Raw genomic sequence first — 54,961 nt, 5'->3', positions numbered from 1 at the left:
CGGCACGTGGCCGGTGGCGCGCGGCTCGACCGTCGGGGGCAGGCAGCCCAGCGCATCGTAGGCGGCGGTGAAGGCCCGCTGGTTGCGGTCGCTGACGGCCCACCACTGAACGCCCTGGTCGGCGGCGACGCGCAGGATCTTGTCGTCGATGTCGGTGACGTTGCGGCACAGCGTCACGCTGTACCCCCGGTAGGACATCCACCGGCGGAGGACGTCGAAGTTGACCCCCGAGCGGATGTGCCCGATGTGCGGAGGCGCCTGCACCGTGGCACCACACAGGTACAGCGAGGCACACCCCTCGTGCAGCGGGGTGAATTCGCGGACCTGCCGGGCTCGGGTGTCATAGAAGCGCAGACTCACGGTCCCAAGGGTAGCCGCTCTCCCCCTCCGCGCGGGGCCCCTGGCAGCATCCTGCCGCCCCCCGCGAAGGACGCCCATTTCCCGACGCGCCGGGCCTTCCGGCCACTTTCGGGCGGATCCTCGTGTTCGCCGCCGCCGCTGGGCTAGTCTCTGCCCACGATGGCCGTGAAATCCTCCTCTTCCCCTGCCTCTCCGGCGCGGAGGCGCCCCGGGGCCCGTCCCGCCACCGGCGGGCCGCAGGGCCCGCGCGGCCCGCGCACCGCCGCCGTGCTGCTGACCGCCGCGGGCGTGCTGCTGATCGCCGCCTGCGCCGTCGTCCTCTCCTACAGCGGCATCTACCAGCTCGCCCTGCAGGGCAACGTGCCCGCGGACCGGGCGCACCTGTACCCGGGCGTGTTCACCCTGCTCCTTCTGCTGGCGTTCTGGGCGAGCTTCCTGCTGCGGGCCGCGCCGCGCCCCCAGCGGCTCCAGGTCGACGGCCTGATCCTGCTGCTCATCACGGCCGCGGCCGGGGCGAGCGCGCTGTCGGCGAGCGAGCAGCGGCCCTCGGACGCGCTGGCGGTGGTGCTGGCCGCGGTGGCGCCGTGGCTGGCCCTGCTGGTGGCGTTCGTGCTGTTCATCCGGGTCTGGCGGTACCTGAACGGCGAGCTGCCCGACCGCCGGGCCCGGCGTCGGCCGCACCCGGCCGCCGCCGACGAGCGGGAGGGGCCCCGCGACGGGGACGGCGAGGAGCCGCCGGCCGGAGCCCTCTCGGCCTCCGCGTCCGCCGACGGCCCAGAGGACGCCGGGGCCGCCGGGGCCGCCGGGGAAGAGCCGGAGGAGGAGAAGCCCCCGGCGCCGACCCTGCTGTGGCCGCGCGCGGGATCGCGCAGGACCGCCTCGGCCGAGTCCGCCCCCCTGGCGTCGAACGACGAGGACACCGACCCCGTCTCGCCGGTGCGCGTGCTCCGCACCTCCGACCTGCCCGACCGTGCGGATGACGGAGGCGACGGAGAGGGCGGGGAGGAAGAGGAGCCGGGGGCCGAGGATGCGCCAGGCCCAGAGGACGCCGACCCCGCAGAGGAACCGGCCGCCCTCCGCGAGGTGCCCGCGCCCGATGCCGAGGACGATGCCGTCGGGGACGATGCTCTCGAGGACGGAAAGGACAAGGACGGGGAAGGCGGAGACGAGGCCGCCCCCTCCTCCGCGCCGTCGGCCATCACCTCGCCGACCGTCCCCCTGCGCCCCCTGTCCGACGACCGGGACGCCGATGGGGCCGAAGCGGCCGGGGAGGACCGTCCGGAGCTCCCCCGGCGCGACCCCGAGAGCGGCAACCCGATCAAGCGCGCCGCCGAGGAGGCGCCGTCCATCGATGGGCCGACCGCGCCCGCGCCGCTCCCCGGCGGCGGCCGCTCCGCGGAGACCTCCGGCGACGACGACGGCTTCATGGACAGCCTCCCCGCCGACGACCCCACCAGCGACGAGGCGGACGGCGGCGAGGCGTTCCCCCCTCCGGACGCCGACACCCGCGTGTACGGCACGCCGCCGGGGGCCGAGCCGATGCCCAAGCGCCCGATGGTGCTCAAGCCCCGGCGCGCCCCGATGGCGGAGTTCCCCGCCCCTGCCGAGGAGCCCCCGGCGAGCCGGGTCCGCAGTGGCCCCACCCCGCCGGACGCCCCCGAGGACTCCTGACGACCGTCCGAAATACGGGCGGAGCCCCCGCCCGTATCCCGGCGTGCGCCGTCACACAGCGGAAAGGCCCCTGCTCCCCCGGGGGGGGGAGCAGGGGCCAGCAGACGGAACCGCGGGACGCCGGGGCCCGGTGGGGCCCAGTCCTCCGTCAGTCCTCCGGCGGCAGGCACAGGGCGGTGGCCACCGCGGCGATGCCCTCGCCCCGGCCGGTCAACCCCAGGCCGTCGGTGGTGGTGGCCGACACCGACACCGGCGCCCCGGCGGCCTCGGAGAGCGCCTTCTCGGCCTCGGCCCGGCGCGGCGCGAACTTCGGCCGGTTCCCCACCACCTGGACCGCCACGTTGCCGATCTCGAACCCGGCGGCGCGCACCCGCGCCGCCGCCTCGGCGAGCAGCGCGGTCCCCGAGGCCCCCTTCCAGCGCTCGTCGGCCGTGCCGAACTGCGCCCCCAGGTCGCCCAGGCCGCACGCGGAGAACAGCGCGTCACAGGCCGCGTGCGCGGCGACGTCGCCGTCGGAATGGCCGCTGACGCCCGTCTCACCGGGCCATTCCAGGCCGGCCAGGAACAGAATTCTTCCGGACATGAAAGGGTGGACGTCGGTTCCGACGCCCACCCTCGGGATTCTCACCATTGACGCGTGTCGTTCCCTGTGACCCGTTTCAGTTCGTGAGGACTTCGTCGAGAAGGGCCTCGGCCTTGTCCTCGTTGGTCTTTTCCGCGAGGGCGAGTTCGCTCACCAGAATCTGCCGCGCCTTGGCGAGCATCCGCTTCTCTCCCGCGGACAGGCCGCGCTCCTTGTCGCGCCGCCACAGGTCCCGGACGACCTCCGCGACCTTGTTCACGTCACCGGAGGCGAGCTTCTCCACGTTCGCCTTGTACCGGCGGGACCAGTTGGTGGGCTCCTCGGTGTGCGGGGCGCGCAGCACCTCGAAGACCCGGTCCAGACCGTCCTGGCCCACCACGTCGCGAACGCCGACCTCTTCGGCGTTCTCGGCGGGCACGCGTACCGTTAGATCACCCTTGTCGACCCGGAGAACGAGGTAGGTCCTTTCCTCGCCCTTAATGGTCCTGGTCTCGATCGCCTCAATACGAGCAGCCCCATGGTGGGGATAGACAACGGTGTCGCCGACCTTGAAAGCCATGTGACAAGTACCCCTTCCGCTACCACAAGGGTACCACGAATCCGTGACTTAACGTACCTATTCCGTTTACGTCAACGCAGGTCAGCGCCGGATTTTAGGTCTTGACAAAGCCCCCGGCCGGTGCTCGCGGCACCCCCGTGCGCCCCTGCCCACACGGGTTCCGGCCGGTCGGAGGCCCGGGTCCGGGCACGCTCGGTCACGTCTTGCGACGGGTTGCGGACCGCCTTTGGACCCCCTTGCGGTCCGCCGCCGCACCCCGTCCCAACGAGAGGGAACGCCCTGCGTACACGTTCAACGCGGGATCACGTCCGATCGAAGCCCGATTCGAGAGTGACATACGCCACTTTTTTGCTGAAGCACAGGTGCCCCGCGCTCCGTCCCCCTTCGCCCACGCCCCCGCGCGCCCTTCCGCCGGGGCCGACGCGCCGTCAGGCCTCCGGCTCGAAGTCCTTGGGCTTCTCCCCCGTGACCATGTAGACCAGGTTGTCGGCGACGTGCACCGCATGGTCGCCGAACCGCTCGTAGAACCGGCCCGCCAGGGTGACGTCCATGGTCGACTCCACGCCGTGCTTCCATTCCGGCGACAGGATCCGGCGCAGCAGCTTGCGGCGCAGCTTGTCCATCCGGTCGTCGTCGCTGTCCAGCTCCAGGGCGCTCTCCACGTCGCGGTTCTCCACGACCTCGCCCGCCTTGATCACCAGCAGCTCGGCCTGGTGCCCCATCTCCAGGACGATGGAGCGCAGTTCGGAGGGGATGGCCGAGTCGGGGTGGCGGCGCCGGGCGATCTTGGCGATGTGCACCGCGTGGTCGCCCATCCGCTCCAGGTCTCCGGACATGTGCAGTGCGGTGATGATGGTCCGCAGGTCGGTGGCCACGGGCTGCTGTCGTGCCATCAGGTCGAACACGCTCGCCTCGATCTCCTCATCGAGGCGGTTCAGTTCCTCGTCCCCGGAGATCACCTCCTGGGCCGCGGTCAGATCGGCGTCCAGGAGGGCAGTGGTCGCACGGGCGATGGCATGCCGGGCGAGCCTCGTCATCTCGACGAGGCGTCCGCCGAGGGCGTCCAGCTCCTCGTGGTAAGTGTCGCGCATGGTCTCAATCGTCCCAGCCGTTAGTTGAAGCTCACCGTAAGCATCGGTGAATAATGACGAAACCTCGGTTGTAACACATGGTCAGACGGGTAAAGCGGCGGTCTGTCCGTTTACGATCGAAGTGTGCAAGGCGAACTCGTGACCGCGATCGCGGCCCTCGTCGGGCTCGCGGTCGGGCTCGGCGCCGGCCTGGCGATCCCGCTCGGCCGGGGCCGCACTCCCCCGTCCTCCGATCCCCCGCAACCCACCGACCTCCCTCCGGGGATCGCCGAGGTGCTGGCCGCGCTGCCCTCCTCGGCGGTGGTGCTCGACCCGGCCGACCGGGTGCTGCGGGCCAGCTCGGCCGCGCGCGCCTACGGCATCGTCCGCGGCGACGAGCTGGTCATCGGCGACCTGCTCGCGCTCGCCCGGCACGTGCGCCGGGACGGGGTGATCCGGGAGACCGAGATCGAGGTCGCGGTCCGCAAGTTCGGACCCGACTCCACCTCCTTCGCCGTGCGCGTCGCACCGCTCGGCGGTACCGGCCTGGTGCTGGTGCTGGCCGAGGACCAGACCGAGCGGCTCCGGGTCGAGGCGGTCCGCCGCGACTTCGTCGCCAACATCAGCCACGAGCTCAAGACCCCCGTGGGCGCGCTCTCCCTGCTGGCCGAGACCATCTCCGACGCCAGCGACGACCCGGAGGCGGTGCGCCGCTTCACCGGCCGCATGCAGCAGGAGGCCGGCCGCCTCACCCACGTCATACAGGACCTGATCACCCTCTCCCGCATCCAGGGCGCCGAGCCGATGGCCGACCCCGACGAGGTGGAGGTCGGCTCGGTGATCGAGGAGGCGCTGGACACGGTGCGCACCGCCGCCGACGCCAAGCGGATCGAGCTGGCCTCCGGCGACTCCGGCGGCCTGACCGTCATGGGGGACGAGGGGCTGCTCGCCACCGCCCTGCGCAACCTGGTCTCCAATGCCGTGGCCTACAGCCCCAAGCAGACCCGCATCTCGGTCACCGTCGAGGAGACCGAGAGCGCCGTCGAGATCAGCGTCGCCGACCAGGGCATCGGCATCCCCCCGCAGGACCTGGAGCGCATCTTCGAGCGCTTCTACCGGGTGGACGCGGCCCGCAGCAGGGAGACCGGGGGGACCGGACTGGGCCTGGCCATCGTCAAGCACATCATGACCCACCACCGCGGTGAAGTGACCGTGTGGAGCAAGGAGGGTTCGGGGTCGACGTTCACACTGCGGCTTCCCCGGACCGAGGACGCGGACCGGTCCCCGGCGCACGCCGGATGACCCTGACCGCATCGACCCAACGCGATTGGGAGGCAGCGAAAGTGACGCGTGTACTCGTCGTTGAGGACGAGGAATCCTACAGCGATGCCCTGTCGTACATGCTGCGCAAGGAGGGGTTCGAGGTCGCCGTAGCGGAGACCGGGACCGTGGCGCTGGAGCAGTTCGACCGCAGCGGCGCCGACCTCGTGCTCCTCGACCTCATGCTGCCCGGGCTCCCCGGCACCGAGGTGTGCCGGACCCTGCGCCAGAAGTCCAACGTCCCGGTGATCATGCTGACCGCCAAGGACAGCGAGATCGACAAGGTCGTCGGCCTGGAGCTGGGCGCCGACGACTACGTCACCAAGCCCTTCTCCTCCCGGGAGCTGGTGGCCCGGATCCGCGCGGTGCTGCGCCGCCAGGGCGAGGAGGAGCCGGTCGAACTCGCCGCCCTGGAGGCCGGTCCGGTCCGGATGGACGTGGAGCGGCACGTGGTGACGGTGCGCGGGGAGAACGTGCAGCTGCCGCTCAAGGAGTTCGAGCTGCTGGAGGTGCTGCTGCGCAACGCCGGGCGGGTGCTGACCCGGATGCAGCTCATCGACCGGGTCTGGGGCGCCGACTACGTCGGCGACACCAAGACCCTGGACGTGCACGTCAAGCGGCTGCGCGCGAAGATCGAGACCGACCCGGGCGCTCCCGGCCACATCGTCACCGTGCGCGGCCTGGGCTACAAGTTCGAGCCGGACGCCGGGTAGGGACTCCCCTCCGCCCTGCCCGCCCGGACGCCGGGCGCGCCGGGGCCCACCCGAGCGGTGGGCCCCCGGCGCGCTCACACCTCGACGAGCACCGTGAACGGGCCGTCGTTGGTCAGCCCCACCCGCATGTGCGCGCCGAAGGCGCCGGTCTCCACGTGCGCGCCCAGGTCGCGCAGCTCTTTGGCGACCGCGTCGACCAGCGGCTCGGCGACCGGGCCGGGCGCCGCCGCCTGCCAGGTGGGCCGCCGCCCCTTGCGCGCGTCGCCGTAGAGGGTGAACTGGCTGACCACCAGCACCGGCGCCCCGGCGTCGGAGCAGGACCGCTCGCCCTCCAGGATGCGCAGGTTCCAGATCTTGCGGGCCATCGCGCGCGCCTGCTCCCCGGTGTCGGTGTGGGTGACCCCGACCAGGGCCAGCAGCCCCTCCCCGGGCACCGACCCCACCGTGTCCCCGCCGACGTCGACGGACGCCCCGTCGACGCGCTGCAGAACCGCGCGCATGCGCGCTCCCTCCCGCTGCTCCCTCAGCCCAGCGCCCGGAAGTGGCGGGCGCTGGAGACGACTCCGGACAGGGTGACCACGAACGCCCGGATGGACTCGGCGAAATCGCCCACGTGCCACTCCTCGGGCCCTTCGTACCACGGCAGGCGCTTGTTGGCGCTCTCCTCGCGCTCCCCCGCGGCCGCCAGCACGCTGGCCCAGCGGTCCACGTTGTCGAAGATCAGCGCGTAGGGCAGGTAGCGGGAGAACAGCTCCACCCGGTGCCCCTCGGGCACGTGCTCGGCCTCGGCGCTCATCAGGAAGGCGCGGAAGCCCATCGCGTGCGCCAGCACGCTGCTGCCCTTGGCGGTCTTGGCCGGCATGTACTGGGCGCCGAGCGTCATCGCGGCCCCGGCGATCACCACGGCCAGCCCGGTGAAGGCGGCGTGGGTGAGGGCCGCGAGCACCACGGTGAGGGCGACCCCGGCGGCGGTGAGCCCGATCCCGGCGGTGGCCCACCGGTTCCGGGTGACGTTGGGGCGGCGCGCGAACCACTTGAGCCGCACCATGTCCCGGTACAGCTCGTCGCGCACGGCGCCCAGGCGGGGGCCGAAGCCGCCCCGGCGCAGGTGGGACAGGCGCACCTTGACCCTGCGCTCGAAGAGGGCGTCCATCAGCATCCGCTCGTAGGGCAGCAGCTCCTCGTCGGCCGGGGGGACCCGCTTGCTGAGCACCCAGTCCACCGAGGCGGGGTGCTCGTGCGGCAGCTCCTCGATGGTGTAGTGGCCGCGCACGGCCAGGTCGACCACGGTGGCGGCGATGTCCACCACGTCGGCCTGCTCGTCGATGAGGGTGCCGATCTGGCCCGGGTGGACCCCGTCGGGCGGGCGGAAGCGGATGCCGCCGGGCAGGCCGGGCACCGGCGCCAGCGGGACGTTGTCGGCCGCGCCGGACTCGGTGCGCAGGGCGCGCTCGTCCTGGCCGCGGATGCGGATGAGCGCCGCCAGGCCGCCCAGCAGGCCCACCAGCAGCACGCCGAAGACCGAGCCGGTGACCGGGGTGACGGCGAAGGCCGAGGTGAGCGACCAGGTGCGGTCGAAGACCGGGGCGGCGGGCGCGGTGCCGGGCGGGTAGGCCACGGCGATGGAGAGCCGCTGCCCGGGCACCATGTTCGCCTGCAGGAAGCGCGCGGTGAGCGCCTCGTGGCCGCCCATGTCGGAGGAGGTGCAGTAGATGGAGCTGCGCTCCCCTCCGGCGGTGCAGGACAGGGCGAGCGGCGGCAGCGGGGCGTCGACCCGCACGTTGGTCTCGGCGACGGGGGCGCTGTACCCGGCGACCGGGGTCCACTCCAGCTCGACGCCGTCGCCGGTGTCCTCCAGGGCGCCGCGCACGGTGTAGGTGAGCACCGCCTTCTCGGCGTCCCCGCGCTCCACGACCAGGTCGAGGGTGTCGCCGTCCTCCTCGGTGCGCACGGGCAGCTCCGCGCCCGAGCCGTCCTCGGCGCGCACGCCCTCCACCGGGTAGACGCGGTCGCGGTCGGCGTCGTACTCCTCGCGTGCGCCCAGGCCGCGGGTGAAGGCCTCGCCCGCCCCGGAGCCGAACACGAGGGTCTCCTCGGCGTGGACGAGGCCCTCGGAGTCGACGCGCAGCCTGATGTCGACGGTGGTGGTGTCGGCGTCGGCGCCTTCGGGCACGGTGTGCGCCTCAGGGGTGTCCGCACCCTCGCGCGGGGCGGGTGCGGGGGCCGCACCGGCCGGTGCGGCCCAGGGCAGCACGGCGAGGGCCGCGGCGCACAGGGCCGCGGCCGCACGGACGCCCCGTCCCGGGGCTGCGGCCTTCGACATCGGGAAGCGAGCTTAGCGGTTCCCCCTCCGGGGCCGGTGCCGGACGAACCTCGGAAACCCGTCATAATCGACGGGGTCGTGACGCGTCGGTGCCCGGGGGCCCGACGCCGCCGGGGTCGGTGGTCCAGGAGGTGAGGCGGCGCATGGCCGCGACGGGGACGCGCTTCGCGCACGCGGGTCGGGCAAGCGCGGCGGGGACGCGCGGGCTGCCCCTCGAACGGCCGCCGCGCCCGCCGATGGGGCCGGCGGTGGGACTCGTGCTGCTCACCGGGCTCGGCGCGGTGGGGCTGGCCGGGTTCCTGACCGTGTCGGAGCTGGCGGCGCCGCCCGGGGCGGCGCAGGCACGGCCGGCGTCGGCGCAGGAGGCCTCCGCCGGGACCGGCTCCGGGACCGGCGGCGCGGCGGGCGACCCGCTGCGCACCACCGGGGAGATGACCGAGGTGGAGTGCCCGGCGCCCGAGGTGGACCCGCAGGACCGGAAGTCCATGGAGGCGTTCCTGCACGAGATCACCGACTGCCTGGACACCGCGTGGAAGGAGCGGTTCGCCGAAGGGGGCATGGACTTCGAGCCGCCCAGCCGGGTGTTCTGGTACGCCTCCGGGCAGAGCCCGTGCGGCAGGTTCCCCGCCGAGGGGACGTCGGCCTTCTACTGCCAGGCCAACAAGGGCCTCTACCTGGGGGTGGAGGACATCGTCGCCGACTCCTGGGACGGCGGCCGCCCGGAGACCTACACCTTCGTGCTGGGCCACGAGTACGGGCACCACGTGCAGGGCGAGTCCGGGATCCTGGCCCGCTTCCACTCCGAGCGGAGCGCCGCCTCCGGCGACGAGCGCGACCGGCTGACCCGCCGCAGCGAGCTGCAGGCCAACTGCCTGGGCGGCACGTTCCTGGGGGCGGTGGAGACGAGCTTCCCGATCGGGGACGCGGAGCGGGAGCATATCCTCGAAGACGCCCGCCGCCGGGGCGACTACGACTCGGCGGACCGCACGCACGGGACCGGCGAGAACGGCGCCCTGTGGACCGAGCACGGGATGGACCGCCGGGACCCCGCCGCGTGCGACACGTGGAGCGCGGACGAGAGCCTGGTCGAGTAGCGAGGAGGACCGTGGCCCAGGGGTACGGCGGCCGGGGGCGCCCCGGCGGGCGCAACGCGCTGTACGCGGCCTTCGCCTCGGCCGCGGTGGCCCTGGCGGTGCTGCTGTGGTCGGCGGCGGGCGGGTCCTCCGCCCCCGGGGGCGCGCCCGGGTCCACCGCCCCCGACGAGGCCGCCGCCCCGGACTCCGGAGGGGTGCCCACGGGCCGGGAGGTCCTGGTGGACAACCCGCTGTACGACACCGGGCGGCTGGCGCCGCTCCCCTGCCCCTCGCCCGACCCCGACGTGGGCGACCCCGCCTCCGTGGAGCGCTTCCTGGACGGGATCGCCGACTGCCTGGACCAGGCCTGGTCCACCCAGTTCGCGAAGGCCGGGCTGGCCTTCGAACCGCCGTCGCGGGTGTTCTGGACCGAGCCGGGCAGCAGCCCGTGCCGGGACTACCCCTCCGATGCGGGCGCCTTCTACTGCCGCACCAGCGCGAGCATCTACATCGGCACCGAGGACGTGGTGCGCAAGTGGAAGGGCGAGACGAACGGGGCGGTCTACGCCTCGCTCCTGGCCCACGAGTACGCGCACCACGTGCAGGGCGAGGCCGGGGCGCTGGAGTACTACCACGAGCGGCGCGCCCGGGAGGAGGGCCGCACGGCGCAGAACGCCTGGACGCGCCGGTCCGAGCTGCAGGCCAACTGCATGGCCGGGGTGTTCCTGGGCGCGGTGGCGGTGTCGTATCCCCTGGAGGAGGAGGACGTCCGGGCGGTGCTGGACGACTCCGAGGCCACCGCCGACCGCCCGGACGGCCCCGAGGACGACCGCACCCACGGCTCGGCGGACAACAGCCGCCGGTGGGTGCAGCGCGGGCTGGACGAGCAGACCCCCGGCGCCTGCAACACCTGGACCGCCGACAACGCCCTGGTGTCCTGAGCCCTCCCTGCGGCCGGGTGCGGCCGGGTGCGGCCGCCCGTCGCCCCCTACGGGCCGTGGCCTGCGTGGGACAATCCGAGCATGCCCGAGGACCGATCCCCCGCCCCCTCCGATCCGCGCATCGTCGAGCTCCGGATCCACGGGGTCAGCGGCGGGCAGGCCGAGGAGCTGCTGGACGTGGAGCCCGCGGTCCGGGTGGGGGGCGACGGGCTCGCCGGGTTCTTCCGCTGGCGGCGCGCCCGCGACACCGAGACCGTGCCCGGGGTGCCCCGGGAGATCTTCGCCTGGGGCAACCTCACCTCCGGACGGGCCTCCCGCGCGCTGTGGCTGCTCCTGCTGCCGTTCATCCTGGCCAACATCGCCTACTGGATGCGCCCGGCCCCGCCCGACGGCAACGCCGAGATCGCCCAGGGCTCCTCGGGCACCGGCCGCGCCGGGGGCTCCGGCCGCTCGCGCCTGCACCGCCTGGCCGACATCGCCTACGGGTCGGCCGCCCGGCTGCTCGCGCTCAGCCTGACGGTGCTGCTGCTGATGGCCGCCGCGGGCATCGGCATGGACCTGGTCGGCTGGCAGTGCCCCGCCTACGGCGAGCGCTGCGCCGAACTGCGGCCGCTGCTGGGCGAGCTGTCGGCCCCCGGCGGGCTGCTGGCCCGCCCCGGGCTGTCCCTGGCCGCAGGAGCGCTCCTGCCGCTGGCCGCCATGGCCCTGCTGTGGCGGCTGTCCCGGCGCACCACCAGCGTGTACGAGGCGGCCGCGCAGGGCACCGCGCCCTCCCCGTCGCCCGACGCGCCGCTGAGCAACCCGCACTTCTGGCGGAACAGCATGGTCATGGGGCGGCTGCGGTCGGTGCACATCGCGGTCGCCGCCGCGGTGGTGGGCCTGCTCGCGGCGGTCCCGCCCGCGCTGCACGACCGCGCCGAGGGGGCGACCGCGACCGGCACCGTGCTGCTCGGGCTGCTCGCCGCCGTCGTCGCCGGGGCGTCGATGATGGCCCTGGTGCCGGGCACCGCCCACACGTGGAACCGCAGCGCCGACCGGATCTGCGCCCGGCTGCGCGACACCGCCCTCGCCCTGGCCGGGGTGTCCCTGGTGTACACCGCCTGGCCGCGGCCGGGGTGGTCCGCCCAGGGGCGGCTGCCCGGCTTCGCCGAAGGCCTCAACGCGCTCTTCGCCGTCCAGTGCGTCCTGGTGGCGGTGCTGTTCGCCGCCGCCGCGGCCATGTACGCGCGCACGCCGCTGAAGCGCGACACCGCGATGCGCGGCCTGGCCGGTCCGGCCGCCGCCGCGGTCGGGCTGCTGCTCGGCGGGGTGTTCTCGGCCGCCGTGGTCTACCAGAGCGCCGGGTTCCTCGGCGGGTGCCACTACCCGGGCGCCGAGGACGCCGGGTGCCTGCCGCTGCAGGCCCCCGCCGCCTTCTCCTGGCTCCAGCTCGCCTTCGCCCTGGAGGCGGTGATCATCGCCGGGGCGGTCCTGTGGTTCCGGCTGCGCATGCACCGGCGCACCCGGGAGGAGGAGTCGCTGGCCGCCGCCGAGTACGGGCGCCGGCGCGGCGTCTTCCGCACGCGCACCATCGCCTGGGCCCGCGCCATGGGGCGGATGACCGAGGCGCTCCCGGTGGCGCTGGGGGCGGTGCTGGTGCCCGGCGCCGCCCTGGTGGCGCTGGTGGCCTTCGCGGCGGGCACCGGGCGCCTGACCGCGGCCCCCGCGGCCCCGGCCCTCCCGGGCCGCGGCGGCGGCCTCCAGGAGGCGGTGGGATTGCTGGTCACGGTGGGCTCGTGGACGGGCGCGCTGATGCTGGTGGCGCTGGTGGCCATCGGCTTCAGCGCCTACCGGCGGCGCCCCGTCCGCCAGGCGGTCGGCGTGCTGTGGGACGTGGGCACGTTCTGGCCCCGTGTGGCGCACCCGCTGGCGCCGCCGTCCTACGCCGAGCGGGCGGTGCCCCAGCTGGTGGCGCGGGTGGCCGCCACGGCCGAGGGCGGGCAGGGCGTCGTGCTCTCCGGCCACTCCCAGGGGTCGGTGCTGGCGGCGGCCACGGTGTGGCAGCTCCCGCCGCACGTGCGCCCCGCGGTGGCCGTGGTGACGCACGGGTCCCCGCTGTACCGCCTGTACACCCGCTACTTCCCCGCCTACTTCGGCCCGGCGGCGCTGGCCGACGCCGCGGCGCGGGTGGCCCGCTGGCGCAACCTGTGGCGGGTCACCGACCCGATCGGCGGGCCGGTGCACACGGCCCCGGCGGGCGGGCGCACCCTGCCCGACGCCGCGCCGCTGCCCGACCCGCGCGAGTACGACATCCCGGCCGGGGAGGCGCTGTACCCGGAGATCCTCGGGCACTCGTTCTACGTGCGGGACCCGGCCTACGCCGCGGCCGTGCAGGACGCGGCCGCGCTGCTGCTACCAGGGACCGTAGGGCCCGTTCCCGCCGCCGCGCGAGATGCCGCGCACGGCGGGGCGGACGTCGAGGATGAAGATCAGGGCGGCGACCAGGGATAGGAAGGTCAGGAAGCCGCCGGTGCCCAGCGCCGCGAGCAGCGACAGCCCGGTGCCCACGCCCAGGATCGCCACCCAGATCGTCTTGGTCTGCTTGTCCATGGCCGTGTAGGCCTCCGCGGGCGTGCGCAGGGCCTCGATCAGGGCGTACAGCGTCGTCACGAAGATGGCGATGTAGATGACCTGGTACAGGTAGCCCATCAGCACCATTGGTGTCCCCGCCCGTCTTGGTCGCGTCCTGCTCGTCTCAGGGTAAACGCCGGGGCCGCCGCGATCGTGCCCGGCGCGGCCGCGGGGAGCGTCACATGGGCAGGTGCCACAGGGACACCGTGGTGGCCATCAGCAGCGCGGCCGAGCCGAGCACGGCGGCGCTCTGCGCGCGGCTGAGCCCCCGGCCCGGCTGGAGCAGGCGGCGCACCCGGGCGAGCACGTCGGTGTGGTCGGCGGTGGCGGCCAGCGCCCCGGCGGGGGCGGTGGCGCCGCGCTCGCCGAACCGCATCAGCGCGGTGGCCAGCTCGCGGGCGGAGCGCTCGCGGCGGGCCTGGTCGTCGGCGCACATCTCGATCAGCAGCGAGACGGTGCGGTAGTACTCGCGCATCGTCCCCAGCCGGGGGAAGGCGCGCTTGAGCGAGGAGAAGGGCAGCAGCACCAGGTCGTGGCGCTGGCGCAGGTGCGCGTGCTCGTGGGCGATGACCGCGGCCAGCTCCTCGGAGTCGAGCACCTCCAGGGCCCCGGCGCTGATCACCACCTCCGAGCGCAGCACGCCGGGCAGGCAGTAGGCGGCGGCCGCGGGGTGGTCCAGGATGCGCGCGCCGGGCACGCCGGGGTCGTCCCGGCCCACCAGGTGCAGCAGCGCCCGGTGGCGGCGGCGGGTCCGCACGACCTGCACGAACGAGGCCACCAGGCAGCAGAAGAGCAGCAGGGTCAGCCCGAAGGCCAGCAGGATGGCCGCGACCTGGGCCGGACCGAAGGGGCTGGCGGCGGTGGCCGCCAGGGACAGCCCGTGCGCGGCGGCGTCGGCGGCCAGGGCCCCGAGCCCGCCGATGACGCCCCGCCCGTAGGGGGCCAGGCCGAACGCGAGCAGCGCGCCGATGGTGGACACGCCCCAGGCCAGGCCGAGCGCCTGCCAGGCGATGACCGCGACGTAGGGGCCGCGGAAGGGCCACTGGGCCCGCCGGAGTCGTGCCGCGGCTGCGAAGCAGCCGACCGCGATCGCGGAGAGGAGTGCGGCACTGACCATCGGGCTACGTCCTCTGCTCGTCGTTTCCCTCGAGTGCGCGGCGGAGGGCCTCGGCCTCCGCGTCGCTCATCGAGCGCACGAAGGCGGCGAGCGCCGCGTCGCGGTCCCCGGTCTGCCCGAGCGCGTCGAACATCAGCTCCGAGACGTAGTCCTCCCGGCTGGCCGCCGGGCGGTACCGCCACGCGCGGCCCTCCCGGGCGCGGTCCACGACCCCCTTCTTCGCCAGGCGGTCCAGGACCGTCATGACGGTCGTGTGGGCCAGGTCCCGTTCAGCCAGAGCACGCCCCACATCGCGTACCGTCATGGGTTCGCTCCGCTGCCACAGTACCTCCATAACCGCGCGTTCAAGGTCGCCGAGCCGATTCATACGAATGAGTCTACGGCGGGTAGTACTACCCCGCGTGGCACCCCCCGGTCAGGCACGTCTCACCCTGCGGCCCCGGGGATGGCGGACGCCGGCGGGCCGCCGCCCACCGGATCGCCGGTCATCACATGTACCGACATTTCGCCCGCACCTTGCCGCGCCCTGCCCGCGCGCCGCCGTGTGGGCCCTAGGATCGCGGTTGTGTTCAGCTCGCTGTCCCGCAGAGCGACCGCGCTCGCGGCCTCGTCCCTCGTGGTGGCGACCGCCGCCACGCTCGCCGCCGTGCAGGGCGCGCACGGCCCGGTGCCCGCGCAGGACGCCCGCACCGCGGCCGGGGCCGCCGCACCCGCCCCCGCGCCGGAGGGGCCGGCCGTCCATCCGCGCCCCGGGTCGGTGGCGGTCTGCGACGAGCCCGGCACCGACGAGATCGTCCGGGTCCCCGACCCCGCCGCGCCCGAGGGGGGCCGCCCGATCTGGGTGCGCCGCCCTCCCGGCCCCGACAGCGCCGACCTGCCGGTGCTGTACCTTCTGCACGGGTCCACCGGCACCCACACCGACCTCAAGGACGCCGGCATCGGCCCGAAGATGGACGAGCAGATGTGCCGCGCCGGGATCGAGTTCGTCATCGCCGCGCCCTTCGGACAGGAGGTCGGGGGCGCCGACACCGAGTGGGGCGACGCGGTCGACGACGACTACCGGATCGAGACGTTCGTGACGCGCAAGGCGGTCGAGGCCGTCGAGGGCGACCGGCGCCGCCCGCGCGAGCTGCGCGCCATCGGCGGGTTCTCCATGGGCGGCTACGGGGCGGCCGCGCTGCCGCTGCGCCACCCGGACCTGTACTCCCAGGCCGTGAGCTGGGCCGGGTACTTCAAGGTGGACGACCCCAGCGGGACGTTCGGGGACCGGGCCGAGGAGCACGCGCCGGACCGGCTGCTGGACGACCCCGAGGTGCACGACATCCGGTTCATGCTGGTCGAGGGGAGGCAGGACCGCACCCCGCTCCAGGAGGGAAGCATCCACGGCGAGGCCGAGCGCTTCGCCGGGCTCCTCCGGGAGCACGGCATGGCGGTGGAGACCCTGTTCCCCGAGGGCGGGCACACCTACGACACCTGGACGCCCACGTTCCCGCAGGCCGTGGACTTCCTCACAGAGGGCTGGACGGGCCGCGCCGGCACCGCGTCCGGGAACTGACCGCTCCGGCCCCCGCACCGCCCGTCCCCCGACCCCGCGTGCCCGCCCGCCCCTGCGCCCTGTCCATCATGGGAACACCGCACGGGCCCGCCCTGTTGTGCGGAAGGGCCCGCACCGGCGGGGCGCGGCACCGCCCCGGTGCCGCATGGAGAAGGGGGACGACAGGACAGTGGAGCCGGACAGACCGGGCGCCCCGGCCCGCGCCGACACCGGCGGCCGCATGCGCGTGGCCATGCTGAGCATGCACACCTCACCTCTCGACCAGCCCGGCACCGGCGACGCCGGGGGCATGAACGTCTACATCGTCGAGGTCGCCAAGCGGCTGGCCGAGCGCGGCGTCCAGGTGGACGTGTTCACCCGCGCCACCCGGCCCGGCCTGCCGCCCGTGGCGCACCTGGCGCCCGGCGCCGCCGTTCGGCACGTGGCCGCCGGGCCCTTCGGCGCCCTCGACAAGCTCGACCTGGCCCGCCACCTGTGCCCGTTCACCTTCGGGGTGCTGCGGGCCGAGGCCGGGCAGCACATGGGCCACTACGACGCGGTGCACGGCCACTACTGGCTCTCCGGCCGCGCCGGGCTGGCCGTCGCCCACCGGTGGGGGGTGCCGCTGGTGCAGTCCATGCACACCCTGGCCCGGGTCAAGAACCAGTCCCTGGCCGAGGGCGACGCCCCCGAGCCGGAGGTGCGGGTGCGCGGCGAGGACCAGCTCGCCCGCCACGCCGACCTGCTCGTGGCCAACACGCACGACGAGGCCGGACAGCTGGCCGGCCACTACGGCGCCGACCCGGGCCGGGTGGCGGTCGTGCCGCCCGGCGTGGACCTGGACGTGTTCACCCCCGGGGACCGCGCCGCCGCCCTGCGGCGGCTGGGCCTGCCCGCCGACGCCGTGCTGCTGCTGTTCGTCGGCCGGGTGCAGCGGCTCAAGGCCCCCGACGTGCTGCTGCGCGCCGCCGCCCGGCTGCTGGAGCGCGCCCCCTCGCTGCGCCGCCGCCTGGTGGTGTCGGTGGTCGGCGGCCTGTCCGGGAGCGGCACCGCCGAGCCGCGCCGCCTGGCCGACCTGGCCCGCTCCCTGGGCATCGCCGACGCGGTCCGGCTGGAGCCGCCGCGCGGCCGCCCCGAGCTGGCCGAGTACTACCGGGCGGCCACCGCCACCGTGGTCCCCTCCTACTCGGAGTCCTTCGGGCTGGTCGCGGTGGAGTCGCAGGCCTGCGGCACCCCGGTGGTGGCGGCCCGGGTGGGCGGGCTGCCCACGGCGGTGGCCGACGGCGCCTCCGGGGTGCTCATCGACGGCCACGACCCCGAGGACTACGCGCGGGCGCTGCAGGCGCTGGCCGAGCGCCCGGCGCTGCGCGACGCGATGGGCGAGGCCGGGGTGGCGCACGCCGCCGGGCTGAGCTGGTCGGCCACGGCCGAGGGCCTGCTGCGCGGCTACCGGGCGGCCGCCGCCGGTGCCACCGCGGCGGCCGCGGGTCCCGCCGGGTCGGGCGCCGCGGCCGAGGCGTGGGCCGGATGACCGGGGCACACGCGGAGGCGGGCACCATGGAGGGCATGGACACCCCGACGGGAACCCGGGCGGCGGCCGCCGAGGCCGTGGACGCCGCGGTGCGCGAGGCCGAGCTGGAGTACGAACGGCCGCGGCCGGGCGCCTTCCTGGTCACGCTGCCCGGCGTGCGCAAGCTCAAGACGCTGGTCTGGCTGGACGTGGGCGCGCACAGCCTGCTGGTCAAGTCGTTCTTCTGCCGCCACCCCGATGAGAACGCCGACGGCTTCTACCGGTGGCTGCTGCAGCGCAACGAGGAGACCTACGGGATGGCGTTCTCGGCCGACGCGGCCGGGGACGTCTACATCACCGGGCGCCTGCCGCTGTCGGCGATCACCCCCGACGAGGTGGACCGGCTGCTGGGGTGCGTGCTCACCTACTCCGACGAGAACTTCAACACGGCGCTGGAGCTGGGCTTCGCCACCTCCATCCGCAAGGAGTGGGCGTGGCGCGTCAAGAGCGGGCACAGCCTCCGGAACCTGGAGGCCTTCCGGCACCTGGTCGCCGGGGAGGGGGCCGGAACGTCCGTGAACGGCGCCGGGCCGACCGGGCCGACCGGCCCGGGGACTCGCTAGGGCATGTTTCCCGGAGGCTCTTCGATCAGCGAGCGGCCAGCCGGGGCGGCGCTCGCAAGACGGGGCGCGAAGTTCATCCTGGTTGGCTGTTCGAGCGTTCCGGCGCAGCAAGCGTCGTTCTGGTGGTCGCGAGCCGAAAACGGTCCGGGAAACATGCCCTAGGCTGGCGGCATGGGCAAGCTGGTTCTGCTGCGACACGGCGAGAGTGTCTGGAATGCCGAAGGACTGTTCACCGGCTGGGTGGACGTCGACCTTTCCCCGACCGGTGAGGCCGAGGCCCGCAAGGGCGGCGAGCTCCTCGCCGCGGCGGGCATCCGTCCGAAGGCGGTGCACACCTCGGTCCTCAAGCGGGCGATCCGCACCGCGAACATCGCGCTCGACGCCGCGGACCTGCACTGGCTCCCCGTGGAGCGGAGCTGGCGGCTGAACGAGCGCCACTACGGGGCCCTCCAGGGCAAGGACAAGGCGCAGACGCGCGAGGAGTACGGCGAAGAGCAGTTCATGGTCTGGCGCCGCTCCTACGACACGCCTCCGCCGCCGATCGCCGACGGCGATCCCTACTCCCAGCACGGCGACCCGCGCTACGCCGACCTCCCGCCGGAGCTGATGCCGCGCACCGAGTGCCTGGCCGACGTGGTGGACCGGATGCTGCCGTACTGGTACGACGCGATCGTGCCGGAGCTGGCCGCCGGGGGCACGGTGCTGGTGGCGGCGCACGGCAACTCGCTGCGGGCGCTGGTCAAGCACCTGGACGGGGTCTCCGACGAGGCCATCGCCGGGCTGAACATCCCCACCGGCATCCCGCTGGTGTACGAGCTGAACGACGACTTCACCCCGCGCAAGGCGGGCGGCGAGTACCTCGACCCGGAGGCCGCCAAGGACGCCATCGAGGCCGTGAAGAACCAGGGCAGCAAGTAGGACCGCGGGGAGCGCCCGCCCCAGGACCGCCCGGCCCGCCGTGCCCCGCACGGCGGGCCCCGTCGTTCCGGGGGCGGATCAGTACACGAGCGCCTGGGCGCCCTCGGCCAGGGCCTCCTCGACGAAGGTGGGGGCCCCGGCGATGCGCACCCCCGGGCGCAGGTCGTCCTCGGCCAGGCCGCGCCGGGCCGCGCACTGGGTGCACACGGTCACGGTCCCGGCCGCCAGTACGCCCTCCAGCAGGTCGGCCAGCGGGGCGGCGTGCGGCAGGTCGAACGCCTCCGCACGGCCGGGGACCGCGAACCAGGCGGCCTCCCCGGTCAGCCAGAGCGACACCCGCGCCCCCGCCGCGGCCGCCGCCGCGGCCACCGTGAACCCCTGATTGCACCGCTCGGGGGCCTCGTCGCCCGCCGTGACCTTGATCACCATCGTCCGCGTCATGGGGGCCACCCTAGGGGGTGTTGTGCGGATCATGGCCGTAGCGAGCGGCGTCCAGGTGCGTTCATCGCAAGGACGAAGAGGGAGTCAGCCTGGGTGCGCTGTCGACCGATGAGGACGCAGCGAGGGGCGTGCCCGGGCGTCGCGCAGTAGGTCGTGATCCGCACAACACCCCCTAGTGCCCGGGTCCGTCAGACCGCGCCGAGGACCATGAGCAGTCCGGCGCAGGCCGAGGCGAGGGTGCCGCCGCCGAACAGCAGCGCCTGGCGGCGGCTCCGCGCGGCCCCTGGGCCGCCGGGCGCCGTGCCCAGCCGCTCGATGCGCACCCGCCCGTCCGGAGGCGCGGCGACCACGGGCCGGCCGCCGCGCAGCTCCACCCGGCCGGACACCGCCACCGGGTCGCCCGGCCGCAGCACCCATTCGCGGTACTCGAATTCGATGGTCTCGCCGCGGAACAGCCCCCAGATGCGCCCCTTGACCCGGGGCAGCAGGTCGTCCGCGGGCGCCTTGACGCCCTTCTCCGGGCGGCCGACCACCCGCTGCAGCGCCAGGTCCGCGCCGATGACCTCGGCGTCGGCGGGGTCCACCAGCACCGGCGCCGCCGCGCCCTTCTCGCCCGGGGCGAGAAGGGCGAACGGCTCCTCGGAGGTGTATTCGGCGATGGAGTCGGCGCGGCGGTCGCGCTCGCCGCCCTCCGCCTCGGACTCCACCGGCCAGTAGTGCCGCAGCACACCGTGCCCGTGCCAGACGCAGGGCAGCCGGGCCAGCCGCGATTCGGCGGCCCCGTCCGGGCCGGCCGCCGCCGTCCCGGTGAGGGTCACGTCCTCGCCCCGCATCGCCGCCAGTGCGCGCGGCCGGACCCGCTCGATCCCCCGTTGGGCCGCGTACCGGCGCACGGCCCGCGCCGCCAGGACGGCCAGAACCGCTGCGGCGGCGATGAGGACCGCCCCGATCACCACCATCGTCTAGGTCCCCGTCCCCCGCTCGTCGTCCCGCTGTCGTGCCCCTCTTCTTTACCAGCTCCGGGCGCGGCCGCGCCCCGGGAGCCGCTGTGGGGCGGCCCATAGCCCTCCCCCGGCGCCGCGGGAGGGGCGCGCCCGGGCCAGAGGTGACCGGGGCACCGTTCCGGCGCCGCTACCCTCGGACATTATGCAGCCGGATCTACACCCCGATCTCGAAAAGCTGTCCTTCCTGATCGGCCGCTGGGAGGGCGTGGGCGTCGCAGGCTACGAGGGCACCGAGGAGTTCCAGTTCGGCCAGCGGGTCGAGTTCTCCTACGAGGGCGGCCCGTTCCTGGCCTACAGCGCGCAGGCCTGGCGGATGAACCGGGACGGCACGCTCGGCGAGTACGTCACCTCCGAGAGCGGCTACTGGCGGGTGCGCCCGCCGGGCACCGAGCGCCCCGAGGGCGCGGGCGAGGACGTGCCGCCGGTCCACGTGGAGGCGCTGATCGCGCACCCGGAGGGCTTCAACGAGGTCTACCTGGGCAACGTGTTCGCCAACCGGGTGGAGATGTCCACCGACGCGGTGCTGCGCACCGAGACCGGCCTGGAGGTCACCGCGGGGCACCGGCTCTACGGGCTGTTCGGGGACGACCGGGAGATCCTCGGCTACGCGTGGGACATGGCCGCCCAGGGCCACGAGCTGCGCTCGTACATGTCCGCCCAGCTCAAGAAGGCGGGCGGCGGCGAGGACTGAGGGTCCGCGCCGTTCAGGGGACGCGAGAAGGCCCCCGGGGTTCCTCCGCCTCGCGGCGGGGCCGGCTGGACAAAGTCCGGCCTCCCAGGGGCCTCGGTGGTCCGCTTTGGATTCGCCAGTGGCGATCCGCGCCAACGGACGCCCTAGCGGGCGGCCACCTCGCAAGTCCTAAGAGAAATCATCTTCAGGACCACCTCCTTTCTAGCGTGGGACCGACACTACGTCCGGGGCTCTCGGAGGGGCAAAGGGTTTTTTCCACGGGGGTCGCACCGGCCCCTCCGCCCCCGCCGGGGCGGCGCCCCCGCACCCCCGCGGAGCCGTAGACTCGGTGACATGTCCCACCGCACCTGGCGGGAAGAGCTCCGCTCCCGCGGCTACCGCGTCACGCCCCAGCGGCAACTGGTGCTGGAGGCGGTGCGCGAGCTGGAGCACGCCACCCCCGAGGCCATCGGCAACCGCGTGCGCGAGACCGCCGAAGGGCTGAACACCTCGACCGTCTACCGCACCCTGGACCTGCTGGAGCGGGTCGGCCTGGTCACCCACACCCACCTGGGACACGGCGCGCCCTCCTACCACCTCACCGAGGACGCCGACCACCTGCACGTGGTGTGCCGGGGCTGCGGCACCGCCTCGGACGCCCCGCTGGAGCTCGCCGACGGCCTGGTGCGCGGCCTGGCCGCCGAGTCCGGCTTCCGCGCCGACGCCCGCCACCTGACCGTCTACGGGCTGTGCCGGGAGTGCGCGGCGGAGGAGGCGGACGCGGCCGGAGCCGGGACGACCGGGACGGGCGCGACCGCATAGGCTCGGGGGTATGAGCTCTCCGCTGCTGGCCCGCCCCGGGGCGGTCCCCGCCGAAGCACCCGACGCCGACGTCGCCGCGCACTACGGCGAACCCGTGCAGGAGGGGCGCGCGATGGAGCGCGCCTCGGCCTGGACCGACCGCTCCGACCGCGCGGTCGTGCGGGTGGTGGGCCCCGACCGGCTGACCCTGCTGCACAGCCTCACCAGCCAGGCGATGGAGGGCATGGCCCCCGGGACGGCCTCCGAGGCCCTGCTGATGGACGCCAACGGCCGCATCCGCCACCACATGGCGGTGCTGGAGGACGGCGCCGCCGTGTGGCTGCACACCGAGCCCGGGCAGGGCGCGGAGCTGGCCGGCTTCCTGGACAGGATGCGCTTCATGATGCGGGTCGAGGTGGAGGACCTGACCGACGCCCGGGCCGTGCTCACCCTCACCGGGCCCGACCGGCGGCGCGCCCTTGAGGCCGCGGCCGACGCGGTCGGGGACGCCCCGGTCCGCCGCGCCGGCGATGAGACGGACCTGCTGGTCGAGCGCGGGGCCCTCGCGGCGGTCGCCTCCGCGCTGACCGACGCCGGGGCCCGCCCGGCCGGCCTGTGGGCCTATGAGGCGGCCCGCATCGCCGCGCACCGCCCGCGCCAGGGCCTGGACACCGACGAGCGCGCCATCCCGCACGAGGCGGGCTGGGTGGGCGGCGCGGTCCACCTGGACAAGGGGTGCTACCCCGGGCAGGAGACGGTGGCCCGGGTGCACAACCTGGGGCGCCCGCCGCGCCGCCTGGTCATGCTGCACCTGGACGGCACCGCCGAGCGGCTGCCCGCGCGCGGCGCGGCCGTGGAGCTGGACGGCCGTTCGGTCGGGTTCGTCGGCACCTCGGCCCGCCACCACGAGCTCGGGCCGGTCGCGCTGGGCTTGGTGAAGCGGAACGTGCCGGTGGACGCCGAGTTCACCGTGGACGGCGTGGCCGCCGCCCAGGAGGTGGTGGTGCCGCCGGACACCGGGGCGAACGCGAACATCGGCCTGCGCCGCACGCCGCGATAGGAAAGGGCGCTGTCCTACCCTTCCGCCGTCTTAGCGAAACCTGTACACCGTGGGTCATTGCCCCGGCACCGAACGCGGGTATACGCATTGATGCGGGCCCGCCACCGCCGACGGGCCCGGTGACCTGGACCTGCCCACGGAGGCGACGGTGGACGGAATCGCGGCGACCCTGCACTTGATCGCACTGGCCCTGATCGGGCTCGGCGCCTACCTGCTGCTGCGGGCGCTCAAGGCCAGACGGCACCGCCTCCGGCTGCAGAACACCCCGCTGCTGACCACCGAGGAGCTCCGGGGCCTGACGGACCCGCCCCCGGCCGTGGAGGTGGCGGCCACCGCCGAGCCGGGGCCGGAGGGGCCGCTGACGGCGCCGTTCTCCCGGACCCCGTGCGTGTGGTACCGGATCGAGGCGGTGCACCACCACTACCGCACGACGGCCGGGGACCGGCTGCAGCCCGACCGGCTGCTGCTGGAGCAGTCGGAGGCCGGGTTCCGGCTCCGCGACGGCCGCGGCTCCCTGCACTGCGTGCCCGCCGGGGCCGACGTGGAGGACGCCGAGCCGCACTACGACCGGTTCGTGCCCTCGGCCGCCGCGCACGGGCGCGAGGACGTGCCCACGCGGCCGCCGTCGGGGACGGCCACCCTGGACGCCGCCGCCCCCAGCGGCCTCACCCCGGGCGTGAGCTACCGGGAGTGGGCGGTGCTGCCCGGCCAGACCCTGTTCGTGCGCGGGGCCCCGGTGCGGGGGGAGGACGGCGAGGTGCGCCTGGCGTCGTCGCCGCAGACCCCGCTCACCCTGTCCACCCGCACCCACCGGGAGCTGGTGCGCGCCGACCTCAACCGCGAGGCGCTGGGGTACACGGTCCTCCCGGCGGCGGTGGCCCTGCTGGCGGGGCTGTTGCTGCTGCTCGAAACGGGCTGACCCGGGCCCTACTGCAGCGCCGCCGCCAGGCGCTCCTCGTGGAGGCGCTCGCCCCAGGCCGGGGGCAGCGGGGCCAGCTCGCCCACCCGCCAGCTCAGCAGCATGTCGGCCAGGGCGGGGTTGCGCGGCAGGGCCGGGCCGTGCAGGTAGGTGCCGAGCACCTGCCCCTGGACGGCGCCCTCGGTGCCGCTGCCGTTGCCGATTCCGGCGACCGTGGCCGACAGCGGGCGCGCCGACGGCCCGACCGCCGTGCGGCCCTGGTGGTTCTCGAAGCCGGTGATGCGCCCGGCCCCCAGGGCCGGGTCCACGTCGGCGACGATCTCCCCGACCGCGCGGGTCTCCCCCCGGCCGCTGCGCACGTCGAGGATCCCCACCCCGGGCAGCGGGTTGTCGTCGTCGTCGCCGAAGCTCTCGCCGACGATCTGGTACCCGGCGCACACCGCGAACACCGCGGCGCCCGCCTCGGCGGCCCGCTTCAGCCCGCCGTCGGAGCGCAGCCGCTGGGCGGCCAGGGTCTGCGGGCGGTCCTCGCCGCCGCCGAGCAGGTACACGTCGCCCTGCTCGGGCACCGGGTCGCTGGAGAGCACCCGCACCGTCTCGGTGGGGATGCCCCGCAGCTCGGCGCGGCGCTTGAGGACCAGCACGTTGCCCTGGTCCCCGTAAGTGCTGAGCAGGTCCGGGTAGATCCAGACGATGCGCAGGGCGCTGCTCGTGTCGCTCATCTCACCTGTCCTCGTCGCCTACTGGACGCGGCCGTAGGCCGCGCGGATCTGCTGGAAGGCCGTGTAGTTGGCGATGACGTCGACCTTGGGCAGGTCGGGGCGCTCGGCCTTGAGGCGGCCGACCACGTCGTCCACCCGGTCGGCGACCTCGAAGGGCACCCCGTCGGTCTCCAGCCGCAGCGCCAGGTCGGTGCGGCGCTCGCCGAGCACGAACACCCTGCGGTCGGCCAGCACGGTGTAGTCCACGTCCCACAGCCAGGAGGTGTCCTTGCCGTCGGGGACCTGGGCGTTGACCGACAGCAGCACCGGAACGTCGGGCGGGCCGAGCACCGCGAAGGACTCCAGCCACCCGGCCGGGTTCTTCGCCAGCAGCAGCCGCACCTCGGTGCCGTGGGTGACGACCGAGGTGTAGCGCCCGGCCACCGAGCGGATCTCGCGCAGGCGCGGCAGCGACTGCTTGGGGTGGATGCCGTAGGCCGCGCCGACCGCCATGGCGACGGCCGCGTTGGAGCGGTTGGCGTCGCCGGGCAGGTTCAGCTGCATGCCGAAGCGCACGCCGTTGGGGTCCACGACGACGTCGTCGTCGTTGTCCACCGCCCAGGAGGCCTCGGGGCGGGCCAGCCCGCACTCGGGGCACTCCCAGTAGGGGTCGGGGTCGCGCTTGAGGTGGCCGCCGCACTCGGGGCAGCACCAGGAGTCCTCTTTCCAGCGCTGCCCGGCCGACACCCAGGTGGCGTGCCGCGCGCCCAGGCCCGCCCAGGCGACCAGCGGGTCGTCGGCGTTGGCCACCACGTGGGTCTCGCTGCTGCGCAGTGCGTCCCGCCACTTCTTGGCCAGCAGGTTGATCTCCGAGGCGCGGTCCATCTGGTCCCGGCTGAGGTTCATCAGCACGGTGACCGCCGGGTTGGTGGCCTTGATCACCTGCGGGAGGTACTTCTCGTCGACCTCCAGCACGCCGTTGCGCGCGTCGGGGCTGTTGGCCAGGGCGGTGATGTGCCCGGTGGGCATGTTGGCGCCCTGCTCGTTGGTGGCGATGTCGCCGAGCTCGCGCAGCGCGGCGGCGATCAGCCGCGTGGTGGTGGTCTTGCCGTTGGTGGCGCTGACCAGCGTCAGCCTCCGCCCCCGGGCGAGCTTGCCGAGCAGGTCGGGCTCGACCTTGAGGGCCACGCGCCCGCCGATGACCGAGCCGTCCCCGCGGCCGGTGGCCCGGGACAGCGACGCCGCGCTTTTGCCCAGGACGGACGCGAGCTGGGCACGCAAGGGAAGTTCGCTCATGATCCCCACTAGGTTTCCACTGGGAGCACCGGCCCGGGGCCGCGGGGGCACCGCCGGCCACAGGCTTCGGTATCCAAGGGTATTGCCCGCGGCCCGTGGCACGCCCCACGGACACCGCCCTACCGCGCGCCGTCCGCCTCCCCGCGCCAGTCCAGGCGCTCCGGGGGCGGCCCCAGGTTCGCCGGCGGGTCCCCGTCGTCCGTCGGCCCGCCGCCGCCCTCGACCGGCACGGCTCCGCCGAGGAGCCCCTCCTCCACCGTGGCCAGGGTGGCGGTCGCCAACGTCAGGATGCCCGGGTTGGCGTCGGCCAGCACAGCGCCGCCCTCCCCGGGGACCAGCATCGCCGTCGGCGGGAGCGAGCGCAGGCCGTGCACGTCGGCGCGGAGCGGCCGCGGGTCGCCGTCCACGTCCACCGGCGCCGCCTGGGCGGTGGCCCGGCCCCACGCCGAGGCGGCGCGCAGGTGGCGCACCAGGTCCAGCGGGGCCACCGGGGCCGGGGCGCGCACGGCCGTGGGCACCGTCGCCGCCCGCGCCGGATCCTCCTGCTCGGCGTAGCCGTCGGCGACGCTGCCGCTCAGCGCCTCGCCGATCACCTCGGAGAGCCGGTGCAGCCGCACCTCGGGCACCTCGCCGAACCACTCCGCCAGGCGGGCGGCCGGGCGGGGGCCGGGCTGGCGCATCACCACCGGCATCCGGCCGGGACCGTCCACCCGGGCCATCGCCTCGTCCCCGGCCTCCGGGAAGACGAGCACCAGGCCCGCCCCGGCGCGGGCGGCGGCCTCCTCCAGGCGGTCCAGCTCGGCGGCGGGCACCGCGTCGGCACCGCACACCGCCACCGCCCCGCTGCTCCAGGGGGCGCCGCCCTCCCCGCGCTCCAGCAGGCGGCACAGCCCCGCCACCGCGTAGGCCCCGTAGGCGCGGGCCGCCACCTCCCCGGCGGCCCGGTCGGTGGCCAGCACGCTCACCTGCGCCGGGGGCTCGTCTTCGGCGCGTGAGCCGACCCCTTCGAAGGGCGCCAGGTGCCGCTCCAGCTCCCAGGCGCGGTCGGCGGTGGCCCGGTCGGTGCCGCAGGCCGCGCGGACGGCCGCGCGCCGCTCGGCGTCCAGCAGCTCCAGCGAGGGGTCGTCGTGCGCGTCGTCGTCCGGGGCGGCCACCGCGCGCAGGGCGGCCAGCACGGCGTCGGTCCCGGCGGCGGCGCCGAGCACCCCGAGCACGTCCTCCAGCAGGCCGCGGTCGCGCTCGGCGTCGGACTTGGGGTCGGCGGCCGCGGCCACGGCGGCCAGGGTGCGCGCCCGCTCCCCGGCCTCCAGGCCGGTGCCCAGGGTGAGCCGCGGCAGGTCGGCGGGGAGCACCCGCACCCGGGCCCGCGCACCGCAGTGCCGGGCCAGCGCCACCAGGTCCCCGGCCACGGCGCGGCCGGACAGGTCGACCACGGACAGGCCGCCGCCGTCGGCCAGGCGGGCCGCGCCCAGCCCCGTCAGCAGCGCCGACCACCCGGCGTCGGTGCCGCCGACCACGACGACGGCGCGCACCCCGGCGGGCGGCTCGAAGGCGTACCAGCGCGGCTGCGCCTCGAAGGCGCGGCGGCGGACCCTCCACCGCCGGTACTCCTCGGCGTGCTCCTCCTGGCGGCGGCGCAGGTCCTCCTCGTCGGCGCGGCGCCGCTCGGCCAGGCGCTCCCGCTCGCGCGCGGCCCGCTCGGCCGCGACCGCGCGGCTCTGCAGCAGCGCCACCACGATCGGGGCGGCCACGGCCAGGCAGGCCAGCACGGCGGCGAAGGCCAGCAGCCCCGGCAGCACCCGCAGCGGCCACAGCCCCAGGGCGAGTGCGGCCACGGCGCCCAGGCCGCACAGGGCCGCCTTCAGCGGGCGGTCGGTGGCGGCCTCGGAACCGCGGCGGGTGGACGCGCGGGCGGCGTCGGTGCGGTCGGCCGGAGCGGGCCTGCGGGGAGGCGCGCCGGGGTCGGGCACCGGCACCGCGTGCCGCCAGCCGATGCGCACCGTCCGCTGCCGGGGGGATCGGACCGCCACCGCCGCACCTCCTGGTGATCACAGCGCGTGTGGGGAAATGCTGTCAGGGCGAGGACGAGTTGTCACGACCTTGCCGGAAATGCCCCCCGGCGCCCGTCAGAGGTTGAGCAGGGCGATGCCGGCGGCGACGACCGCCGCCGAGACGACCTTCACCCGGCCCAGCCCCTCCCGGAAGACCACGGCGGCGATCACCGCGCCGAAGACGATGCCGGTCTCGCGCAGTGCGGCCACGGCGGCCAGGTTCCCCATGGTCTGGGCCCACAGCACGAGGCCGTATGCGGCCATGGACATCACGCCGCCCACGGCTCCGATCCGCCACACCGGGCGCAGCTGGGCGGGCAGGGCGCCGCGGCGCAGTACGGCGGCGGCGATGAGGAACCATGGGCCCTCCAGCACCATGAGCCACGCGAGGTAGGCCAGCGGGTCGCCGGAGGCCCGCACCCCGATGCCGTCCACCACGGTGTACCCGGCGATCATGACGCCGGTGAGCAGGGCGGCGCCGAGCGCGGGGAGCTGGGCCCGGCCGGGCGTCCCGCCCGCGAACACCAGCGCGGTCAGCCCGGCCGAGACCACCAGCACCCCGGCCAGGTGCACGGGGGTGAGGGTCTCGCCGACGAGCACGGCGGCGCCGATGGCCACCAGCCACGGGGAGGTGCCCCGGGCCAGCGGGTAGACCTGCCCGAAGTCGCCCAGGCGGTAGGAGAGCATGAGGAAGCCCATGTAGCCCACGTGCAGCACCGCCGACAGCCCCAGCGCGGGCCAGGAGGCGGGGTCGGGGACCCCGGCGTAGGCGGCGGTGGCGGCCCCGGCGACGGTTCCGGCGCCGCCGATGAGCGCGAAGCCGATGAGGCGGTCGGTGACGGCGTGGGCGATGGCGTTCCAGGCCGCGTGCAGGAGGGCGGCGGCCAGGACGGCGAAGAAGGCGATGCTGGACATGGGATCGGCCCCACCCTAGCGTCCCTGCATACAGTCCTATGATCCGGCCTGCCCCGCGTTGATCTCGGGAGGAACGACGGAAGGCGGGGCACCTTCCGGTGCCCCGCCTCCTCGGCGCTCTCAGGCGCCCTCTCGGCCTCAGGCCTCCACGCGCAGCTCCACGCGCTTGCCCACCTGCGCCTCGACGGCGTACTCGGCGGAGAAGCCCTGGGACGCCAGGACCTTCACCTTCCAGTCGCCGTCGGCGGCGAAGAACCGGAAGGTCCCCTCCTCGCCGGTGGCCACCTCGCCCACGAAGTCGCCGTCACCGCTGAGCAGCCGCGCGTAGGCACCGCTGAGCGGGGCGCCGGCGCGGGTCACCACGCCCTCGATGACCGCCTGGTCCTTGGCATCGCCCTCGGCGATGGCGACCCCGCCGACCGGGGCGCCGCATCCGTCCGCGCTCACTTGGCCTCCCCCAGCTCCACCGGGACCCCCACCAGGGAGCCGTACTCGGTCCAGGAGCCGTCGTAGTTCTTCACGTTGTCCAGGCCCAGCAGCTCGTGCAGGGCGAACCAGGTGTGCGAGGAGCGCTCGCCGATCCGGCAGTAGGCGATGATGTCGGAGCCCAGGTCCACCCCGGCCTCCGTGTACAGCTCGCGCAGCTCCTCGTCGGACTTGAAGGTGCCGTCCTCGTTGGCGGTCTTGGCCCACGGGATGTTGCGGGCGGTGGGGATGTGCCCCGGGCGCTGCGAGGTCTCCTGCGGCAGGTGCGCGGGGGCCAGCAGCTTGCCGGTGAACTCGTCGGGCGAGCGCACGTCCACCAGCCCCTTGGTGCCGATGGCCTCGACGACCTCGTCGCGGAACGCGCGGATGGAGGCGTCCTGCTCCTCGGCGGTGTAGGAAGTGGCCGGGCGCTCGGGCACCTCCTCCACCAGCTCGCGGGACTCCAGCTCCCACTTCTTGCGGCCGCCGTCGAGCAGCTTGGTGCTCTGGTGGCCGTAGAGGCGGAAGTACCAGTAGGCGTAGGCGGCGAACCAGTTGTTGTTCCCGCCGTAGAGCACCACGGTGTCGTCGTTGGCGATGCCGCGCTCGGACAGCAGCCTCTCGAAGCCGGTCCGGTCCACGAAGTCCCGGCGGACCGGGTCCTGGAGGTCCTTCTTCCAGTCGATCTTGATCGCGTTGCGGATGTGGCCCTTGTCGTAGGCCGACGTGTCCTCGTCGACCTCGACCAGGACCACCTTCGGGTCGTCCAGGTGAGCCTCCACCCAGTCGGCGTCCACCAGGACGTCGGAGCGGCTCATGGGGAACCTCCATAAATCGGAATCGTGCAGCGGCGGTGAGAGGGGTGCGCGCACGGCGCCGCGCCCGGCCGGTACCGGTCGGCTGTCGGGGTCGCGGGTTCTGCGGAGGACGGCTGCGGTCGTGGCCGTCCGTCCCTGCCGTGGAGCCGCATGGGCGATGCTCCCTGTCGCGTGGGCGGCGCCGGAGGGCGTGGCGGGTCGTACGCGCGGCATCGGCGGCGCCGGGCGCCCGGGCCGACGGAGGGGCCGGGGCGCGGAGGACCGCTCTACAGGGAAGGCAGACAGAGCGCGGCGGCGACGTGGCAGTAGTCCACCGCCCGCCGCTTCGTCAGAAACGCGCCTGCCAAAGATTCCACGGCACTGATCGTACGGGGCCGCCCGCCGCCTTGTCACGCGTGGCCGGTGTCACAGTGCCGGCTTCCGGGCCGCTCAGGAGGCTCTGGGCCCCTCGGCGTCGAGCAGGACCGCGCCCAGAGCGGCGATGACGTCGGCCTTGCGGGGCATGCCGGAGGCCCGGCGGCGCACCCGCCGCTCGGCGTCGAGGACCAGCACGGTGGGGGTGGCGGTGACCTCCAGGCGGCGCACCAGCTCCAGGTGGGACTCGGCGTCCACGTCCACCGCCGCCACGCCGGGGACCATCGCGGCCACCTCGGCCAGGACCCGCCGGGTCGCCACGCACGGGCGGCAGAACGCGGAGGAGAACTGGACCAGGGTGGCCCGCTCGCCGGGGGCCTCCCCCAGCGCGGCGGGGTCCAGCCGGGGCGCCTCGCCCGGACCGGGGCCGGACACGGCTACCCCTGCCCGCCGACGAGCTGCACGTCCTCGGCCTCGGCGGAGACCTGGACGCCGTTGGGCAGCGCCTCGATGCCGGTGATCCGCAGGTCGAACGGCAGCCGCGGGATCGTGAAGGAGACGGTGAGCCGCTGGGCGACCTGCGCGGACAGGTCCGTGCCGGTGTCGCCGACCCGCACGTCGGTCGGGGTGACCGTCACCGTGTCGCCCTCGGCGCCGATCTCCAGCGCCGCCGAGACCGGGCGGCTGAACCCGCCCATCGACAGGTCGCCGGACATGCGCGGCTCACCGTCCTCGGTCTCGATGACGATGCCCTCGGGCAGCCGCTGCTGCAGCTCGCTGTAGGGCAGCATCACCCGGGCGTCGGCGGTCTCGGCCACCGCGCTGGGCTCGCTCATCAGGGCCGACAGGGGTGCGTGCACGTTGCGCGCGGTCACGTCCACGCGCTCCAGCTGCACGTCGTTGGCGACCATCGCGCCGGTGACGATGGAGATCTCCGAGTAGGTCCCGCCGACCGCCTGGGTCAGGAAGGGGAACCCCCCGATGGACACCTCCGGCTCGGAGGACATCTCGTACTGGGCACCGACCCGCTTGGCGATCTCGCTCTGGGCGGCGTAGTGCAGCCCGCGGTCCGCCACGGCGAGCAGGATCAGCAGGAAAACGAGGACGACGAGGAATTTGCGCATCGGGGGCTTCCAGCACGCTCCGTAGGTTTCGGCGTCGCCGCGGGCCGGAGGGACCGGCGGGCGGCGGGCCCGCGCCGGCGCCGCGGACCGTATACCGCAAGGAAGGGTACTTCACGCCCCGGGTGCCCGCCCCCGCGGCCTCACCTCGGCATCAGCATGTCGGCCAGGTGGTCCGAGGCCGCGGCGCCCGCGAGGGAGAGCTCGATGACGTTGGTCGCGGTGACGCTGTGCGCCACCCGCCGGGTGAACTCGCGCACGTGCGGCTGCTGCTCGTGCTCCTCCATCGCCAGGTCGTCCCGGTAGATGGCGTAGACGATGCGCTGCAGGGGGGCGCTGGGCACGGTGTGGCAGGCGAAGAGCAGGGTGTCCGGCTCGCGCCGGGCCACTTCGTCCACGACCAGGTCGGCCACGTCGTCGAAGTCGTCGGCCCGCCCCTCGGCCAGGGCGTAGATGGTGATGACGCCGCGCATCCGGGAGGGGCGGCCCCCGCCCGCGGGGGCGCGGTCGTCGTCGGCGCCGCCGTAAGGGGCGCCGTAGTCGTCCTCGTAGCCGTAGTCGTCCTCCGGCTCGGCCTTGCGGCGCCTTCCGAACACGGCGTCGTCCTCCCCGTCGTCCCCGTCGTCGTCCCATGCGTCGTCGTCTCCGCGCCGTCCGCGGCCGCCGCCGCGGCGGCGGCCCCTGCGGCGCCCCTGCGGCTCCTCAGGCGGATCCTGCGCCCGCATGAACGCCGCCCACAGCGCCGCCAGCGCACCCAGCATCAGCACCTGGCCGAAGACGCCCAGCCCGAGGCGGGCCACGGCGATCTCCAGCAGCACGGCGAGCGCGAGCAGCCCCACCACCGTCGCGCGGTGGCCGGGGGTCCGCCCGCGCAGGGCCGCCGCCGCGGCCCCGGCCAGGGCCGCGACCGCGAACAGGTGCACCGCCGCCAGGGCGAGGCCGGGGATGATGTCGTAGTGCTCGCCCTGCGGGGGGTAGCCGCCGCCGAAGTCGGACCGCACCGGGTCCAGCGCCAGCACCACCGCGGGCACCACGGCGAGCGTGGTGACCACCAGGCGGGCGCCGAAGCGGACGCGCGGCGAGGCCACGGCGTACTCCAGCGCACCCCAGGCGGCCAGCAGGGGGCCGAACAGCCCCGCGCCGATCTGCCAGATGCGGAAGGTGAGCCCGGAGAAACCGAGCAGCGCACCGGGGAACGCGGCGCTGAGCGCGACCGCGAGGGCGACCGCGGACCCCGCGAGCACCTTCGCGTAGGTCCCCCCGTCGCGCTGCCCGCGCGCGATCAGCGCAGCGGTGACGCTCCAGGCCACCAGTGCGCAGACGAATGCCAGTCCTACCTCGACCATCCCGCCAATGATGCTGCACGATCGGCACCGAACGGGAATCGGAGCGTTCCCGCGCCGGTCGGAGCGGTGGCCGAAGGCCCGGTCCGCGCGGGGGAGGGGACCCACACACCCGCACCGACTGTGAGTTACCTCACTGCGGGCGCGCCCGGCGCCGGGGCGCACTGGGCCCCGGCCGCCGGGCCATAGGCTCGACGCCATGAGCGGCCGAGAACAGGGGCGGCGCCGCGCGGCCTTCTTCGACGTGGACAACACCGTCATGCGCGGCGCGTCCATCTACCACTTCGCGCGCGGCCTGGCCGCCCGCGACCTGTTCACCACCCGCGACCTGCTGCGGTTCGCGTGGGGGCAGACGGTCTTCCGGGTCGGCGGCAGCGAGCGGCCCGACCACATCAACGCCGCCCGTGAGGCCGCGCTCGCGTTCGTCGCCGGGCACCGGGTGGACGACCTCGTGGACCTGTGCGAGGAGATCTACGACGAGTCGATGTCCTCGCGGGTGTGGGAGGGGGCGGTGCGGCTGGTCCGCCGCCACCTGGAGGCGGGCGAACGGGTGTGGCTGGTCACCGCCACCCCGGTGGAGCTGGCCGCGATCCTCTCCCGCCGGCTGGGGCTGGACGGCGCCCTGGGCACCGTCGCCGAGACGGTGGACGGGGTCTACACCGGGCGGCTGATCGGGGACCTGATGCACGGCCCGGCCAAGGCCGACGCGGTGCGCGCCCTCGCCGAGCGCGAGGACCTCGACCTGGCCGAGTGCTCGGCCTACAGCGACTCCTGCAACGACCTGCCGCTGCTGACCGCGGTGGGCCGCCCCAACGCGGTCAACCCCGACGACGCCCTGCGCCGCCGGGCGCTGGCGCGCGGGTGGCCGGTGCACGAGTTCCGCCGCCACCGCGCGGCGCTGCGCGTGGGCGTGCCCGCCGCGGCGGCGGGCGCCCTGGCCGGAGGGCTGGCGGTGGGCGCGCTGCGCCGCACCCGGCGCGGCTGAGCCTGCGGCGCCAGGCCGACCCCGCGTTGATCTCGGGAAGAACGCCCCTAAAACCGCGCCTGCAGCGTCGTTCCCCCCGAGATCAACGAAACAGGGCCGGGCGGGGTGGGGCTAGGCGGCCGCCCCCAGGAAGCTCTCGAAGGCCTCCTGGGAGGTGTAGGAGGGGCTCCAGCCGATGGCCCGCTCGAGTTCGGTGGGGTCCAGGACCCGGTCGCAGCACAGCTGCCGGAGCCGCTCGGGCGAGTAGTCCACCTCGCCCCGGCGGGCCAGCCCGCGCAGCACCTTCAGGCCGCGCTCGGGGAGCGCGAAGCGGTGCCGCCCCACGCGGCGCAGGCAGTGCGAGAGCGGCAGCGAGCCGGGGGCGGCGACGTCGAACACCCCGTCGGGGGCGCCCCCGCCGCCGTCGTCGGCGAGCGCCATCCGGCGCACCGCCTCCACCCCGTCGTCCTGGTGGACGAACTGCATGCGGGGGTCGTAGCCGCGCACGGTGGGCACCACCCGCAGCCCGAGGTACCGGGTGAGCGGGGACTCCACCGAGGGGCCGATGATGCCGGCGAACCGCAGCACCGCAACCGACAGGTCGGGGCGGCGGCGGGACAGCGCGGCGGTGTGCCGCTCGATGCGGGCGGCCTCCGAGGGGTCCGCGTCGGCGGCGCCGTCGGCGCCTGGGCCGGTGCCGACGGCGGCGCTGGAGCGGACCACCAGCCGCCGCACGGCCTCCGACCGCTGGCAGGCGTCCAGGAGCTGCAGGGTGCCGAGCACGCCGCGGCCGGGGGCGCGGCGGCGCCCGGCGGCGGGGGCCTCGGCGAAGCCCAGGTGCACCACCGTGTCGGCGCCGGTCTCACGGACCACGTCGCCGACGCTCTGGTCGTGCAGGCGCACCGGCACGAACTCGGCGGAGCCGAGGCCCCGGCCCGGCGGCGCCGAGTCCATGGCGACCACCCGGCCGACGCCGGGGTCGGCGCTCAGGACCTCGGCGGCCCGGGCTCCCACGTACCGGGAGGCCCCGGTGACGATCACGACGCGGCTCATCGGGGCACGCCTCCACACATCGGGATCACAGGTGTCCTCCGCTCCGCCCCGGCCGAGGCCGAGGCGAGGGACGCGGCGTGCCTACTTCTTGTTGCGGCGCGCGACACGCGTGCGCTTGAGCAGCTTGCGGTGCTTCTTCTTCGCCATCCGCTTGCGGCGCTTCTTGATGACGGAACCCATGCGATCACCTTCTCGCAGAAGACATCGGGACACGACGGGACCGGGAGCACGCCGGAGGACGGCGCGTGGGCCCGTCGGGAGAGTGCGGCGGCGCCTGCCACGGGCGGCGGGGTGCCGCACCCGGTGAGCCAGCCTACCCGCTCCGGTTCCGCCGCACGCACACGCGCCAGGTCAGGCGCCCGGCACCTGCGGCCCCGCACGGTAGAGGGCCGCCGCCGGCTCGGTGTAGCCCACGCTCACCAGCCGCTGGTCCTCGAAGGTCAGCGACGTCACACTGGCCAGGTTGCACTGGCGGCGGTCGGGCCGGTGCCACAGCCGCCGCCGCTCGGCGGCGCGCCGGGCGGTCCAGATGGGGAGCTGGTGGCTCACGCACACCGCCTCGCGCCCCCAGGCCTCCTTGCGCACCGCCTTGACCACCGCCACCATGCGCGCGGCGATCAGTCCGTAGGGCTCGCCCCAGGAGGGCTTCAGGGGGTTGTACAGGTGGCGCAGCACCGACGGGTCGGTGCGCAGCGACCGGCCGTTGACCTGCCGCCCCTCCAGCTTGTTGGCGGACTCGATCAGCCGGTCGTCCAGGCGCACCTCCAGACCGGTCCGCTCGGCCAGCGGCGCGGCGGTCTCCCGGGCCCGCTCCAGCGGGGAGGAGTACAGCGCGGCGATGTCCCGGCCATCGAACCACCCGGCGGCGAGCTCGGCCATGCGCTCCCCCGTCTCGCTGAGGTGGAAGTCCGGCAGGCGGCCGTAGAGGATCCGGTCGGGGTTGTCCACCTCTCCGTGTCTGAGCAGGTGGACGACGGTCGTCGCGGTCATCGGGTACGTCTTTCCGTTCGGGTTCGGCTCCGGCGGCGGGGCGGGCGGGGGCGCCGCTGTGAACAGGGTAGACGCCGCCCGCCCGGTCGGGCGCCGCTACCCTCGGGCCGCGGCGCGCGCCGCCTCGGGCAGGGCGGCCAGCACGCGCTCCACGGCCTCGTCGTCGTGGGCGGCCGAGAAGAACCAGGCCTCGAACGCCGCCGGGGGCAGGTACACGCCCTGGTCCAGCATGGCGTGGAAGAACCGGGCGAAGGCGGCGGTGTCCTGCTTGCGCGCTCCGTCGAAGTCCGTGACCTCCTCCCCGGTGAAGAAGACCGTGAACAGGCTGCCGCCGCGCTGCACCCGGTGCGGCACCCCGGCCGCGGCCAGCTCCCGCTCCGCGGCGTCGGCGACCAGGGCGCTCACCCGGTCGATGCGGGCGTAGACCTCGTCGGTGGCGTTGCGCAGGGTGGCCAGGCCCGCGGCGGTGGCCAGCGGGTTCCCCGACAGGGTGCCCGCCTGGTACACCGGCCCGGACGGGGCGAGCTGCTCCATGACGTCGGCCCGCCCGCCGAAGGCCGCCGCGGGCAGGCCGCCGCCCATGACCTTGCCGAAGGTCACCAGGTCGGGGCGCACGCCCTCCAGGCCGTACCAGCCCGAGGCCGACACCCGGAAGCCGGTGAGGACCTCGTCGAGCACCAGCAGCGCCCCGTGCCGCTCGGTGATCTCCCGCAGCCGGGCGTTGAACCCGTCCTTGGGCGGCACCACGCCCATGTTGGCCGGGCAGGCCTCGGCGATGACGCAGGCGATCTCCTCGCCCGACTCGGCGAAGACCCGCTCCACCGCCTCGGGGTCGTTGTAGGGCAGCACGATGGTGTCGGCGGCGCTGGCGCCGGTCACCCCGGGCGAGTCGGGCAGCCCGAAGGTCGCCACCCCGGACCCGGCCGCGGCCAGCAGGGCGTCGACGTGCCCGTGGTAGTTCCCGGCGAACTTGACCACCTTGCCGCGGCCGGTGGCGCCGCGGGCCAGGCGGATGGCCGACATGGTGGCCTCGGTCCCGGAGTTGACCAGCCGGACCCGGTCCACGGGCGCGCGGGCGGCGATCTCCTCGGCCAGCTCCACCTCGCCCTCGCTGGGCGTGCCGAAGGAGGTGCCCTTGGCGGCGGCCGCGTGCAGCGCCTCGACCACGGCCGGGTGGGTGTGCCCGAGGAGCAGCGGCCCCCAGGAGCAGATCAGGTCGACGTAGGAGTTGCCGTCCACGTCGGTCAGGTAGGGGCCCCGCCCGGAGGCCATGAAGGGCGGGGTGCCGCCCACGGCGCCGAAGGCGCGCACGGGCGAGTTCACCGCGCCGGGGACCACGGCGGCGGCGCGTCGGAACAGCTCAGCGGATGTCTCATGTGTAGCCACAGCCCCAGTGTGGCACCGGCGCACCGGGGCCGCGCCGCGCCCCGGCGCGGGCTCCCCTCCCCGGCACGGATACCGTTCTCACGACGCCACCACGAGGGAAGCGAGGGGACCATGACCGAGGCCTACGCCACCGCCGACCTGATCGACGCGCACGGGGACGCCCTGCAGAGCTGCGAGACCCAGTTCCAGTCCTACGGCGGGCGCGCGACCTTCCACGGGCCGATCGCCACGATCAAGTGCCACGAGGACAACGCCCTGGTCAAGGAGCAGCTCAACCAGCCCGGGGAGGGGTGGGTGCTGGTCGTGGACGGCGGCGGTTCGCTGCGCACGGCCCTGATGGGCGACATGATCGCGCGCGCCGCCGCGGAGAACGGCTGGGCGGGCGTGGTGGTCTTCGGCGCGGTGCGCGACACCGCCGAGCTGGCCCTGCTCGACCTGGGGGTCAAGGCGCTGGGCTCCAACCCGCGCAAGTCGTCCAAGACCGGGGCAGGGCGGCTGGACGTGCCGGTGGCCTTCGGCAACACCGTGTTCAGCCCGGAGGCCTGGCTGTACAGCGACCAGGACGGCATCCTCGTCGCGGAGGAGCGCGTGGAGCCGTGAAGCGCCCCCTCCCCCGATGATCTCGACGAAAGTGCGTCCGAAAGCGCAGGAATGACAGCGCTTCTGTCGAGATCATCGCCGAAGGAGCTAGGCGAACTCCTCGCAGGCGTCGGCCAGGACGTCCAGGACGGCGATCGGGTCCGGCAGCGTGCGGCCGTCCTGCGGGGAGCGGATCCAGGCCACCCGCTCGCCCCCGGGCATCAGCGACGGTGCGGCCGTCACATAGCTGTTCCGGCAGTGCCAGCGCAGGCCCGGGGTGTCCTCCAGGGTCTCGGGGACGCAGTCCAGGTGGCACGACCACCACTCGTCCTCGTCCGCGGGCGAGCGGGTGGCCACGAAGAACAGGTAGCGGCGGGCGTCCACCGCGGCGACCGGGCCCGGGCTCACCCCGCCGCGGTCCATCCGGGCCATGGCCATCACCCCGGCCCCGGCGGGCACGTCGAAGACGTCGAAGACCCGGCCGGTGGGCAGGATGACGTTGGCCTCGGGCTCGGTGCTCCACCAGCGGTCCACGGTGTCGGCGTCGGTGGTGGCCTCCACCGCCCAGGCCGCCGAGACCGGGTGCGCGGCCGGGTCGGGGCAGCCGATGCGGTCGCACCCGCAGGCCCGCCCGCCCAGGGTGGAGGGGGCCGCGCCGCGGACCACCGGCCACCCCAGGGCCGCGTAGGCCAGCGCCGCCTCCCGCATGCCGCCGTCCGGCCCGCCGCCGCGGCCGTGCCTGCGCCGCCGCCGGTTGAGTACGTCCGCCATCCGCGGCCTCCCCGCTCGTCGTCTCCGTCCGGAGCGGGGCCGGTGTCCTGCGGTGCCCCGTCCCGGTCCCTACCCCGGTCCCCGGGTCACCTCAGCAGGCGCGCCGCCTCCACCGCCCAATAGGTGAGGATCTGCGCCGCACCCGCCCTGCGGAGGCTGGTGATGGTCTCCAGCACCGCGCGCTCGCGGTCCAGCCAGCCCTTCTGGGCGGCGGCCTCCACCATGGCGTACTCGCCGGACACCTGGTAGGCCGATACCGGCACCGGACAGGTCCGGGCGACCTCGGCCAGGATGTCCAGGTAGGCCAGGCCGGGTTTGACCATCACCATGTCGGCGCCCTCGGCCACGTCCAGCGCCACCTCGCGCAGCGCCTCGGAGGCGTTGGCCGGGTCCTGCTGGTAGCCGGTGCGGTCGCCGAACCGCGGCGCCCCCTCGGCCGCCTCGCGGAAGGGCCCGTAGAAGGCGGAGGCGTACTTGGCCGCGTAGGACAGGATCGGCACCTGGGTGTACCCGGCGCCGTCCAGGGCCGCGCGGATCGCCGCCACCTGGCCGTCCATCATCCCGCTGGGGGCGACCACCTGGGCCCCGGCCGAGGCCTGGGCCACCGCCACCGAGGCGTAGCGCTCCAGCGTGGCGTCGTTGTCCACCTCGCCGGTGGGGGTGAGCAGCCCGCAGTGCCCGTGCGAGGTGAACTCGTCCAGGCACAGGTCGGACATGACCACGATCGCGTCGCCGACGTCGGAGTCCAGGTCGCGCAGGGTCCGCTGGAGCACGCCGCCCGGGTCGTCGGCGGCCGAGCCGCGCTCGTCCTTGTACTGCGGGACGCCGAACAGCATCAGCGCGCCGACCCCGGCCTCGGCGGCCTCCTGGGTGGCCTTGCGCACGCTCTCCCGCGTGTGCTGGACCACCCCGGGCATGGACTCCACCGGGTTCGGCTCGTCGAGGCCCTCCTTGACGAACATCGGCAGGATGAGCTCCTCGGGCCGCGGCCGGGTCTCGGCGACCAGGCGGCGCAGCGCCGGGGTGCGGCGCAGGCGCCGCGGGCGCGCGGCGGGGAAGCGGGCGTTCATCGGCGGGTCCCCCTTCGTCACAGCGTCTTGCGTCGGCGGCCGCGCCGCTTCTGGCTCGGCTTGAGGGCCGGCTTGCCGGCCTCCAGCGCCTCGGCCCGCTGCCTGGCACCGTACTCCGAAAGCGCCTCCGCCAGGGCCGAAACCGAGGTCTTCGGCGCCACGACGTCCACGCGCAGCCCGTACTCCTCGGCGGTCTTGGCGGTCTCCGGCCCGATCACCGCGATCACCGTGGTGTTGTGCGGCTTCCCGGCGATCCCCACCAGGTTGCGCACCGTGGAGGAGGAGGTGAACAGCACCGCGTCGAAGGCGCCGCCCTTGATGGCCTCGCGCACCGGGGCGGGCGGCGGGGCGGCGCGCACCGTGCGGTAGGCGGTGACGTCGTCGACCTCCCAGCCCAGATCGGCCAGGCCGGCCGAGAGGGTCTCGGTGGCGATGTCGGCGCGCGGCAGCAGCACCCGCTCGATCGGGTCCAGTTCGGCGTCGTAGGGCGGCCACACCTCGACCAGCCCGGCGCCGGACTGGCGGTCGGGCGGCGGCGCCAGGTCCGGCTGGATGCCGAACTCGCGCAGCCGCTCGGCGGTCTGCTCACCCACCGCGGCCACCTTGACCCCGGCGAACGCGCGCGCGTCCAGGCCGTACTCCTCGAACTTCTCGCGCACCGCCTTGACCGCGTTGACCGAGGTGAAGGCGACCCACTGGTAGCGGCCGGTGACCAGGCCGCGCACGGCCCGCTCCATCTGCTGCGGGGTGCGCGGGGGCTCCACCGAGATGGTGGGCACCTCCTCGGGCACCGCGCCGTAGTCGCGGAGCTGGTCGGACAGGCTCGCCGCCTGCTCCTTGGTGCGCGGGACCAGCACCCGCCACCCGAACAGGGGGCGGGACTCGTACCAGGACAGCTCGGACTGGCGGGCCACCCCGGGGCCCATCATGAACAGCGCCGGGGCGGTGGCGTGGTGGCCCTTGGCGTCGAACGCCTTCAGGTCGGCGACCAGGCGGGACAGCGTGGACACCACGGTGGTCTGCTCGGAGGTGCCGCCCATCCGGGTGACGGCCACCGGGGTGGTGCCGGGGTGGCCCCCGGCGACCAGGGCCTTGCACAGCCGGTCGAACCCGGGCCCGGCGGGCCGGCCGCCCTCGGGGGCGTCGGGGAACATCACCGCCAGCGAGGCGTCCGCGCGGCCGGAGAGCTCGGCGGCGAGCCGCTCCCAGTCCACGGCCTCGTCCTTGCCGTTGACCACCCGTACCTCGCCGGTGCCCTTGGGCATCATCGGCACCCCGGCGAACGCGGGCACCGCGGTCACCGAGGACAGGCCGGGGACCAGCTCGAACTCGACCCCGGCCGCCGAGCAGGCCTCGGCCAGCTGGTCCGCGCGGCAGCCGAAGACGGGGTCGCCGCTGTAGAGCCGCGCCACCCGGGCGCCCTGCCGGGCGCGGCGGACGGCCTCGGCGTCGGCGTCGGCGCCCCCGCACTCCTCGGCGGGGACGAACTCGGCGCCCTCCTTGCAGTGGGCCAGCAGCGCCTCGCGGTGCTTGGCCATCTCCGGCCCCGGCTCGCGCAGCCCGAACACCACGTCGGCCTCGGCGAGCACCTGCGCACCGCGCAGCGTGAGGAGCCCGGCGTCGCCGGGCCCCGCGCCCACGGCGGCCACCGGCCCGGGGGCCGGGGCGCTCGCGTCGGTCTGCGGCTCAGGCGGATTCATCGTGCGCACGCTCCTCGTGGTCTCATGCTCCGGCGCCCGGTCCGGCGGCGCCCCCGATCTCCCCCGGGTCGGCCACGATCCGGTCGGCCCCGTCGGCGATCATCGAGCGGGCCAGCTCCCGCCCCAGGTCGGCGGCGGCCTTCTGGGAGGCCGGGGCCACCTCCAGCTCGGCGGTGCGCTCGGCGCGCACCTGCTGTGCGCCGTCCGTGGAGGCCACCGCGGCCGTCAGGCGCAGCCGCCCGTGCTCGAACCGGGCGAAGGCGCCCACCGGGGCGTGGCAGCCCGCCTCCAGCTCGGCCAGCACGGTCCGCTCGGCGGTGACGGCCAGCCGGGTGGCGGTGTGGTCGACCGAGGACAGGTAGGACAGGTCGGCCCCGGCCCGGTCGGCCCGGCACTCCACCGCCAGGGCGCCCTGCCCGGGGGCGGGCAGGACCCGGTCGGCATCCAGGACGTCGGTGACCGCGTCCAGGCGGCCGACCCGCACCAGCCCGGCGTAGGCGAGCACCACCGCGTCGACCTCGCCGGAGGCCGCCTTGCCCAGGCGGGTCTCGGCGTTGCCGCGGATGGGCACGTAGGCCAGGTCGGGGCGGTGCGCGGCGAGCTGGGCGACGCGGCGCGGCGACCCGGTGCCCACGCGGGCCCCGGCCGGGAGCGCGTCGAGGGTGAGGCCGTCGCGGGCGCACAGGGCGTCGCGCGGGTCGTCCCGCTCGGTGACCGCGGCCAGCACCAGCCCCTCGGCGGGGGCGGTGGGCAGGTCCTTCAGCGAGTGCACGGCGAAGTCGACGCCGCCGTCCAGCAGGGCGTCGCGCAGGGCGCTGACGAACACGCCGGTGCCGCCGAGCTGGGTCAGGTGGGCGCGGGTGGTGTCGCCGAAGCTGGTGATCAGCTCCAGGTCCACCGGCACCCCGGTGCGCTCGGTGACCGCGTCGGCGACCAGCCGCGACTGGGTGGTGGCCATGGTGCTGCGGCGGGTGCCGAGCCGGGCGGCCCCCGGCCGCCGGGCGTCCTCGGTGCTCACGCGTCCTCCCCTGCGACGGGCTCGGGGCGGCGGACGGCGTCGGGGGCGTCCGGGTCGAGCCCGAACAGCTCGCGCAGCGCGTCCCCGTAGGCGTCCCCGCCGGGACGGGCGGCCAGTTCCTTGACCCGCACCGTCGGCTGGTGCATCAGCTTGTCGACGACCCGGCGCATGGCGCGGGTGATCTCCTCGCGCTCCCGGTCGCCCAGGTCGGGCAGGCGGCCCTCCAGGCGCGCCAGCTCGCCCTCGAGGACCTCGTTGGCCTTGGCCCGCAGCGCGACGACGGTGGGGGCCACCAGGTCGGCGCGGCGGACCGCCTCGTACTCGGCGGCCTCCTCCTCGACGATCCGGCGGACCACCGGCACGGCCCCGGAGCCGCCCTCGGCCCCGGGCACGCCCTCGGCGGCGGCGCGGCGCAGGTCCTCGATGTCCACCAGCTCGGCGCCGGGCAGGCCGCGGACGGCCTCGTCGACGTCCCGGGGCAGCGCCAGGTCGAGGAAGACGGTCGGGCGGGTGCGGCGCGGGGCCGATTCCAGGGCGGCGCGCACGTCCTCGGCGGTGAGCACCAGGCCCTGGGCGCCCGTGCAGGAGATCACCAGGTCGGCGTCGGCGACGGCGGAGGCGGCCTCGTCGAAGGGCACGGCGCGGCCCGCCATCGGCTCGTAGGCCTCGGTGAGGCACTCGGCGAGGCGCTCGGCGCGCTCGGCGGTGCGGTTGGCCACCGCCACCGAGGTGGCGCCCTGGCGGGCGACGGTGTTGGCGGCCAGGGCGCTCATCGACCCGGCGCCCAGCACCAGCACGCGCACACCGGTCAGCGCCTGCGGCTCGGGGAGGGCGGCGTCGGCCTCATCGGCCTGCGGCCCCCCGGCCCCGGCCGGGCAGGAGGCGGGGGCGGCCGCCACCGCGCCCGCCGTCCCGGGGCGCAGCCGCTCCAGGGCGACCTCCAGCCCCAGGGTCACCATGTCGGCGCCGGCGTGGTCGAGGTGGGTCTCGGTGTGCGCGCGCTTGCCCACCCGGAGGGCGCGCTGGCCCAGGTCGTTGAGGACGCGGCCGAGGGTGCCGCCGTGCTGGGCGTCCTTGAGGGCGTTGCGCACCTGCCCGAGGATCTGCCCCTCGCCGACGACCATCGAGTCCAGGCCGCAGGCGACGGAGAACAGGTGCTGGACGGCGCGCTCCTCGTAGTGCACGTAGGCGTGCTCGGTGAGCTCGCCCATGGACACGCCGGTGCGCTCGGACAGCAGGGAGGTGATGGTGTTCAGCGCCGGGTGGAAGCGGTCCACCTCGGCGTAGACCTCGGTGCGGTTGCAGGTGGAGACCATCAGGACTTCGTCCACCGCGGGGGACGCCGCCATCTCCGACATGAGTTTGAGGCGCTCTTCGCCGCTCAGCGCGGCACGCTCCAACAGCGCCACGGGCGAGCTCCGGTGGCTCAGCCCAACGGCGAGGACACTCATCTGCACTCCAATGCGGCGATCGCGGTGGCGGTCGCGGTCACGTCTTCTCCGTCGCGTCGATCCACCCCGCCTCGGGGGGCGCCTGCCCGTCGGCCTTCCGCTGCTCGTGGAAGGCCAGGATCTGCAGTTCGATGGACAGATCGACCTTACGCACATCGACGGCCGGGGGCACATTGAGGACGACCGGCGCGAAGTTCAGCACGCTGGTGACCCCTGCCTCGACGAAACGGTCGCACACGCCCTGCGCCGATACGGCGGGAGTGGCGATCACGCCGATGGCGACGTCCTCGGAACCGACAACGTCCTCCAGTGTGTCAATATGCCGCACCACCAGCCCGGCGACCTCATCGCCCACGACGCGCAGGTCGGCGTCGAACAGCGCGGCGATGCGGAACCCCCGGGTGCCGAACCCCCCGTAGTTGGCCAGCGCGCGGCCCAGGTTGCCGACCCCGGCTATGGCCACGGTCCAGTCCTGGGTGAGACCAAGCTCACGGGAGATCTGGTACACGAGGTAGTCGACGTCATAGCCGACGCCGCGGGTGCCGTAGGAGCCCAGGTGCGACAGGTCCTTGCGGAGCTTGGCCGAGTTCACCCCCGCGATCGACGCCAGGTCCTCCGAGGAGATGGTCAGGGTCCCCCGCTCGGCCATCCCCTGCAGGGCGCGCAGGTAGACCGGGAGCCGGGCGACCGTCGCCTCGGGGATGCCCCTGTCCCGGGGGCGGGGTGAACGGGGGGTCACGGGCGTGCGCTCCTGAACGGCGGTCGTCGGGTCGTGGGTCCGTACCGTCATGTCCCGGATGGTCTCGCGGACGGGGCTGCGACGCGCCGTCGAGACCCCCGCGGCGGCGGATTCTCGACCTTCAGATTACGCCCTTGTGAAAGTACGCACAAAGTAGGGGCCCATTGCGGCCGGACCCCTGCTAGGGGGCGCCGAGCGCGGCCCGCAGGCGCTTCTCGCTCACCCGCCAGAAGTCGTGCGGGGCGCCGTCGACGAAGGTGACCGGGATCCGCTCCCAGTACTCCTCCCGCTCGGCGGGCGGGCTCTCGTCGAGGTCGCGGACCTCGTAGGCCACCCCCAGCTCCCCGGCGACGCGCCGGATCACCTCCAGCGCCTCCTCGCACAGGTGGCACCCGGACCTGCCGAGCATGCTGATGCGCGCGGCCCCCCCGGGCCGCGCGGTGCCGGACGCCGCCACCGCGCCCTCCCTCACTCCGGTCGGCTTCGAATCCCCGTTACGGGCCTACCCGAAATCAGATCACCCGCCCGCGAACGGCGGAAGGACCTCCACCACACCGCCCTGTGTGAGGAAGACCTCGGCGTGCGGGCGCGCGCCCACCGGCCGCTCGTCCACGAGGAAGGACGAGCGCTCCAGCACCCGCGCCAGCCGGTCGTCGCCCGGACGCCCGGCGCGCGCGGCCTCCAGCGCCTCGGCCAGGGTCGTGGCCTCGTAGGTCTCCTCGGCCGTTCCCGCGGCCTCTTTCGCCGCGGCCCAGTACCTGATGGTTCCGCTCACCATGGATTGATTATCCTTGAGCTTCTCGGAGGCATGAACGAATCGAATTCTCCACCGGGGGCAACGGCGCCTTCGATCTACCGCTTCACGGCGGGGCGACGGGAAGAGACGCATGAGCCACCTGCTGCTACTGACGAACTCCAACGAACCGTCGGACCACGTGCTGCCCGCCCTCGGACTCCTCCTCCACTCGGTGCGCGTGGCCCCGGCGGAGCCCGGGGCGCTTCTGGCCGCGGGCGCCGAGCGTACCGGGGGCGCCGTGGACGCCGTCCTCGTGGACGCCCGCAGCGACCTGGCCTCCGCCCGCAACTTCTGCCGCCTGCTGGACACCACGGGACTGGACTGCCCGCTCATCGCGGTGCTCACCGAGGGCGGCGCCGCCGCGCTCACCCCGGACTGGCAGGTGAACGACTTCCTGCTGACCTCGGCCGGCCCGGCCGAGGTGGAGGCGCGGCTGCGGCTCGCCGTGGGACAGGCCGACGCCGGGACCGACGACCCCGACGAGATCCGCCGCGGCGACCTCGTCATCGACGAGGCCACCTACATCGCCCGGCTGCGCGGGCGCATCCTGGACCTGACCTTCAAGGAGTTCGAGCTGCTGAAGTTCCTGGCCCAGCACCCGGGCCGGGTGTTCACCCGGGCCCAGCTGCTGCAGGAGGTCTGGGGGTACGACTACTTCGGCGGCACCCGCACCATCGACGTGCACGTGCGGCGGCTGCGCGCCAAGCTCGGCGCCGAGCACGAGTCGCTCATCGGCACCGTGCGCAACGTGGGCTACCGGTTCGTCCCGGACACGGCCAAGGCGTCCGGGGCCGGCGAGGCCGCCGCGGACGCCGGGGCGGCCGCGCCGGAGCCCGCTCCGGCCGACCGCTGACCCGGCCGCCCCGGTTGCGGCCCCGCGCAGGTCCGCGGGGCCGCATCCGGGCTCCTGGGCCTCGTGCCCGCCTCCGCGAGGGCCTAGGATGCTTGCGCAGACCGCAGCAGCTCCCCGAGGAGGCGACCCCATGCGCGCCGCCGCCGGCATCCCGCTGACCACCGCGTTCATCGGGTCCACCCTGGTCGCGATCGCACCGCCCGCCGCGGCGTCGGCGCCGCTGGCCGTGGAGCTCGCGCCCGGGGAGACCGTCGTGGACGCGGGCGGGTCCGTCGAGCTGACCCTGACGGTGACGCCCACCGTGCCCGGGGCCTCGAAGGTGTGCGTGTACGCCCCCTCGGCCGACGGCGGCTTCACCGTGGGCGAGCCGGACGCCCGGACGGCGCCGATGCGGACGGTGGTGACGGGCGCTCCCGAGGAGGACACCGAGGTCACCGCCACGGTCCTGTACGCGGCGGTGGCCGAGGACCAGGCCTGCGGAGAGGTCCCCGAGGACGAGCGCGCGGTCGCCCGCTCCGAGCCCGCCCAGGTGCGCATGGCGGAGGCCGACCCGTCGCCCAGCCCCACGCCGACCCCGACGCCCTCGCCCACGGAGACGCCCGACCCCTCGCCGACGGAGACCCCTGACCCCTCGCCGAGCCCGACCGACCCGCCCGAGAGCCCGTCGCCCACGCCGACGCCCCCGCCCACCGGGACCCCCTCCCCGACGCCGACGCCGACCGGCGACGACACCGAGGGGCCGGAAGCGACCTCCACGGAAGGCGGCGGGGACCAGGACTCCGGCGACACCGGCGACACCGGGGGCACCGGCGGCGATGAAGGCGGCACGGGCTCGGACGGCGGCAAGAGCGGGGACAAGGACTCCGGGAAGGACAAGGGCTCCGGGGAGGACGACGAGCGCGACACGGGCGGCGGCGACCGCGCCGGCGGCGGGGGCGGACCGTCGGACTCCGGCGGCTCCTCCCCCGGGCGCCCCTCGGCCCCGGACGGCCCGGACACGCCGCGCGACCGGCCGTCGCTGCCCACCGGCGCGCCGGACCTGCCGTCGCTGGACCCCGACGACGACGGCGGCCTGGCCGAGCTGCCCTCGGTGGCCCCGGGCGAGGGCGGCGACGACGGCCCGGCGACCGACAGCGCCGCCGTCGAACAGGACCTGTCCTCGTCGGTGTCCCCGGCCGTCCTGATGCTGGTCCTGATGCTCCTGCTGCTGTTCGCCGCGCCGCTGGCGCCCAACCGCCGGGTGCGGATGGGCGTCCTGGGCTACAAGGGCCGCCGCCGCAAGGGCTGACTCCCGGGCGGACCGGCGGGTTTCAGCCGAGGCGCCCCCGCCAGACGTCCTCAACGGCGTCCCGGGCGCTGTCCTGGTCCATGCCGGTCTCGTCGCGCATCACCCGCACGGCCTCCACGCCCCGGCCCAGCGCGAGCAGTTCGCGCACGCGGGCCAGGGTGGGCGCCGGGACACCGGGCGAGGCGCGCGTGCCGTCCCCGGTGCTCTCCTCCAGCACCGAGTAGCCGCCCTCTCCCGGTCCGACACTGCCGGGCCCGGCCGGTTCCCCGTCGGCGGCCTGTGGCGGCCCACGGCGCCCCTCCACCTCGCGCAGCAACCGGTCCAGCACCATCCCCCCGCCCCCGAGAACGGCGAGCGCCCCCAGGAGTGCCAGCACCATCAGCAGCAGGCTCATAGATGCTCTCTACCCACACGAGCCCCATGCCCCGCTCGTCGTCGATCTCGGGAGGTTCGCCCCTGAAACCACGCGCGCAGGGTCGTTCTCCCCGAGATCGACGAAAGAACGCCGCCCCCTTCGGGGGCGGCGTTCTCGCTGAGCCGCCTGTCGGAATCGAACCGACGACCTATTCATTACGAGTGAATCGCTCTGCCGACTGAGCTAAGGCGGCATGCGGCCGCGCTCTCCGCGAAGCCGGACCCAGTCTAACGCCTCTCGGCACCTGCTGTGTCCCCGCGTGGCGGCCCGCCCCGGGCCGGGCGCCCCGCTCCGTCAGGCGCCGCAGGTCAGGCCGTCTTCGGGCACCTCGTGCTCCAGCAGGTAGCCGTCGACCGCCGCGTCCACGCACGGGGCCCCCGAGCGGTAGGCGGTGTGGCCGTCGCCCTCGTAGGTCAGCAGCACCCCCGAGTCGAGGCCGTCCGCCAGCTCCTCGGCCCACGCGTACGGTGTGGCCGAGTCCCGCGTGGTCCCCACCACCAGGACCGGGTCGGCGCCCGGGGCGTCGGCCTCCCACGGGTCGGCGACCGCCTCCTCCGGCCAGTAGGCGCAGGTGAACGCCGCCCACGCCGAGGAGGGGCCGAACAGCGGGGACGCCTCGGCCGCCTCCTCCGCGGCCCGGCGGTAGGCCTCGGGGTCGCGCGGCGCCGGGGCGTCCGAGCAGTTCACCGCCACCAGCGAGGACACCGAGTTGGTGAAGGCCCGCGGATCGTCCCGGTCGTAGAGGCGGTCGCCCAGGCGCAGCAGCGCGGTGCCGTCGCCGTCCTCGATGGCGTCGGTGAGGGCGCCGCGCACCTCGCCCCAGTAGCCCTCGCTGTAGAGCGCGCCCATGATGCCCATCTCCACCCGGGCGCGGCCCACCTCCCGGCCGTCGTCCGCGGAGGTGTCCAGCGGCTCGCGCCCGGCCTCCTGCAGCAGGTCGGCGACCCGGTCCACCCCGGCGTCCACGCCGTCCTCCTCGCCGCCGAGCGGGCAGTCCTCCCGCCCCTGGCAGTCCTCGACGAACGCGCGCAGCGCCGTCTCGAAGCCCCCGGCCTGCTGCACGGTGGTCTCCAGGGCGTCCAGCTCCGGGTCGAGGGCGCCGTCGAGCACCATGGCGCCCACGCGCTCCGGGAACAGGTCGGCGTAATAGGCCCCGATCAGGGTGCCGTAGGACTTTCCGAGGTAGGTGAGCCGCTCGTCGCCCAGGACCGCCCGCAGCACGTCCATGTCGCGCGCCACGTTCTCGGTGCCCATGTGCATCATGAGGTCCCCGGCGCGCTCCCGGCACCCCTCGACGAAGCCCTTGACGGACTCCTCCAGCTCCTCCACCCCGGCGTCGCCCACCTCCAGCGGGTCGCCGTCGCCGTCCTCGCTCACCAGGTCGGCCCCCAGGTAGTCGTCCATGCGCTCGGGCGGCAGGCAGGAGATGGGCTCGCTGCGGGCCACCCCGCGCGGGTCGAACCCGACCACGTCGAGGCGCTCGCGCACGTCCTCGCTGACGGCGCTGGTGGCGGCCCCCGCGTAGTCGTAGGCCGATCCCCCCGGCCCGCCGGGGTTCACCAGCAGCGACCCCTCCGACTCCCCCTCCGCCGGAAGCCGCTTGACGGCGATCTCCAGGGCGCGCCCGCCGGGGTCGGCGTAGTCCATGGGGACCTCGAACACGCCGCACTCGAACTCGGCGCCGCCGTCCGGGCAGGGCCCCCAGTCGATGGCCTGGGCGTAGAACGGCTCCAGCGCCGCGTCGGGGGCCGAGGCGGCCGGGTCCGGGCCGCCGCCGGTCCCCCCGCTGCATCCGGCGGCGGTGACGACGAGGGCCGCGGCCGCGGCGGCCGCCGGGAGGAGCCTCTTCAACGGGGGCCGTCCTTCGCGTCGGGGAGGGGACGGCACCGAGCCTGCCACAGTCCCGGCCCTCACCCCTCGTACAGGGCCGCCGTCATGGCCTCCAGGGCGATCTGGGGGTGCACGTTGGCGTCGATGCGGCGGCGGCACTCCATGACCGCGTCGATGCGGCGCAGCGTCGACTCGGGGGCGGACCCGCGGGCCACCCGCTCCAGGTCGCCGCGGGCCGACCCGGTCGGCAGCTCCACCGGGGCGCCCATCTGCAGTGCCAGCACGTCCCGGTAGAACAGCACCAGCTCGGTCAGCGCCGTGTCGTAGGTGTCCCGCTTGATCCTGGTGGCGCGGCGCTTCTGGCGCTCCTCCAGGTCCTTGAGCGCCCCCGCGGCGCCCCGCACCGCCTTGGCCACGCCCTTGCCGGTGCCGCCCTCGCCGAACGCGGCCTTGACCTCCGCGCGCTCGGTCTCGTCCAGCGCCGCCGACGCCGCCTTGGCCTCGGCCTCGGCCAGCTCGTACAGGCGCGCGGCCGCCGACACGCAGGCGCCCGTCCCGTCCAGCCGGGCGGGCAGGGAGAGCACCTCGGCGCGGCGCTCGCGCGCCTCAGCGTCGGAGGCCAGCAGCCGCGCCCGGTCCAGGCGCCCGGCCGCGGCCCGCGCCGCCTCGGCCGCCGCGGACTCCTCCATTCCGTCCCGCTCGACCAGGGCGCGCACCACCGCCGCGGTGGTCGGGGTGCGCAGCCGCACCAGGCGGCACCGGGAGCGGATGGTGACGAGCATGTCCTCGGCGGTGGGCGTGCACAACAGCCACACGGTGCGCGGTGAGGGCTCCTCCACCGCCTTGAGCAGCGCGTTCGAGGCGGCCTCGGTGGCCCGGTCGGCGTCCTCGAACAGCACCACGCGGAACGGGCCGGAGGCGGGGCGCGCCGCGGCCCGCAGCACCAGCTCGCGGGTGCGCTCCACGCCGAAGCTGAGGCCGCTGGGGCGCACGTAGAGGACGTCGGCGTGGGTGCCGGTGAGGACCTGGTGGCAGGAGGGGCAGTGGCCGCACCCGCCGTCGGGGCACTGCAGGGCGGCGGCGAACGCGCGCGCGGCCTCGCTCCGCCCGGAGCCGGGTGGGCCGGTGAACAGCCAGGAGTGGGTCATCGAGGTGCCGCCCCCGCCCGCGGGGGCGCCGGCGGCCGCGCGCAGCGCGGCCACCGCCTCGTCCTGGCCCACCAGGTCGTCGAAGACGCTCATCGCCCCCAAGGATAGGGGCGGGCGCCGACGGGCGGCGCCCGTCCCGGAGAACGGGCGCCGCCCCGGCTACTCCTCGCCGTCCCGGTCGCCGACGACCGGCATCATCCCGGTGATCGCCTCGGAGTCGGAGGGGACCGGGTCGGGCAGCAGCGGCCGCAGGCGGCGCTGGATCTCCCGGGTGACCCCCTCCTGAGACTCGCGCGCGTCGACCACCAGGTAGCGCTCGGGCGCCCGGTCGGCCAGTTCGCGGAAGCCGCGCCGGACCCGGTCGTGGAAGTCCCCGGACTCGGCCTCGATGCGGTCGGTGCCGCCGCCCAGCCGGGACAGCCCGTCCTCGGCGGGCAGGTCGAGCAACACCGTCAGCCGCGGCACCAGCCCGCCGGTGGCCCAGTCGTTCACCCGGGCGATCTCCTCGGCCGGCAGCTCCCGCCCGGCCCCCTGGTAGGCCAGGGTGGAATCCACGTAGCGGTCGCTGATGACGATGGCGCCCCGGCGCAGCGCGGGCAGGATCACCTGGTGCACGTGGTCGGCCCGGTCCGAGGCGTACAGCAGCGCCTCGGCCCGCGGCGACATGCCGGTCTGCTCCTTGTCCAGCAGCAGCGCGCGCAGGCGCATGCCCAGCTTGGTGGCGCCCGGCTCACGGGTGGTGACGACCTCGAAGCCCTCCTCGCGCAGCCACACCGAGAGCTGCTGGACCTGGGTGGACTTGCCGGCGCCCTCGCCGCCCTCCAGCACCACGAAGGTGCCCGGCAGGGCGGTGTCCTCGCCGTCGCCCGCGGCGGTGCGCACCGGCACCCCGCGCAGCGCCGCCAGCAGCTCGGTCATCATCGGCACGTCGCCCGCGTCGGCGTTCATCTGCCGGTAGGAGACCACCGCCACCACGACCGCCAGCACCGCCGCCAGCATCAGCACGGCGCCGGTGCCCAGGAAGTCGTAGGTCAGGTCGCGCACGGACAGCGTGTGGTCGCCGACGGCGGCGGCCAGCAGCGGGGCCGCCGCCACCGCGCCCAGCAGCACCAGGCGCCCGGAGGCGTGCAGGAACGCGAAGGTGCGGCCGCGGACCTCGTCCTGGACCTCCTGGCCCATCAGGGTCAGGCCGATCACCCAGGCCAGCCCGGCGCCCGCGCCCACCACCGCGGTGAGCACCGCGGCCAGCACCATGTTCGGGATCAGGCCGGTGAAGAAGAGCGCCACCCCGGCCGTGCCCAGGGCCAGGCCGAACAGGCGGCGGCGGTCGAACTCGCGCAGCGTGCGCGGACCGGCCAGCATGCCCAGCGCCATGCCCGCGAACAGGGCGCCGAACAGCACGCCGAACCCGGCGTTGCCCGCGTCCAGCCGGTCCACGAAGACGCGGCCGACGCCGACCACGGCGCCCCCGGCGGCGAACGCCCCGAGCATGCCGAGCATCAGCCCGCGCACCAGCGGGGTGGACCCGGCGAAGCGCCAGCCCTCCCAGATGGTGCGCAGCGGGTTCTCCTGGCCGTCGGCGGAGGACCGCTCGGCGCGGCGCTCGGCCGCCTCGGCCCGGCGGCGCTCCTTGGCCTTCGCCCGCTCGGCGGCCTTGCGCTCCTGCTCGCTCGGGACCGCCGGGACCTCCAGGGTGGCGGCCTCGCCGATGGGCGCGGTCAGCTCGTTGGGGTCGGCCTCCTGCGCCGGGACCGGGACCTCCTCGGTCCGGTCGTCCTCGCCGCCGGAGGCGGAGGCCCCCGAGGCGGCGGGCGCGGCGCCCGCCCCGGCCCGCGCGGGGCGGCCGGGCAGCGGGAGCGTCCAGACCACCGCCGCCGCGATGAAGAACGTGAGGCCGTTGATGTACAGCGCGATGTCGGCCTCGGGGGTGGCCATGGCCGGGAACAGCTTGCCCAGCACGGTGCTGAACGAGGCCAGCACCGCGAACAGCCCGGCCGCCACCGGGGCGGTGCCGTAGGCGGTCAGCAGGGTGAGCTGGTTGGCCTGCTCCAGCTTCTTGCGCGGCACCAGGTTGGGCACCGAGGCGTCCTTGGCGGGCGTCCAGAAGATCGCCACGCACTCGGCCAGGAAGTTGGCCACCAGCAGCCAGTCGAGGCGCCCCACCACCGGGATGGACACGTACAGCAGGCCGCGCAGCACGTCGGCGGCGACCATGGTCAGGCGGCGGTCGAACCGGTCGGCCACCATGCCCGCGAACGGGCTGAGCAGCAGCCACGGGGCGATCTTGAGCAGGACCACGCCGCTGACCGCGAAGTACTGGACCACCGGCGAGGCGTCCATGGTGAGGATCGTCGCCAGCGACATCAGCGCCAGCAGGCTGAGCCAGTCGCCCAGGCTGGACAGCGACAGTGAGATCCACAGCCGTCGGAAGGGCGGGTTCGCCAGAACGCTGCGCGCCTCGCCGGGCGCGCCTAGAGGTGCAGATCTGCTCATAGTCGTGAAGGGTAGCGGCGCGTCCGGAAGGGGACGGGCGCGCGGCCGGGGCCGGGGACGGGGACGGACACGGGCGCCGCCGCGGCCTGCCGGGCTCCCTTCGCAGGGCGGCGCGGTGCTGCGCGCTGCCGCGCGCGGTCCGCGCCGTGGGCCCCCTCAGGGGCTCATCACACCGGGCGGACCCGTGCGCGGCACACTACTGCCGCGCACGGATCGGCGCCACCTCAGGAGGAACCCGCGTCCCCGCCGGTGCCGCCCTTCGGCTCGCCGGTCTTCTTGGCGGCCGGCTTCTTGGCGGCGGACTTCCTGGTGGTCGTGGCCCCCGAGGACTTCTTGGCCGAAGAGGACGAGGACGACGTGGAGGACGAGGCCGCCTTCTTCTTCGCCGGGGCCTTCTTCGCGGGCGCCTTGGCGCGGCGCTCGGCCAGCAGCTCGGCGGCGCGCTCATCGGTGACCGACTCCACCTCGTCGCCCTTGCGGAGCGAGGCGTTGGTCTCCCCGTCGGTGACGTAGGGCCCGAACCGGCCGTCCTTGACCACCATCGGCTTGCCGGTCTCGGGGTCGGTGCCCAGCTCCCGCAGCGGCGCCGCGGCCGCGCGCCGCCCGCGCTGCTTGGGCTTGGCGAACAGCTCCTCGGCCTCCTTCAGGGTGACCGTGAAGATCTGCTCCTCGGCCTCCAGGGAGCGGCTGTCGGTGCCCTTCTTCAGGTAGGGGCCGAAGCGGCCGTTCTGCGCGGTGACCTGCTCGCCGTCCAGCTCGCCGACCACCCGGGGCAGGGACAGCAGCCGCAGCGCGTCCTCCAGGGTGACGGTGTCCGGGCTCATCGACTTCAGCAGCGAGGAGGTGCGCGGCTTGGCCGCCTGCTTGGAGCGGCCCTTGGCCTTCTTCTCCTTCTCGCCCTTCTCCTTGTCCGCGCCCTCGTCGGGGTCGGGCACGACCTCGGTGACGTAGGGCCCGAAACGCCCGTTCTTCACGACCACGGTGCGCCCGGTCTCCGGGTCGGTGCCCAGCTCCCGGTCGTCGCTGGGGGCGGCGAACAGCTCCTCGGCCTTCTGAGGCGTCAGCTCGTCGGGGGCCAGGTCCTCGGGCACGTTGACCCGGCGGCCGTCGCGCTCCATGTAGGGCCCGTACCGGCCCACGCGCATCACGATGTCGGTGCCCGGCACCGGGAAGGAGCTGATCTCGCGCGGGTCGATCTCGGCCAGGTGGTCGCCGACCAGCTCCTTGAGGCCGGCCTCCTCGCCGTCGCCGTAGTAGAACCGGCGCAGCCAGGGCACCCGCTCGGCGTCGCCGCGCGCGATGCCGTCGAGCATGTCCTCCATGCGGGCGGTGAAGTCGTAGTCGACCAGGTTGCCGAAGTGCTTCTCCAGCAGCTGCACCACGGCGAAGGCCAGGAAGGACGGCACCAGCGCCGAGCCCTTCTTGAACACGTAGCCGCGGTCGAGGATGGTGCCGATGATCGAGGCGTAGGTGGAGGGGCGCCCGATCTCCCGGTCCTCCAGCTCCTTGACCAGCGAGGCCTCGGTGTAGCGG

Annotated in this window: 55 protein-coding genes and 1 tRNA gene (1 of these 56 cut by a window edge); 18 read left to right on the top strand and 38 right to left on the bottom strand. The window is 75.1% G+C overall.

The annotated features are described in order from the left end of the window. A protein-coding gene (cysS, locus tag O4U47_RS21215; RefSeq protein ID WP_270679669.1) for a cysteine--tRNA ligase crosses the window boundary here: on the bottom strand, nt 1-360 show its beginning. Its footprint begins 1,044 nt before the window's first position; only the first 360 of its 1,404 coding nucleotides appear in the window; it begins with the start codon at nt 358-360; its stop codon lies beyond the left edge, outside the window. Between the two features lie 159 nt (nt 361-519). On the opposite strand from cysS, the gene O4U47_RS21210 reads away from it, so the two are divergent. After that, complete coding sequence (locus tag O4U47_RS21210) at nt 520-2,031, top strand: DUF2637 domain-containing protein (protein ID WP_270679668.1); 1,512 nt, start codon at nt 520-522, stop codon at nt 2,029-2,031. Nucleotides 2,032-2,179: 148 nt separating this feature from the next. Here O4U47_RS21210 and ispF read toward each other — a convergent pair whose 3' ends face one another. The 3 genes from ispF to phoU all read right to left on the bottom strand — a co-directional run bounded on the left by ispF (nt 2,180) and on the right by phoU (nt 4,264). Continuing rightward, a complete protein-coding gene (gene ispF, locus O4U47_RS21205; RefSeq protein ID WP_270679667.1) occupies nt 2,180-2,662 on the bottom strand; it encodes a 2-C-methyl-D-erythritol 2,4-cyclodiphosphate synthase in 483 nt (160 codons plus the stop codon). A gap of 28 nt (nt 2,663-2,690) precedes the next feature. Then, nucleotides 2,691-3,173 carry a CarD family transcriptional regulator gene (locus tag O4U47_RS21200; protein WP_270679666.1) on the bottom strand — a complete coding sequence of 161 codons (483 nt, stop codon included), beginning with the start codon at nt 3,171-3,173 and terminating at the stop codon, nt 2,691-2,693. 428 nt (nt 3,174-3,601) lie between these two features. Continuing rightward, complete coding sequence (gene phoU / locus O4U47_RS21195; RefSeq protein ID WP_270679665.1) at nt 3,602-4,264, bottom strand: phosphate signaling complex protein PhoU; 663 nt, start codon at nt 4,262-4,264, stop codon at nt 3,602-3,604. Between the two features lie 123 nt (nt 4,265-4,387). Between phoU and O4U47_RS21190 the strand changes: the two genes are divergently transcribed. Both O4U47_RS21190 and O4U47_RS21185 read left to right on the top strand, forming a co-directional pair. Beyond that, complete coding sequence (locus O4U47_RS21190; RefSeq protein WP_270679664.1) at nt 4,388-5,545, top strand: sensor histidine kinase; 1,158 nt, start codon at nt 4,388-4,390, stop codon at nt 5,543-5,545. Nucleotides 5,546-5,586: 41 nt separating this feature from the next. After that, nucleotides 5,587-6,276 (top strand): response regulator transcription factor, encoded by a 690-nt coding sequence (locus tag O4U47_RS21185; RefSeq protein ID WP_270679663.1) that lies wholly within the window; start codon nt 5,587-5,589, stop codon nt 6,274-6,276. Between the two features lie 74 nt (nt 6,277-6,350). Here O4U47_RS21185 and dtd read toward each other — a convergent pair whose 3' ends face one another. After that, on the bottom strand, nt 6,351-6,776 hold the full coding sequence (gene dtd, locus O4U47_RS21180; RefSeq protein WP_270679662.1) for a D-aminoacyl-tRNA deacylase: 426 nt from the start codon (nt 6,774-6,776) through the stop codon (nt 6,351-6,353). A gap of 23 nt (nt 6,777-6,799) precedes the next feature. After that, nucleotides 6,800-8,599 carry a DUF2207 domain-containing protein gene (locus O4U47_RS21175; protein ID WP_270679661.1) on the bottom strand — a complete coding sequence of 600 codons (1,800 nt, stop codon included), beginning with the start codon at nt 8,597-8,599 and terminating at the stop codon, nt 6,800-6,802. Between the two features lie 143 nt (nt 8,600-8,742). On the opposite strand from O4U47_RS21175, the gene O4U47_RS21170 reads away from it, so the two are divergent. The 3 genes from O4U47_RS21170 to O4U47_RS21160 all read left to right on the top strand — a co-directional run bounded on the left by O4U47_RS21170 (nt 8,743) and on the right by O4U47_RS21160 (nt 13,103). Beyond that, nucleotides 8,743-9,693, top strand: coding sequence for a neutral zinc metallopeptidase (locus O4U47_RS21170; protein WP_270679660.1), 951 nt, complete (start codon nt 8,743-8,745; stop codon nt 9,691-9,693). A gap of 11 nt (nt 9,694-9,704) precedes the next feature. Further along, nucleotides 9,705-10,613, top strand: a complete 909-nt coding sequence (locus O4U47_RS21165) for a neutral zinc metallopeptidase (RefSeq protein WP_270679659.1) — start codon at nt 9,705-9,707, stop codon at nt 10,611-10,613. Between the two features lie 81 nt (nt 10,614-10,694). Further along, complete coding sequence (locus O4U47_RS21160; RefSeq protein WP_270679658.1) at nt 10,695-13,103, top strand: hypothetical protein; 2,409 nt, start codon at nt 10,695-10,697, stop codon at nt 13,101-13,103. On the opposite strand, the gene O4U47_RS21155 is transcribed toward O4U47_RS21160, so the two are convergent. From O4U47_RS21155 to O4U47_RS21145, 3 genes are all read right to left on the bottom strand, one after another. Beyond that, a complete protein-coding gene (locus tag O4U47_RS21155) occupies nt 13,005-13,310 on the bottom strand; it encodes a DUF2516 family protein (protein ID WP_270679657.1) in 306 nt (101 codons plus the stop codon). The two genes, O4U47_RS21160 and O4U47_RS21155, sit on opposite strands and share 99 nt — an antisense overlap. A 91-nt stretch (nt 13,311-13,401) precedes the next feature. Beyond that, nucleotides 13,402-14,340, bottom strand: a complete 939-nt coding sequence (locus O4U47_RS21150; RefSeq protein WP_270679656.1) for a M56 family metallopeptidase — start codon at nt 14,338-14,340, stop codon at nt 13,402-13,404. Between the two features lie 4 nt (nt 14,341-14,344). Beyond that, on the bottom strand, nt 14,345-14,707 hold the full coding sequence (locus O4U47_RS21145; protein ID WP_270679655.1) for a BlaI/MecI/CopY family transcriptional regulator: 363 nt from the start codon (nt 14,705-14,707) through the stop codon (nt 14,345-14,347). A gap of 198 nt (nt 14,708-14,905) precedes the next feature. On the opposite strand from O4U47_RS21145, the gene O4U47_RS21140 reads away from it, so the two are divergent. From O4U47_RS21140 to O4U47_RS21125, 4 genes are all read left to right on the top strand, one after another. Further along, nucleotides 14,906-15,895: an alpha/beta hydrolase gene (locus O4U47_RS21140; protein ID WP_270679654.1), complete on the top strand. Its 990-nt coding sequence runs from the start codon at nt 14,906-14,908 to the stop codon at nt 15,893-15,895. Nucleotides 15,896-16,115: 220 nt separating this feature from the next. Next, nucleotides 16,116-17,405, top strand: a complete 1,290-nt coding sequence (gene mshA, locus O4U47_RS21135; protein ID WP_270679673.1) for a D-inositol-3-phosphate glycosyltransferase — start codon at nt 16,116-16,118, stop codon at nt 17,403-17,405. Further along, nucleotides 17,402-18,007 carry a YbjN domain-containing protein gene (locus O4U47_RS21130; protein WP_270679653.1) on the top strand — a complete coding sequence of 202 codons (606 nt, stop codon included), beginning with the start codon at nt 17,402-17,404 and terminating at the stop codon, nt 18,005-18,007. Before mshA ends, O4U47_RS21130 begins: the two co-directional genes overlap by 4 nt. Nucleotides 18,008-18,178: 171 nt before the next feature. Further along, nucleotides 18,179-18,925 carry a phosphoglyceromutase gene (locus O4U47_RS21125; RefSeq protein ID WP_270679652.1) on the top strand — a complete coding sequence of 249 codons (747 nt, stop codon included), beginning with the start codon at nt 18,179-18,181 and terminating at the stop codon, nt 18,923-18,925. A 78-nt stretch (nt 18,926-19,003) separates the two neighbouring features. Here the strand turns inward: O4U47_RS21125 and O4U47_RS21120 are convergent, their stop codons facing one another. Both O4U47_RS21120 and O4U47_RS21115 read right to left on the bottom strand, forming a co-directional pair. Further along, nucleotides 19,004-19,366, bottom strand: coding sequence for a DsrE family protein (locus tag O4U47_RS21120; protein ID WP_270679651.1), 363 nt, complete (start codon nt 19,364-19,366; stop codon nt 19,004-19,006). Nucleotides 19,367-19,554: 188 nt separating this feature from the next. Further along, nucleotides 19,555-20,325, bottom strand: coding sequence for a GIDE domain-containing protein (locus tag O4U47_RS21115; protein ID WP_270679650.1), 771 nt, complete (start codon nt 20,323-20,325; stop codon nt 19,555-19,557). 187 nt (nt 20,326-20,512) lie between these two features. Here O4U47_RS21115 and O4U47_RS21110 point away from each other — a divergent pair, with 187 nt between their 5' ends. From O4U47_RS21110 to O4U47_RS21095, 4 genes are all read left to right on the top strand, one after another. Beyond that, nucleotides 20,513-21,061: a nitrobindin family protein gene (locus O4U47_RS21110; RefSeq protein ID WP_270679649.1), complete on the top strand. Its 549-nt coding sequence runs from the start codon at nt 20,513-20,515 to the stop codon at nt 21,059-21,061. A 333-nt stretch (nt 21,062-21,394) separates the two neighbouring features. Then, entirely contained in the window at nt 21,395-21,862 is a 468-nt protein-coding gene (locus tag O4U47_RS21105; RefSeq protein ID WP_270679648.1) for a Fur family transcriptional regulator, read from the top strand. A gap of 10 nt (nt 21,863-21,872) precedes the next feature. Next, nucleotides 21,873-22,901: a CAF17-like 4Fe-4S cluster assembly/insertion protein YgfZ gene (gene ygfZ, locus O4U47_RS21100; RefSeq protein WP_270679647.1), complete on the top strand. Its 1,029-nt coding sequence runs from the start codon at nt 21,873-21,875 to the stop codon at nt 22,899-22,901. 148 nt (nt 22,902-23,049) lie between these two features. Further along, a complete protein-coding gene (locus O4U47_RS21095; protein ID WP_270679646.1) occupies nt 23,050-23,820 on the top strand; it encodes a GIDE domain-containing protein in 771 nt (256 codons plus the stop codon). Nucleotides 23,821-23,828: 8 nt separating this feature from the next. Here the strand turns inward: O4U47_RS21095 and O4U47_RS21090 are convergent, their stop codons facing one another. From O4U47_RS21090 to O4U47_RS21050, 9 genes are all read right to left on the bottom strand, one after another. Then, a complete protein-coding gene (locus O4U47_RS21090) occupies nt 23,829-24,542 on the bottom strand; it encodes a type 1 glutamine amidotransferase (RefSeq protein WP_270679645.1) in 714 nt (237 codons plus the stop codon). 18 nt (nt 24,543-24,560) lie between these two features. After that, nucleotides 24,561-25,817: a MurT ligase domain-containing protein gene (locus tag O4U47_RS21085; protein WP_270679644.1), complete on the bottom strand. Its 1,257-nt coding sequence runs from the start codon at nt 25,815-25,817 to the stop codon at nt 24,561-24,563. 119 nt (nt 25,818-25,936) lie between these two features. Further along, the gene (locus O4U47_RS21080) at nt 25,937-27,847 is read right to left on the bottom strand and encodes a hypothetical protein (protein WP_270679643.1); all 1,911 of its coding nucleotides are present in this window, start codon (nt 27,845-27,847) and stop codon (nt 25,937-25,939) included. A 96-nt stretch (nt 27,848-27,943) separates the two neighbouring features. Continuing rightward, nucleotides 27,944-28,783, bottom strand: coding sequence for a DMT family transporter (locus O4U47_RS21075; RefSeq protein WP_270679642.1), 840 nt, complete (start codon nt 28,781-28,783; stop codon nt 27,944-27,946). Between the two features lie 138 nt (nt 28,784-28,921). After that, nucleotides 28,922-29,230 (bottom strand): DUF1416 domain-containing protein, encoded by a 309-nt coding sequence (locus O4U47_RS21070; RefSeq protein WP_270679641.1) that lies wholly within the window; start codon nt 29,228-29,230, stop codon nt 28,922-28,924. Continuing rightward, complete coding sequence (locus tag O4U47_RS21065) at nt 29,227-30,066, bottom strand: sulfurtransferase (protein ID WP_270679640.1); 840 nt, start codon at nt 30,064-30,066, stop codon at nt 29,227-29,229. The genes O4U47_RS21070 and O4U47_RS21065 overlap by 4 nt, the downstream gene beginning before the upstream one ends. Nucleotides 30,067-30,495: 429 nt before the next feature. Then, nucleotides 30,496-30,855, bottom strand: coding sequence for a thioredoxin family protein (locus O4U47_RS21060; RefSeq protein ID WP_270679639.1), 360 nt, complete (start codon nt 30,853-30,855; stop codon nt 30,496-30,498). Nucleotides 30,856-30,857: 2 nt separating this feature from the next. Then, nucleotides 30,858-31,544: an LmeA family phospholipid-binding protein gene (locus tag O4U47_RS21055; protein ID WP_270679638.1), complete on the bottom strand. Its 687-nt coding sequence runs from the start codon at nt 31,542-31,544 to the stop codon at nt 30,858-30,860. Between the two features lie 140 nt (nt 31,545-31,684). Beyond that, nucleotides 31,685-32,887 (bottom strand): putative quinol monooxygenase, encoded by a 1,203-nt coding sequence (locus tag O4U47_RS21050; RefSeq protein ID WP_270679637.1) that lies wholly within the window; start codon nt 32,885-32,887, stop codon nt 31,685-31,687. 196 nt (nt 32,888-33,083) lie between these two features. On the opposite strand from O4U47_RS21050, the gene O4U47_RS21045 reads away from it, so the two are divergent. Beyond that, nucleotides 33,084-33,869 carry an HAD family hydrolase gene (locus O4U47_RS21045; protein WP_270679636.1) on the top strand — a complete coding sequence of 262 codons (786 nt, stop codon included), beginning with the start codon at nt 33,084-33,086 and terminating at the stop codon, nt 33,867-33,869. Nucleotides 33,870-33,980: 111 nt separating this feature from the next. On the opposite strand, the gene O4U47_RS21040 is transcribed toward O4U47_RS21045, so the two are convergent. From O4U47_RS21040 to hemL, 4 genes are all read right to left on the bottom strand, one after another. Continuing rightward, nucleotides 33,981-34,901: an NAD-dependent epimerase/dehydratase family protein gene (locus tag O4U47_RS21040; protein ID WP_270679635.1), complete on the bottom strand. Its 921-nt coding sequence runs from the start codon at nt 34,899-34,901 to the stop codon at nt 33,981-33,983. Between the two features lie 81 nt (nt 34,902-34,982). Further along, nucleotides 34,983-35,081 (bottom strand): 30S ribosomal protein bS22, encoded by a 99-nt coding sequence (locus tag O4U47_RS21035; RefSeq protein WP_013155353.1) that lies wholly within the window; start codon nt 35,079-35,081, stop codon nt 34,983-34,985. Between the two features lie 171 nt (nt 35,082-35,252). Further along, nucleotides 35,253-35,891, bottom strand: coding sequence for a histidine phosphatase family protein (locus O4U47_RS21030; RefSeq protein WP_270679634.1), 639 nt, complete (start codon nt 35,889-35,891; stop codon nt 35,253-35,255). A gap of 96 nt (nt 35,892-35,987) precedes the next feature. Then, nucleotides 35,988-37,277: a glutamate-1-semialdehyde 2,1-aminomutase gene (gene hemL / locus O4U47_RS21025; RefSeq protein ID WP_270679633.1), complete on the bottom strand. Its 1,290-nt coding sequence runs from the start codon at nt 37,275-37,277 to the stop codon at nt 35,988-35,990. A 111-nt stretch (nt 37,278-37,388) separates the two neighbouring features. Between hemL and rraA the strand changes: the two genes are divergently transcribed. Then, the gene (gene rraA / locus O4U47_RS21020; RefSeq protein ID WP_270679632.1) at nt 37,389-37,877 is read left to right on the top strand and encodes a ribonuclease E activity regulator RraA; all 489 of its coding nucleotides are present in this window, start codon (nt 37,389-37,391) and stop codon (nt 37,875-37,877) included. An 87-nt stretch (nt 37,878-37,964) separates the two neighbouring features. Here rraA and O4U47_RS21015 read toward each other — a convergent pair whose 3' ends face one another. The 8 genes from O4U47_RS21015 to O4U47_RS20980 all read right to left on the bottom strand — a co-directional run bounded on the left by O4U47_RS21015 (nt 37,965) and on the right by O4U47_RS20980 (nt 45,383). Continuing rightward, nucleotides 37,965-38,627: a bifunctional DNA primase/polymerase gene (locus tag O4U47_RS21015; RefSeq protein ID WP_270679631.1), complete on the bottom strand. Its 663-nt coding sequence runs from the start codon at nt 38,625-38,627 to the stop codon at nt 37,965-37,967. Between the two features lie 86 nt (nt 38,628-38,713). Beyond that, a complete protein-coding gene (hemB, locus tag O4U47_RS21010) occupies nt 38,714-39,697 on the bottom strand; it encodes a porphobilinogen synthase (RefSeq protein WP_270679630.1) in 984 nt (327 codons plus the stop codon). 17 nt (nt 39,698-39,714) lie between these two features. Continuing rightward, on the bottom strand, nt 39,715-41,397 hold the full coding sequence (locus tag O4U47_RS21005; RefSeq protein WP_270679629.1) for a bifunctional uroporphyrinogen-III C-methyltransferase/uroporphyrinogen-III synthase: 1,683 nt from the start codon (nt 41,395-41,397) through the stop codon (nt 39,715-39,717). A gap of 22 nt (nt 41,398-41,419) precedes the next feature. After that, nucleotides 41,420-42,415: a hydroxymethylbilane synthase gene (gene hemC, locus O4U47_RS21000; RefSeq protein WP_270679628.1), complete on the bottom strand. Its 996-nt coding sequence runs from the start codon at nt 42,413-42,415 to the stop codon at nt 41,420-41,422. Continuing rightward, entirely contained in the window at nt 42,412-43,866 is a 1,455-nt protein-coding gene (locus O4U47_RS20995) for a glutamyl-tRNA reductase (protein ID WP_270679627.1), read from the bottom strand. Before O4U47_RS20995 ends, hemC begins: the two co-directional genes overlap by 4 nt. A 37-nt stretch (nt 43,867-43,903) precedes the next feature. Further along, nucleotides 43,904-44,605 (bottom strand): redox-sensing transcriptional repressor Rex, encoded by a 702-nt coding sequence (locus tag O4U47_RS20990; RefSeq protein ID WP_270679672.1) that lies wholly within the window; start codon nt 44,603-44,605, stop codon nt 43,904-43,906. A gap of 181 nt (nt 44,606-44,786) precedes the next feature. Further along, nucleotides 44,787-45,014: a glutaredoxin family protein gene (locus tag O4U47_RS20985; protein WP_270679671.1), complete on the bottom strand. Its 228-nt coding sequence runs from the start codon at nt 45,012-45,014 to the stop codon at nt 44,787-44,789. Nucleotides 45,015-45,122: 108 nt separating this feature from the next. Continuing rightward, nucleotides 45,123-45,383, bottom strand: a complete 261-nt coding sequence (locus tag O4U47_RS20980) for a MoaD/ThiS family protein (protein ID WP_270679626.1) — start codon at nt 45,381-45,383, stop codon at nt 45,123-45,125. A 109-nt stretch (nt 45,384-45,492) separates the two neighbouring features. On the opposite strand from O4U47_RS20980, the gene O4U47_RS20975 reads away from it, so the two are divergent. Next, nucleotides 45,493-46,254, top strand: coding sequence for a winged helix-turn-helix transcriptional regulator (locus O4U47_RS20975; RefSeq protein WP_270679625.1), 762 nt, complete (start codon nt 45,493-45,495; stop codon nt 46,252-46,254). Nucleotides 46,255-46,384: 130 nt separating this feature from the next. After that, nucleotides 46,385-47,542 carry a hypothetical protein gene (locus O4U47_RS20970; protein WP_270679624.1) on the top strand — a complete coding sequence of 386 codons (1,158 nt, stop codon included), beginning with the start codon at nt 46,385-46,387 and terminating at the stop codon, nt 47,540-47,542. 22 nt (nt 47,543-47,564) lie between these two features. On the opposite strand, the gene O4U47_RS20965 is transcribed toward O4U47_RS20970, so the two are convergent. The 6 genes from O4U47_RS20965 to O4U47_RS20940 form a co-directional block, all read right to left on the bottom strand. After that, entirely contained in the window at nt 47,565-47,936 is a 372-nt protein-coding gene (locus O4U47_RS20965; protein ID WP_270679623.1) for a hypothetical protein, read from the bottom strand. A 141-nt stretch (nt 47,937-48,077) separates the two neighbouring features. Beyond that, a tRNA-Thr gene (locus O4U47_RS20960) sits at nt 48,078-48,150 on the bottom strand. A 101-nt stretch (nt 48,151-48,251) separates the two neighbouring features. Further along, a complete protein-coding gene (locus tag O4U47_RS20955; protein WP_270679622.1) occupies nt 48,252-49,808 on the bottom strand; it encodes an alpha/beta hydrolase in 1,557 nt (518 codons plus the stop codon). A 59-nt stretch (nt 49,809-49,867) separates the two neighbouring features. Then, nucleotides 49,868-51,028, bottom strand: coding sequence for a DNA polymerase III subunit delta' (locus O4U47_RS20950; protein WP_270679621.1), 1,161 nt, complete (start codon nt 51,026-51,028; stop codon nt 49,868-49,870). Nucleotides 51,029-51,094: 66 nt separating this feature from the next. Then, nucleotides 51,095-53,428, bottom strand: coding sequence for a dTMP kinase (gene tmk / locus O4U47_RS20945; RefSeq protein WP_270679620.1), 2,334 nt, complete (start codon nt 53,426-53,428; stop codon nt 51,095-51,097). A 224-nt stretch (nt 53,429-53,652) separates the two neighbouring features. After that, on the bottom strand, nt 53,653-54,961 hold a 1,309-nt coding region (locus tag O4U47_RS20940), incomplete at its 5' end, for a topoisomerase C-terminal repeat-containing protein (RefSeq protein WP_270679619.1).

The organism is Nocardiopsis suaedae (assembly GCF_027706745.1).
GTDB lineage: Bacteria > Actinomycetota > Actinomycetes > Streptosporangiales > Streptosporangiaceae > Nocardiopsis_A > Nocardiopsis_A suaedae.
The sequence above is the reverse complement of the archived record's forward strand: the minus strand, read 5'-3'. Positions and strand labels throughout refer to the sequence as shown.

Coding starts and splice junctions, on each gene's coding strand:
- O4U47_RS21210 (WP_270679668.1), top strand. CDS start 520: ATGGCCGTGAAATCCTCCTCTTCCCCTGCCTCTCCGGCGCGGAGGCGC.
- ispF (WP_270679667.1), bottom strand. CDS start 2,662: ATGGTGAGAATCCCGAGGGTGGGCGTCGGAACCGACGTCCACCCTTTC.
- O4U47_RS21200 (WP_270679666.1), bottom strand. CDS start 3,173: ATGGCTTTCAAGGTCGGCGACACCGTTGTCTATCCCCACCATGGGGCT.
- phoU (WP_270679665.1), bottom strand. CDS start 4,264: ATGCGCGACACTTACCACGAGGAGCTGGACGCCCTCGGCGGACGCCTC.
- dtd (WP_270679662.1), bottom strand. CDS start 6,776: ATGCGCGCGGTTCTGCAGCGCGTCGACGGGGCGTCCGTCGACGTCGGC.
- O4U47_RS21175 (WP_270679661.1), bottom strand. CDS start 8,599: ATGTCGAAGGCCGCAGCCCCGGGACGGGGCGTCCGTGCGGCCGCGGCC.
- O4U47_RS21170 (WP_270679660.1), top strand. CDS start 8,743: ATGGCCGCGACGGGGACGCGCTTCGCGCACGCGGGTCGGGCAAGCGCG.
- O4U47_RS21160 (WP_270679658.1), top strand. CDS start 10,695: ATGCCCGAGGACCGATCCCCCGCCCCCTCCGATCCGCGCATCGTCGAG.
- O4U47_RS21155 (WP_270679657.1), bottom strand. CDS start 13,310: ATGGTGCTGATGGGCTACCTGTACCAGGTCATCTACATCGCCATCTTC.
- O4U47_RS21150 (WP_270679656.1), bottom strand. CDS start 14,340: ATGGTCAGTGCCGCACTCCTCTCCGCGATCGCGGTCGGCTGCTTCGCA.
- O4U47_RS21145 (WP_270679655.1), bottom strand. CDS start 14,707: ATGAATCGGCTCGGCGACCTTGAACGCGCGGTTATGGAGGTACTGTGG.
- mshA (WP_270679673.1), top strand. CDS start 16,116: ATGCGCGTGGCCATGCTGAGCATGCACACCTCACCTCTCGACCAGCCC.
- O4U47_RS21130 (WP_270679653.1), top strand. CDS start 17,402: ATGACCGGGGCACACGCGGAGGCGGGCACCATGGAGGGCATGGACACC.
- O4U47_RS21125 (WP_270679652.1), top strand. CDS start 18,179: ATGGGCAAGCTGGTTCTGCTGCGACACGGCGAGAGTGTCTGGAATGCC.
- O4U47_RS21120 (WP_270679651.1), bottom strand. CDS start 19,366: ATGACGCGGACGATGGTGATCAAGGTCACGGCGGGCGACGAGGCCCCC.
- O4U47_RS21115 (WP_270679650.1), bottom strand. CDS start 20,325: ATGGTGGTGATCGGGGCGGTCCTCATCGCCGCCGCAGCGGTTCTGGCC.
- O4U47_RS21110 (WP_270679649.1), top strand. CDS start 20,513: ATGCAGCCGGATCTACACCCCGATCTCGAAAAGCTGTCCTTCCTGATC.
- O4U47_RS21105 (WP_270679648.1), top strand. CDS start 21,395: ATGTCCCACCGCACCTGGCGGGAAGAGCTCCGCTCCCGCGGCTACCGC.
- ygfZ (WP_270679647.1), top strand. CDS start 21,873: ATGAGCTCTCCGCTGCTGGCCCGCCCCGGGGCGGTCCCCGCCGAAGCA.
- O4U47_RS21090 (WP_270679645.1), bottom strand. CDS start 24,542: ATGAGCGACACGAGCAGCGCCCTGCGCATCGTCTGGATCTACCCGGAC.
- O4U47_RS21085 (WP_270679644.1), bottom strand. CDS start 25,817: ATGAGCGAACTTCCCTTGCGTGCCCAGCTCGCGTCCGTCCTGGGCAAA.
- O4U47_RS21075 (WP_270679642.1), bottom strand. CDS start 28,783: ATGTCCAGCATCGCCTTCTTCGCCGTCCTGGCCGCCGCCCTCCTGCAC.
- O4U47_RS21065 (WP_270679640.1), bottom strand. CDS start 30,066: ATGAGCCGCTCCGACGTCCTGGTGGACGCCGACTGGGTGGAGGCTCAC.
- O4U47_RS21055 (WP_270679638.1), bottom strand. CDS start 31,544: ATGCGCAAATTCCTCGTCGTCCTCGTTTTCCTGCTGATCCTGCTCGCC.
- O4U47_RS21050 (WP_270679637.1), bottom strand. CDS start 32,887: ATGGTCGAGGTAGGACTGGCATTCGTCTGCGCACTGGTGGCCTGGAGC.
- O4U47_RS21045 (WP_270679636.1), top strand. CDS start 33,084: ATGAGCGGCCGAGAACAGGGGCGGCGCCGCGCGGCCTTCTTCGACGTG.
- O4U47_RS21040 (WP_270679635.1), bottom strand. CDS start 34,901: ATGAGCCGCGTCGTGATCGTCACCGGGGCCTCCCGGTACGTGGGAGCC.
- O4U47_RS21035 (WP_013155353.1), bottom strand. CDS start 35,081: ATGGGTTCCGTCATCAAGAAGCGCCGCAAGCGGATGGCGAAGAAGAAG.
- O4U47_RS21030 (WP_270679634.1), bottom strand. CDS start 35,891: ATGACCGCGACGACCGTCGTCCACCTGCTCAGACACGGAGAGGTGGAC.
- rraA (WP_270679632.1), top strand. CDS start 37,389: ATGACCGAGGCCTACGCCACCGCCGACCTGATCGACGCGCACGGGGAC.
- O4U47_RS21015 (WP_270679631.1), bottom strand. CDS start 38,627: ATGGCGGACGTACTCAACCGGCGGCGGCGCAGGCACGGCCGCGGCGGC.
- hemB (WP_270679630.1), bottom strand. CDS start 39,697: ATGAACGCCCGCTTCCCCGCCGCGCGCCCGCGGCGCCTGCGCCGCACC.
- O4U47_RS21005 (WP_270679629.1), bottom strand. CDS start 41,397: ATGAATCCGCCTGAGCCGCAGACCGACGCGAGCGCCCCGGCCCCCGGG.
- O4U47_RS20995 (WP_270679627.1), bottom strand. CDS start 43,866: ATGAGTGTCCTCGCCGTTGGGCTGAGCCACCGGAGCTCGCCCGTGGCG.
- O4U47_RS20985 (WP_270679671.1), bottom strand. CDS start 45,014: ATGCTCGGCAGGTCCGGGTGCCACCTGTGCGAGGAGGCGCTGGAGGTG.
- O4U47_RS20980 (WP_270679626.1), bottom strand. CDS start 45,383: ATGGTGAGCGGAACCATCAGGTACTGGGCCGCGGCGAAAGAGGCCGCG.
- O4U47_RS20975 (WP_270679625.1), top strand. CDS start 45,493: ATGAGCCACCTGCTGCTACTGACGAACTCCAACGAACCGTCGGACCAC.
- O4U47_RS20970 (WP_270679624.1), top strand. CDS start 46,385: ATGCGCGCCGCCGCCGGCATCCCGCTGACCACCGCGTTCATCGGGTCC.
- O4U47_RS20965 (WP_270679623.1), bottom strand. CDS start 47,936: ATGAGCCTGCTGCTGATGGTGCTGGCACTCCTGGGGGCGCTCGCCGTT.
- O4U47_RS20950 (WP_270679621.1), bottom strand. CDS start 51,028: ATGAGCGTCTTCGACGACCTGGTGGGCCAGGACGAGGCGGTGGCCGCG.
- tmk (WP_270679620.1), bottom strand. CDS start 53,428: ATGAGCAGATCTGCACCTCTAGGCGCGCCCGGCGAGGCGCGCAGCGTT.